Raw genomic sequence first — 56,257 nt, 5'->3', positions numbered from 1 at the left:
TCGCCCGGGTCGAACAGCGGCACCGCGATGCGCCCGGAGTACAGGATCCCGAAGAACGACACCAGGTAGTCCAGGTTCTGCCCGCACAGGATCGCCACCCGGTCGCCGGGCTGGGTGACCTGCTGCAGCCGCGCCGCCACCGCGCGGTTGCGGGCGCCGAACTCCGCCCAGGAGAGCTCGCGGGCGACGCCGTCCCGCTCGGTGGAGAAGTCCAGGAAGCGGTAGGCCACCTTCGGGCCGCGCAGCGCCGCCCAGCGCTCGACGGTCCGCACAAGGTTGGCGTTGTCCGGGAACCGGATCTTGCCGTCCTTGACGAACGGGTTGTGGTATGCGGCCTGTGGTGCCGGGGCCATGCAAAATCTCCTGTCGCGAACGTGCGTTCAGTCGGCTGCCGGGCGCGGCCGGTCACCTGCTGTGACCTGTCGTGCGGGACCCGGGACCTTACAGATGCTAGCGGGATTCCGATGCCCCTCGACGCGCGCTATTGGGCCCCGCGGCCGTGGGCGCCATGCTCTTAAATTCTTCTTAATGTTAGAGGTCGGTGCGGCTCGTGCCAAATCAAACGGTACCGCGTGTGAGGGCCATCGCTCGATCACGCGGGTCACGATGCGGCATCACCCGTGTGGCGGATGCGGCGCGTTGTCGATCAGGCCGCGCGCCCAGTTCAGGGTCCACTCGGTGGCGGGCTGTCCGTCGGAGCTCCACACGTCGGTGGTGCCGTACAGCGCGTGCACCGGCTGACCGGCGCCGCCGGCCAGCGTCTCCAGGGTGGCGGGCAGCTTGCCGATGCTGAACGCCTCTTGCGGGGCGGCGCAGATCAGATCCCCGCGTGCGCAGATCTCGTAGGTGCGCTGGTCGAGGTCACCGAAACCGCCGTCCCGGGCGCCGGTCATGGTCAGCCCCATCCCGGACAGGATCGGCAGCTCGTGCAGGGTCACCTCGGCGCCCTGCCCCGGAGGGGTCGGCGGCACATCGATCCCGCCGCCGGGGCCCTCCTGACGGCGGCCGTCGGCGATCAGCGTCACGCCCAGCACCAGGTCCTCGTCGACCGGGCCGCGCCAGTTGCCGATATCGCTGGCGACATCACCGGCGATCACCGCGCCCTGCGAGAAGCCGATCAGCACGTAGCTGGTCAGCGGGCACCTCTCGTTCATCTCCGTCATCGCCTTGACGGTCGCGCGGGTGCCCTCGGCCCGGCTGTCGTTGTAGCTCATCTGCTTGTCGGCCGACAAAGGATTGTGGAACTGCGCGGTGTAGGGAACCGTGTAGGTCTGCACCCGGGACGCGTCGAACTGCTCGGCGATCGGGCGGGTGACGGTGAGCAGCAGCGCCCGCGGGAACTGGGTGGGGCTCAGCGGGTCGTCGGTGGGCGAGGTCTCCCAAGTGCCGGGCACCGAGACCAGTTGCACGTCCGGGCAGTTGGCGTCCTGATAAGCCGGACGCGGCTTCTTGACCCGCGGCGGCACCGAGCCGCTCGGCGGGACGCCCGCGGACGGCGGCTCCGCGATCGGCGGGGAGCTTGGGTGCCGAATCCAGATCACCAACACCACCGCGACCAGCGCCACCGCCAGGGCCATCGCACCGGCGGCCACCCACGCCAGCAGGCGGCGACGGTCGCGCACCGATTTCGACGGGGATTTCCGAGGAGATTTGCGAGGAGATTTCGCGGGCTTCTTGTTGGCCATAGCGCCTATAACGGTACAGATCAGCGATAAGGCTCATTGACTGTGCGTCCAGGGCGGTCCCTACTCGACCCTTCCCGCCGTGGACGCACAGTCAACGCGAGTGAGCGGATCGCTGCGCCTTAGCGCGATCCCGCGTCGACCGGCTGGCGCCGCTCTAGCGCATCGCTGCGCCTTAGCGCGATCCCGCGTCGACCGGCTGGCGCCGCTCTAGCGGATCGCGCCGACGATGTCGCCGGACATCGCGCCCAGCTGCGAGGCCCATGACCCCCAGCCGTTGTCACCGGCGGAGAAGTCGAAATGCCCGTTGTGGCCGTGCACCTGGCGGTACTGCATGTTGAAGAACCGGCCGGAGCCGTGCGCCTCGGCCGGGTCGCCGATCATCGCCGCCGGGTTGGACGCGCCGCCCATCGGGTTGTAGATCCAGACCCGGGTGTTGTTCTGCGCCAGCAGGGTGGCGTGCACCGTCGGGTCGTGCCACTTCCAGCGGCCCAGCTGGGGCGCACCCCACATGCCGTACGGGTCGACCCCGCCGAAGTTCTGCAGGCCGGCGCTGATCACACCGCTCTCGGTGGTGTGCGACGGCCCGAGGAAGCCCGACATCGAGCCGGCGAAGCCGAACCGGTCGGGGTGGAAGGTGGCCAGCGCCAGTGCGCCGTAGCCACCCTGGGCCGCGCCGACCACGGCGTGACCGCCCGGCGCCAATCCCCGGTTGGCGGCCAGCCAGTCCGGCAGCTCGGTGGACAAGAAGGTGTCCCACTGCTTACTGCCGTCCTGCTCCCAGTTGGTGTACATGCTGTAGGCCCCGCCGGCCGGCGCGACCACCGAGACGCCCTTGCCGGCCAACGTGTTCATCGCGTTGCCCGCGGTCACCCAGTTGCTCAGGTCGGGGTGGGCGTCGAAGGCGTCGAGCAGGTAGACCGCGTGCGGTCCCTGGTTGAGGAATGCCACCGGGATGTCGCGGCCCATCGACGGTGACGGCACCATCAGGTTCTCGAACTGTGCGGCATGCGCGCCCGCGCCGACCATCACGCCGCCGCCCCACAGGCCCAGCGCCAGCACGGCCACGCCCAGCGTCCGCAGCAACTTCGACAGTCCGCTCATACCCACCTCGCTCGTCGGTACAGATTTCGTGGCGATCATCGCCTGCTGGCTCGCGCGCCGGCGATCCGCCGAAGGTAGTCAACCACACGACGACGGCGGTCAGGGCCGGAAACTACCGACGGCGGCGACCCGAAGGGGTCGCCGCCGTCGGCGGTGCTTATGCGTAGCGCGGGACTACTCGGCCGGAGCGCTCTCGGTCGTCGGCGACGCGCCCAGGTGGCTCTGCAGGTCGGGCTTCATCGCCTGCAGCTGCTGGCCCCAGTACTCCCAGGAGTGCGTGCCGTAGGCCGGGAAGTTGAAGATCGCGTTGCTGCCGCCGGCCGCGGTGTAGAGCTCCTGGAACTTCTTGTTCGCACCGATCATGAAGTTCTGCTCCAGGAAGACGGCCGGGATGTTGTCGCCGCCCAGCTCGTTGGCCTTGCCGTTGCCGCAGAACACCCACAGCCGGGTGTTGTTGGCGACCAGCTTGTCGACGTTGACCGTCGGGTCGTTGCGCAGCCACGCCGGGTCGCTGTCCTCGCCCCACATGTCGTTCTTCTTGTAGCCGCCGGCGTCACCCATCGACAGTCCGATCCAGCCCTTACCGGTGGACGGGTTCAGGTAACCCGACAGCGAACCGGCGTAGGTGAACTGGTTCGGGTGGTAGATCGCCAGCGTCATCGCCGACGAGCCCGCCATCGACAGGCCGACCGCGGCGTTGCTGGTCTGGCTCACGCCGTACTCCGAGGCCAGGTAGGCCGGCAGCTCACTGGTCAGAAAGGTCTCCCACTTGTAGGTGGAGCAGCCCGCCTTGCCGCAGGCCGGCTTGTACCAGTCGCTGTAGAAGCTGGACTGGCCACCGACCGGCATGATCACCGAGATGCCCGAGTTGAGGTACCACTCGAACGCCTGGGTGTTGATGTCCCAGCCGTTGAAGTCGTCCTGGGCGCGCATGCCGTCGAGCAGGTACAGGCCCGGGGAGCCCTGCCCACCGGTCTGGAACTGCACCTTGATGTCGCGGCCCATGCTCGCCGAGGGCACCTGCAGGTACTCGACCGGCAGACCCGGCCGGGAGAAGGCGTTCGCCTCCGGGGTGCCGCCGACGACACCGACCAACCCCGCCAGCAGGGCCGCGCCGGCGGCGGCGACCATCAACCTGTCAAGCAGCTTCATCCTGGACATCCTCATTCGTCTTGTTGCCATGCTCATCATTGGGTGGCCCGAGTCGGACCAGATCTGCGCGCGCGAGCGCGGCAGTGCCGGTGTAGTCAACCACAGAAACCTGACCTCGACCCCTTACGGTTGTGCCTCGCCACCGGCGAATCGGCCCGACAAGGGATTTCCCCGCGACCGGTGCGCTGCGCTCACGAGGCCATTCGAGCCGGTAAGACCGGACGTGGCCGGTAGCTGCGGCCACGAGACATGACGTCCATCACATTTTCGGCGTGGACGTTCGCAAGTCCGCCCCGTCACGGTACGTCGGGCGGCATCCCGGTATAAGGCGGGCGGGTCGGTTCGGGCACGGCCAGGCCGCATCGGACCAGTTCATCGCGCGGCACCCGCTCGATCCGGTACCGGGTATAGCCAGGCGAATGCAACACGTTGGACAGGAACCGGCGCGGGCCCATCGGCGCGCGCACCGAACCCAGCACCGCCGCGGTGTCGGGGCAGCGCAAGGCGGCCTCGGCCTCAGCGATCCAGTCCTGATCCAGGTAGCCCGGGATCAGCGGATACCACTTGACCCACGGGCCGTCGGCCACCACCCAGTCCCGGAACAGGTCCTTGTCGTGGCCGATCCGGCCGTGCTCAAGCCGTTCGGTGTGCGCCGCAATCGGATTGGCCAAGCCGATCTGGTCGAGCAACCGGACGTCCAGGCCGGTGTTCATGCTCAGCATGCCCAGATTGGTGAAGAAGACGGTGTGCGGCCCGGTCCCGCCCGGGTCCGGATCGGTCGGGACGCCGATGCCCGGCGGCACCGGCAGGATGACCGGGACGACGTCCCACTGGTCGTAGTTGCCCGACGGCAGCAACAGCGCCCCGTCCGGGGTGGCCGCGATCGTGCTCAGCACCGCGCGCATCCGCGGGTAGCCCAGGTAGTCGGCGGCGGTCAGCGGATGGGGGTGGCCGGTGGCCTGCGAATAGAACCGGCGCTCGTCGACGATCCCGGAATAGGTGACCCGCGTTGCGTCATCGGCCATTCCGGGAGCGTTGGCCGCCCACAGCGCCCAGCCGGCCACCGCCAGCCACAGCAGACCGACCGCGCCGCTGAGCGGGTAGCCGGCTTCGCGGTGGAAACGCGCGCCGTCGGGCAACAGCACCGGGACGACGGCCACCGGGGCCAGCATGCAGAACAGCGGCGCCAGCAGCACCCGGCCGTGCATGAAATCGCCGCCCTGGCGGATCCAGTAGGCGCCCTGCAGCACACCGCTGATCACGAAGAAGCAGACCACCGCCCCGGGGCTCTGCACCAGCCGCGCCCACCGGCCGACCCCGCGCGGCACCGGGCGCCGGGGCCGGTGCCGGACCGCCGAAGCGACCCACAGTGCCGCGCCCAGCGCTGTCGACAGCACTGCGGGCACCCACAATGCGTAGGGGGCGTTGAAGTTCGCCAGGTAGATCATGCCCTGCGACCACTTGTCGCCGGCGGCATCCTTGGCCAGCGCGGTACCGGGCACCAGCAGCGCGTAGTAGCCCATCCGGAAGATCTGGTAGGCCACCGGCAGCGCGCCGCCGGCCACCAGGATCAGTGCCCGCGGCCGCCAGTCCCGCGCCGCGATCAGCAGCATGATCAGCGCACCGCCGCCGATCAGGGCCAGCTCGGGGCGGACCAGCACGCTGCAGCCGGCCACGAACGCCAGGGCGGCGGTGAATCGTGTTCCGCGGGCACGGGATCGGGGCATCCGCAGCGCCTGCGCCCAACAGACCAGCATCCACCACAGCAGGCCCAGATAGGCCAGCACCAGGCCGCTCTCCAGTCCGGAGGTGGCGAAGTCGCGAGCGGGCGGCACCGCGATGTAGACCAGTGCCCCGGCCGGCAGTAGCAGCGCGCGCCGGCCCTGCAGGCCGGGGGCGTACAGCCGGGTGGTGCCCAGCATCAGCAGCGCCACCCCGGCCAGGCTGAGCGCCAGCGCGAATGCCAGCGCCACGTACTCCATGCGCACCGGGCCGCCGAGCCAGCTGCCGACGTACATCAGGTAGGTCCAGGCCGTGGAGGTGTTGGCCTCCACCCGTTCACCGGCGTTGAAGACCGGCCCGTTTCCGGCCAGCAGGTTCCGCACGGTGCGCAGCACGATCAGACCGTCATCGGAGATCCAGCGTCGTCGCCACGCCCCGATGCCGAACAGCAGCAGCACGATCGCCACCGCGGCCCACGAGCTCAGTCGCACCGACGGGCTGTAGGCGACCGCCGGCCAGCCCAGTGGCCGGACCCGCGGGTCCGGCGCTGTGCCTTCTGCGGCCCTTCGGGCCGAGCTACCCGAAAATGACGGCAGCACCGATGGTTCCGATCCAGAGCAGAGCCATCAGCTGCAGCACCCGGTCGCGCCGCAGGATGTCCTCGGGCTCTCCGGCCATGCCGCCGTCGACGTCGACCGCGTAGCGCAGAATCGCGACGATGATCGGGATGATCGTCACCGCGTACCAGGAGCCGGAACCGTTGTCGCGCTCGAAGGCGAACAGGCTGTAGCAGACCAGCATCGCGGTGGCCGAGGCCGTCCACACGAAGCGCAGGTAGGTACCGGTGTAGCTCTCCAGCGACTTGCGGATCTTGGCGCCGGTCTGCTCGGCCAGCTGCAGTTCGGCGTAGCGCTTGCCGGCCACCATGAACAGTGATCCGAACGCCATCACCAGCAGGAACCATTGCGACAGATAGATGTTCGCGGCCGCGCCGCCGGCGATCGCCCGCAGCAGGAAGCCCGACGACACGATGCAGATATCAAGCACCGCTTGGTGTTTGAGTCCAAAGCAGTAGGCCAGCTGCAGGGCCAGATAGACCGCCATCACCAGCGCCAGGCTGAGGCTGAGCGACCACGAGATGAACAGCGACGCCACCCCCAGCAGCGCCGCCAGGCCGTAGGCCAGTCCCACCGGGACCACCCCGGCAGCGATCGGCCGGAACCGCTTGGTCGGGTGCGCGCGGTCGGCTTCGACGTCCTGGGCGTCATTGACCAGGTACACCGCCGAGGCCGCCAGGCTGAAGGCCACGAAGGCGACCAACGCCTTGCTGCCGACGTCGGCGTAGTCGTAGTGCACGTCGCCGCCGAGGGCGGCCAGCGGCGCGGCCAGCACCAGTACGTTCTTCACCCACTGGCGGGGCCGCATCGCTTTGATGATGCCGGTGACCAGGTTCGCCGGCGGGCCGGTCTCGGGCGCCCGGCCGTCCACGTGTGCACTCATCCGGCGCCTCCAGAGTTGTCCAGGCGGCTCGCGGCCGCGGCGACCGCGGCCCCGACGAGTACGCCGGTGGCCACGTCGCTGGGGTAGTGCACGCCGAGCACCATGCGGGACAACGCCATCGGCGGCACGAGCAGCGACGGCAGTGTCTTGGTGGGCAGCCCGGCCGCCCGACCCAGCAGGATCGCCGCCGCCGTGGTGGAGGTGGCGTGTGCCGAGGGGAAACTCAACCGGCTCGGGGTGGCCACGTTGACCGCGATCGCCGGATGGTGCGGGCGCTCCCGGCGGACCACCCGCTTGATCACCACGGCGGTCGCATGCGCGACGAACGCCCCCGCCCCTGCGGTCAGCCAGGCCCGGCGCCGCCGCGGCTGGGCCAGCGCACCGAGCGCGGACACCGCCAGCCAGCCCAAGCTGTGCTCACCGAAGTGCGACATGGCACGCGCGGTGGTCAGCACCCCGGTACGGCCCGTCAGCGCCGACTGCACGGCGACGAGCACCGCGTTCTCGCCGTGCGGGGGGCCGGCCAACGGTTCAGTCATGGTTCTCCAACAGCACTGTCTCCCACTGCTGTTTGCTGGCCAGTGTGGGCAGTGCCCGCCGGTAGGCCCGGCGCAGGTCGTCGAAGCGGCGGCCCAGCTGGTACTGGCGGCGCAGCGACTCGCGCAGCAAGGTGAACATCTTCTCCCGGTCGCGCTGCCGGTAGACCACGCCGCGGCCGTCGGCGGTGGTCACGGTGACGCCGTCCTGGGTGCACAGCAGGAACCACCGGGCGTCCTGGGTGGGCACGTTGAGCTGCGGGCGCTGATGGTGCTCGGGCGCGGTGGCCTTGAGGTTGTGGGCGATGCCGCGGGCCAGCCGGTAGCCGATCGACAGCGGTTGCACCGGCGGGCGCATCGGCTTGCGGCGCTTCGACGGGGCGGGCAGCTGGCTGGCCGCGGGCAGCACTACCGCGTCGGGATAGGTCTTGCGCAACGCGTGGATGTCCGGCAGCGCCGACTCCAGGATCGAGAAGATGTGCTCGGGACCGGCCATGAAATCGTCGAGCGCCTTGTTCTGCACGGCGACCGTCGAATACTCCAGGCAGGCAAGGTGTTTCAGCGTGGCCTTGAGGTGGCTGCGGATCAGGCCGGCGATGTTGCCGTCCCAGTGCAGTGCGGCCACCATCAACCGGTTGCGCAGGTGGAAGTAGGCCTGCCAGTCGATCGCGTCGTCCTTGTCGCTCCAGGCCATGTGCCAGATCGCCGCCCCGGGCAGGGTGACCGTGGGGTAGCCGTGCTTGCCGGCTCGCAACCCGTACTCGGCGTCGTCCCACTTGATGAACGACGGCACCGGCTGGCCGACCTCTTCGGCGACGGCCCGCGGGATCATGCACATCCACCAGCCGTTGAAGTCGACGTCGATGCGCCGGTGCAGCTCGGGGGTCTCGGCCAGCGAGTCGGTGGCGAAGTTGTGGTCGTACTCGGTGTGCGGGGCGTTCGTCCACATGAACACGCCCGGGTCGACGACCTCGCCCATGATGTGCAGGTGCGACGGCTCCTGCAGGTTGAGCATGTGCCCGCCCACCAGGGTGGGCGTCTTGGCGAACCGGTTCAGTGCGAGTGCCCGCAGGATCGAGTCCGGCTCGATGCGGATGTCGTCGTCCATGAACAGGATCTGTTCACAGCCGGTGTTTTTCAGCGCCTCGTACATCACCCGGCTATAGCCGCCGGAGCCGCCGAGGTTGGGCTGGTCGTGGATCGACAGCCGGTCACCCAGCGCGGCGGCCGCCGTCGGGAATCCCGGATGGTCACGCGCTTTGCGGGTGCCCTGATCCGGGACGATCACCGCGCTGATCACCTCGTCGACGCACGGGTCGGAGGTGAGCGCGGCCAGCGCGTTGACGCAGTCGTCCGGCCGGTTGAAGGTCGGGATGCCGACGGCGACGTCGGCGCGCCCGGGCGCCTCGACCGGCGCGTACCAGCCCCCGCCGATCAGGGTGACCGCGCTGTCGGTGGTGATGTCGAACCAGATCCAACCGCCGTCCTCGAACGGCTGCAGGCCGACCTCGAACTCGATGATCGCCGGCGCGCCACTGCCATCGACGGATCCGAAAGGCTTGCCGTCCACCGCGATACGCGCACCGGTGGCCTTGGAACGGTAGACGTCGACACGGCCGGAACCGGTCAGTTCCAGGCGCAGCACCACCGACTCGAGGATCGACCAGCGGCGCCAGTAGGAAGCCGGGAAGGCGTTGAAGTACGTCGCGAACGACACCTCCGACTCCTCGCCGATCTCCAGACTGGTGCGGGTGAGCGGGTGCGCCCGGCGGTTGTTGGTCTCCGACTCCTCGATGTAGAGCTTGCGGACGTCCAGCGGCTCACCGTGGCGGGGCAGGATGATCCGCGAAAGTCGGCTCACCGCACGCGAACTCTTGGCCTTGGTCATCGGTTGTTTTCCCTGTTGTTCTCGTGCAGCGGAACGCCCTCGGCCAGATACGGCGCCAGGACGTTGTCGTACATGCTCAGCGCACTGGCGATGGCCATGTGCATGTCCAGATATTGATAGGTGCCCAGCCGCCCGCCGAAAAGCACCTTCGCCGACTCCATCTCGGCCTTGGCCAGCCGGCGGTAGGCCTCGACCATGGCACGGTCGTCGGGGGTGTTGATGGGGTAGTACGGCTCGTCGTCGTCGCGCGCGAATCGCCCGTATTCGCGCATGATCACCGTCTTGTCAGTCGGGTAGGACCGTTCCGGATGGAAGTGCCGAAACTCGTGGATGCGGGTGTAGGGCACGTCGGCGTCGTTGTAGTTCATCACCGGGGTGCCCTGGAAGTCACCGGTGTCGAGCACTTCGAGCTCGAAGTCCAGGGTGCGCCAACCGAGCCGGCCCTGCGCGTAGTCGAAGTAGCGGTCCAGCGGCCCGGTGTAGATGACCGGGGCATCCGGACTGACAGCCCGAAGCTCGTCGCGGACGTCGAACCAGTCGGTGTCCAGCCGGACTTCGATGTTGTCGTGCGCCGCCATGTTCTGCAGCCACGCGGTGTAGCCGTCGACCGGCAGTCCCTCGTAGGTGTCGTTGAAGTAGCGGTTGTCGAAGGTGTAGCGCACCGGCAGCCGGGTGATGTTGGACGCCGGCAGCTCGGTGGGGTCGGTCTCCCACTGCTTGGCGGTGTAGTGCTTGACGAACGCCTCGTAGAGCGGGCGGCCGATCAAGCTGATCGCCTTCTCCTCGAAGTTGGCGGCCTCCTTGGTATCCACCTCCGAGGCCTGCTCGGCGATCAGCGCCCTGGCCTCGTCGGGGGTGAAGTAGCGGCCGAAGAACTGCGACACCAGGCCCAGCCCCATCGGGAACTGGTAGGCCTGGCCGTCGTGCATGGCGAAGACCCGGTGCTGGTAGCCGGTGAAGTCGGTGAACTGCCGCACGTAGTCCCAGACCCGCTTATTAGAGGTATGGAACAGGTGCGCGCCGTATTTGTGGACCTCGATGCCGGTCTGCGGCTCGGCCTCGGAGTAGGCGTTGCCGCCGATATGGTGGCGCTTTTCGACGACCAGGACGCGCTTGCCGAGCTGCGTGGCTGCGCGCTCGGCAATGGTCAGGCCGAAGAATCCAGAACCAACAACATAGAGGTCGTAGCGACTAGCAGGTGAAGTCATCGGCGCCAAGGGTATCTGAACAGCGGCCGTGAGCAGCGTCGGCGCCCCGCCACTTCCGCCGTCCAGCCGACCGGGCGGCCCCTCGCAGCGCCGCCGGCACCGCGAGATTGCGCTCACGCAGGCAAAACGCGCGAATTCCCTGCACCAGTGCAATCTCGGCGCCCGGCCGGGATAGCGACGCCGACGAAGGGTTGGTCGCGGTTTCCTCACGATTCGATCTCGTCACTCTATTCACATCAGTCACACGCGTACCGTCGATCCGGTAGGCAGTAAACGCTCTGGGGGTCCTCGGCGAGATCGGGACCGAGGGGCAAAACATATTGAGGAGACTTCCGTGCCGAACCGACGTCGACGCAGGCTCTCGACCACCATGAGCGCAGTCGCCGCCCTGGCAGTCGCGAGTCCGTTTGCAGTTGTCGCAGTATCCGAGCTGGCCGCCCGCCAGGACGCCCCGCAGCAGCGCGACTTCGTCGCGGCCGCGTCGGTGGCCGACCTGCCCAATGAGCTCATCTCAGCCCTCACCCAAGGGCTGTCCCAGTTCGGGGTGAACCTCCCGCCGGTGCCGGGCTTCGGGGGCGGGACGGGTTCGATGCCCGGCGCCTACCCCGCCTCACCGGGGCTTACCTCGCCGGGGCTGTACCCCGCCTCGCCGGGGTTGACCTCGCCCACGGGCCTGACGCCGGGCCTGACCACCCCGGGGCTCACCGACCCCTCACTGACGACGCCGTCACTGTCGACGCCGCCGCTGGGCACCCCGGGCGTGTCCACCACCTCGGGCTTGACGACGCCGGGCCTGACCACGCCGTCGCTGGGCACCCCCGGGCTGACCTCACCCGGTCTGACCACGCCGTCGCTGTCCGACTCTTCGCTGACCAGCCCCGGGCTGACCAGTCCCGGCTTGACCAGCCCGGACACCGGTCTGCTGGGCTCCGGTGACCCGCTCACCTCGCCGGTGGGCCTGGACCCGGGCCTGGACGGCACCTACCCGATCCTCGGCGACCCGTCGCTGGGCATGGGCATGCCGGAGGAAAAGGGCGGAGTCGTCAGCGACCTGATGAGTGCGGCCAACCAGTTGGGCGCCGGACAGGCCATCGACCTGCTCAAGGGTGTGGTGATCCCGTCCATCGCGCAGGCCGCGCAAGGTGCCGCCCCGGCCGCCGCGGCCGCACCGGCTGCGGTCCCGGTCCCCTGACCCAGGAGCCTGTTTCCCTAACGGCACCGCAGAGTCAGCCCGCCAGGGCAACGGAGGACTCTGCGGTGCCGTTAACAATTCGGCCGGCCCCCAGGGTCGCGTGTCGCATCACTAACAACACGAGACACATACGTAACATCAGCACGTGCCAACCCGTCGCCCCCCGCCGACGATCAAGCTGACCGCTACCGTCGCGACCGTGCTGATCCTGCCGTGGGCACTGGGCTATGGATCGGGATCTCCGACGGACGAGACACCCAGCGCCGCCGCGACCAAGCTGAACCAGCAGCCGCTGCCCGACCTGGAGCCCGGCGTCACCGTCCGCGAGATCACCCAGGACGAGCCGTTCACCATGGTCGCGCTCACCGGCGCCGACCTCAGCGGCACCTCGGCGAAGATCCGCGCCAAGCGCTCCGACGGCTCCTGGGGGCCCTGGTACGCCACCGCCCACGAGGTCACCGAACATGCGTCGCCGGCCCGGCCCGCCGACGCCCCGGGGCCGGACGGGACCGAGCCGGTTTTCGTCGGGCGCACCACAGCGGTGCAGATCGCGGTCACCCGGCAGGGCCCAGCCGCCCAGGCGAAGACTCCGGCCAAGCAGCAGACCCCGCCGAAACAGCCCAAACCCGACCTGGGCTACATCCCGGCCACCGCCGCCCAGCCGTTCGCCCAGAACATCTCCGCGGTGCTGATCACCCCCCCGAAAGCCCCGGTCGACGCGCAGTGGTCGCCGCCGAGCGCGGCCCTGGCGCCGGGACAGCCGCCCAACATCATTCCGCGCAGCCAATGGGGTGCCGGCGCCCGCGGGCGGTGCGGCAAGCCGGCGGAGAGCGGCCCGATCCACGCCGCGGTGGTGCATCACACCGCGGGCTCCAACGACTACTCCCCCGAGGACTCGGCGGAGATCATCCGGGCCATCTACGCCTACCACACCCGCACCCTGGGCTGGTGCGACATCGGCTACAACGCGCTGGTGGACAAGTACGGCCAGGTGTTCGAGGGCCGGGCCGGCGGCGTCACCAAGGGCATCGTGGGCAGCCACGCCGGCGGGTTCAACAAGAACACCTGGGGGGTGTCGATGATCGGCACCTTCGACGACGCGCCTCCCCCGCCGATTCAGCTCGAGACCGTCGGCCGGTTGCTGGGCTGGCGGCTGGGCCTGGACCTCGCCGACCCGCGCGGCACCGTGCACCTGACCTCCGCCGGCGGCGCGTTCACCCACGTTCCCCGCGGCTCGGAGCTGACGCTGCCGGCGATCATCGGCCACCGCGACCTCGACGCGACCGAGTGCCCCGGCGAGCAGGGGTATGTGGCGCTCAACGAGATCCGCGAGATCGCGGCCCGATTCGGTGACCCCCCGGGACCGGAAGACCTCGCCCGGACGATGCAAGGTGGCGCCATCCACGCCCGCTGGCTGGAGCTGGGCGGCCCGGAGGGCCTGCTCGGCGCCGTCACCTCGCCTGAGGCGATCGGCGAGGGTTCCACCAAGTACGCGACCTTCGAGCACGGCGCGGTGTACTGGTCACCGGAGACCGGCGCCCAGCCGATCACCGGGGCGATCTACGACGCCTGGGCGTCGCTGGGCTACGAGCGCGGCATGCTGGGGCTGCCCACCAGCGCCGAGATCCCCGAACCGGAGTGGATCGGGCAGAACTTCCAGCACGGCACGCTGAACTACAACCGGGCCAGCGGCAGCGTCGTCCGGGTTATCGACGGCAACGCCGAAGAGCTGCCGCCACCCCCGCCGGAGGGCCCGCCGGTGCAGCTGGAGCGCTTCTCCCGGGTGCTGGAAATCGGTTAACCCCCGCTGGGGTTCCACCACCGTTCCAGCACCCGCGCCAGGCCGTCGTCGGTATTGGGCGCGGTGATCTCGGCAGCCGCCGCCAGCACCTCGGGATGCGCGTTGCCCATCGCCACGCCATGGCCCGCCCCCAGCAGCATCGGCAGATCGTTGGGCATGTCGCCGAAGGCCACCACCTGATCGATGCCGATTCCCAGCGGCGTGATCAGCTCCTCGATGCCGGTGGCCTTGGTGATCCCGGCCGGCACCACCTCGACCAGCCCGTTGTTGGTGGAATAGGTCATCTCCGCGGCGCTGCCGATATGCGGCGCCAGCTGCGCCGCCATGTCGGCACTGGCCGCCCCGGCCTGGCGGATCAGCAGCTTGATCGCCGGCTGGGACAGCAGGTCGGCCAGGGAGACCTCGGTGTTGTCCGGGTTGAGCCAGGCGTGTTCATAGCCCGGTGAGCTGACGAACTGCGGCGTCGCCGCGTCGTGTGCGCGCTCGCCGATGCGTTCCACCGCCAAACCCGCGCCGGGCAGGACGCGTCCGGCGACCTCGGCCAGTTTGACCAGGCTGTCGGCCGACAGCGTGCGCGCCGAGATCACCCGGTCGGTGTCGGGGTCGTAGAGGACCGCCCCGTTGGCGCAGACCGCCAGCGGGGCGAAGCCGAGCGCGTCGACGACCGGGGCGATCCAGCGCGGTGGGCGCCCGGTCGCCAAAATGAAGCCGGCGCCGGAGTCGACGGCCGCGTGCACCGCCGCCCGGGTGCGCGCGGTGATGTTCTCGGTGTTGTCGAGCAGGGTGCCGTCGACGTCGCTGGCGATCAGCGCGGGAACCGGGTACTCCATCAGCGCCGACTCAGTCCGGCCAGCGTGCGCCGCAGCCGGCCCCGCTGTGCCCGCTCGAGCCGCTTGCGATCGCGTTCGGCCAGTTCGGCTTCGCGCATCACCAGGGCTTCGGCCATGGTGGGGGCGCCGCCGCCGAGCCGCCGCGGCACCCAGTACGCGCCGGCGGGGTGCGGGTACTCCAGTTGCGCCTGGTCGAGCATGGCGGCCATGGTCTCACGCAGCGCGGCGGTGGTCGCCTCGACGTCACCGGTGGCGGCCATCGGCCGGCCGATCTTCGCCAGCACCGGAACGTGGTTGCGCCACAGGTTCTTCGGGTGATCCTTCGTCCATACCCGCTGCATGCCCCAGACGATGACCGGGATGATCGGGACACCGGCGGCGCGGGCCATCCGGGCGGCGCCGGTCTTGAACTCGCGCAGTTCGAAGCTGCGGCTGATGGTGGCCTCGGGATGCAGCCCGACCAGCTCACCCTCGCGCAGCCGCTGCACCGCCACGTCGTAGGCGCCGGCCCCGGCCGAGCGGTCGACCGGGATCAGCTTGATGTGCTTGATCACGTAGCTGATCACCGGCACCTCGGTCATCTCGGCCTTGATCATGAACCGCAACCGGCGGCGGCGCTGCAGGGCCGCCATCGAGGCCGGATACCAGTCCAGGTAGCTGGTGTGGTTGAGAGCGAGCACCGCCCCGCCGCGTTCGGGAATGTTCTCCAGGCCCTCGAAGGTCGGGTGCGGCCCGTTGGCCTTCACCAGCGCCGGGATCACGATCTCCAGGGTGCGGAAGAAGGGTTCAGCCATCCTCGGCGCTCCGTGTTCGGTGGGCCGCCCGCTGCGCCAGTTCGCGTTCGTCGAGGACGGTGGCCTCCGCCGGGGTGGGGGCGGTACCGCCCAGGCGCCGCGGCACCCAGTACTGGCCCGCCGGGTGCGGATAGTCCTGCTGGACGCCGGCCAGCATCGGCGCCATCTGCGCACGCAACGCGGCGCTGAGGCCGGCGGCGTCGCCGGCCGGGGCCAGCGGCGGGCCCGCCAGCACGGTGATCGGGATCCGGCTGCCGATCAGCCGCGCCCGCGGATGATCCTTGGTCCACAGCCGGTGGGCACCCCACACGATCAGCGGGACGATCGGCACCTGCGCCTCGAGCGCCATCCGGGCGGCCCCGGACTTGAACTCCTTCAGCTCGAAGCTGCGGCTGATGGTGGCTTCCGGGTAGACGCCGACCACCTCGCCGGAGCGCAGCGCGGCCACCGCGTGCCGGTAGGCGTCGGATCCGGCGCCGCGATCGACCGGGATGGTGCCGGTGTGGTGGATCAGGTAATTCACCACCCGCACCTGCTGCATCTCGGCCTTGATCATGAACCGCATCCGCCGGCCCCGACGATAGGCCGCCAGCGCCGCGGGCAGGAAGTCGACGTAGCCGGTGTGGTTGATCGCGATCACCGCGCCGCCCTCGGCCGGGATGTGCTCCAGGCCGCGAAAGTCGATGCGGGCGCCGGAGACCTTCACCGCGGTCACCGCTGTCAGCTCCAGCGCACGAAAAACCGGCTGCATGCCAGGGCTACTCCGCGGCGCCCGTCGCAGTCGGCGGCTGCGGGTCCCGGGCGGCCCGCGCCTCGGCCTTGCGGGCGGCTTCCTCGGCGTCGAGCCGCAGCGCCTCGGCCGGGGTGGGGGCACCGCCGCCGAGGCGGTGCGGCACCCAGAACTCGCCGGCCGGGTGTTCGGGATAGGCGTCCTGGGTCTGCTCGAGCAGGTGTTGCATGCGGGTCTGCAGCAGATCCCGCAAGTCCTCGACGGGCAGCGTCGGCGGTATCGGTTCGCCGACCGCCACCGAGATCGGCACCTTGGAGCGCCCCAGCCGTCTGGGGTGGTCCTTGGTCCAGACCCGCTGGGCGCCCCACACGATGTGCGGAATGATCGGCACCTGCGCCTCGAGTGCCATCCGGGCGGCGCCGCTCTTGAACTCCTTGAGCTCGAAGCTGCGGCTGATCGTCGCTTCCGGGTAGACCCCGACCAGCTCCCCGGCCCGCAGGTAATCGACGGCGGAGGCGTAGGCGTCGGCGCCCTGACCGCGATCGACCGCGATGTGCCGGCAGCCGCGCATGATCGGGCCGGTGAAGCGGTTGTCGAAGGTCTCCTTCTTGGCCATGAACCGCACCCGGCGCCGCGGTTTGTTGTCGTAGGCGGCCAGGCCGGCGAACGCGAAGTCGAGGTAGCCGGTGTGGTTGATGGCGACCACGGCGCCGCCACTGGCGGGGATGTTCTGCGCGCCGGTGACGGTGATCTTCACCCCCTGAAAGCGCCATAACGTGCGGGCGGTTGTCGCGACGCTCCCGTACCACGGCTCCACAGTCGTCCAGCCTAGGCGATGCCGCGGGCCGTGCCGCCGTTAAGCTCGGGAGGAATCTGCTACAGCGTCGGGAAGGTACTAGTGCGGGTCACCAGCGTCGGACACGCCGGCTTCCGGATCGAGACCGCCGCGGGCAGCATCCTGTGCGACCCGTGGGTGAACCCGGCCTACTTCGCGTCGTGGTTCCCGTTCCCGGACAACTCCACGCTGGACTGGGACGCCCTGGGCGACTGCGACTACCTCTACATCTCGCATCTGCACCACGACCACTTCGACCCGCGGCACCTGGCCGCCCACGTCAGCAAGGACGCGGTGGTGCTGCTGCCCGACTATCCGGTCCCGGATCTGCGCACCGAACTGGAGAAGCTGGGCTTCCACCGGTTCTTCGAGACCACCGACTCGGTGCGGCACACCGTGAGCGGCCCCAAGGGCGATCTCGACGTGATGATCATCGCGCTGCGTGCCCCGGCCGACGGCCCGATCGGCGACTCGGGGCTGGTGGTTTCCGACGGTGCGACCACCGTCTTCAACATGAACGACTCGCGCCCGATCGACCTGGACGTGCTCAAGGCGTTCGAGAACATCGACGTGCATTTGCTGCAGTACTCCGGGGCGATCTGGTACCCGATGGTCTACGACATGCCGGAGCGGGCCAAGGAGGCGTTCGGCATCCAGAAGCGGCAACGGCAGATGGACCGCGCCCGCCAATACGTCGCGCACGTCGACGCCCGGTGGGTGGTGCCGTCGGCCGGCCCACCGTGCTTTCTGGATCCCGAGCTGCGCTACCTCAACGACGACCACGGCGATCCGGCCAACATCTTCCCCGACGAGATGGTGTTCCTGGATCAGCTGCGCCGCAACGGCCACGACGGCGGACTGCTGATGATCCCCGGGTCATCTGCGACGTTCGCCGGGGCACAATTGGATTCGCTGACCCACCCGGTTGACGACGTCGAGGCGATCTTCACTTCCGGCAAGGCCGACTACATCGCCGCCTACGCCGATCGGATGGCGCCGGTGCTGGCCGCGGAGAAGGCGTCCTGGGCGCCGGCTGCCGGGCCGGCGATGCTGGAGCCGCTGCGGGCGCTGTTCGAGCCGATCATGGCCAAGAGCAACGAGATCTGCGACGGCATCGGCTATCCGGTGGAGCTGGTGCTGGACGGGTCGGATCAAAGCGGGGCCCATAGCGAAACCGTCGTGCTGGACTTCCCGAAACGCATGGTGCGCGAACCGGTTCCGGGCGAGAAGTTCCGTTACGGCTTCGGTATCCCGCCCGAGCTGGTGCGCACCGTGCTGCGCGACGGCGAACCCGACTGGGTCAACACCATCTTCTTGTCGACCCGATTCAAGGCTTGGCGGGTCGGCGGCTACAACGAGTACCTCTACACGTTCTTCAAGTGCCTCACCGAGGATCGGATCGTCTACGCCGACGGCTGGTTCGGGGAGAGCCACGACGACTCGGCGACGATCACCTTGGGCGACTGGCAGATTCAGCGCCGCTGCCCGCACATGAAAGCCGATCTGTCGAAGTTCGGGGTGGTCGAGGGCAACACTTTGACCTGCAATCAGCACGGCTGGCAGTGGGATCTGAAAACCGGCCGCTGCCTGACCGCCAAGGGCCACGAGCTGCGCTGCGAGAAGCTGTGAGCGGCTCCTACGACGACGGCCTGATCGCCCTGGACGGCAGGGCGATCACGTTGCGCCGCTACCACTTTCCCTCCGGCACCTCGAAGGTGATCCCGTTGTCGGCGATTCGCGGCTACCGCGCCGAACCGCTGGGCGCGCTGACTCACCGCTTCCGGCTGTGGGGCAGCTCGGATCTGCGCCGCTGGCTGCCGCTGGACATCAAGCGGCCGCTGCGATCCACCTTGATCACCCTGGATCTGCACGACAACCATTGGCCGCGGCCGGCGTTCACCCCGGCGGACCCGGAAACGTTCCGGGGGCTGCTCGACGAGCTGCTGGCGGGGGCGAACCCGAACTGAATTGACCCCGGCCACCGCGGTGGTAGCGTTGATCGCCGCGCAAGCTAAGGGGTCATCGGTGCACCTGGAGTCGATCAGCATCCCGCTGCTGGTCGCCGAGGCCGGCGGTGATCCGTGGGCGATCAACGCCGCGCTGCAGCACGGCCGGCCGGCCCAGATCGACAGTCTGGCGAAGGCATTTCACAACGCCGGGAGCTCCGCCGCCGAAGCCGATGCCAGTTTCGAGCAGGCCCGCAAGCGGTTCGAAGGCGCCTGGAACCGGGAGAACGGCGATCATCCGATCAACGATTCCGCGCAGGTGCGGCTGGTCACCACCTCGCTGGGAGTGCAGGCCGAGCAGCTGCCCAAGATCGCGGCCGATCTGGAGAGCATCGCCGCGGCGCTGGCCGAAGCACAGAAGTCGTCGGAGGCGTGCATCTCCGAGCTCGAGACCGTCCTCCAGGCGATTGACACCAACCTGACGCACTGGCTCGAGGTGGACAAGAACTCCGATCTGACCGCCGAGCAGCGCCGGGGAGTCCACGACCAGATCCACAACCTGCAGCAGGCAGCGATCGACGACACCAAAGAGACGCTGCGCCGCATCAAGGTCATCCGCGACGGCTACCTGGGCGCGCTGCGCGCCGCCGAGGCCCGGCTGCGCGCCGAGGGCTATGACCCGGGGCTGGTCAAAAACCTCGACCAGCCCACCTCGCCGCTGGGTGATCCGCTGATGCCGATCCCCCCGTCCGACACCGACCCGCAGGCCGTCACGAACTGGTGGAATTCGCTGACCCCGCAGCAGCGCGCGGCCTATCTCGCGCAGCACGACCCGGGCCTGGGCAACCTCAACGGCATCCCTGCCGACGCCCGCAACGAAGTCAACCTCGCGGTGATGCACGACGACCTCAACCGGGTGCGCGACCTGGCAAACCTGCGCGGCGTCTCCGTCGACGACGTGCTGCGCAACCCCGGCGTCTACGGCCTGTCGGCCGGTGATGCCACCCGCTATGCCAATGCGGTGCAGACCGAAAAGGGCTTGCAGCACATGGCGGGCAAGGTCAACCCCGACGGCACGACCGCGCGTCAGGCCCTGCTGTGGGCGTACGACCCGTCGGCGTTCAACGGTCAGGGCACGGCGGCGGTCGCGCTCGGCAACCCCGACCATGCCGCCAACACCGCGGTGGTGGTTCCCGGCACCGGCAACAGCGTGCAGCAGGGCTGGCTGGAGAGCAGCGACGCCACCAACCTCTACGACCAGATGCGGTTGGCCAATCCCGGTGAGTCGACGTCGGTGCTGGCCTGGATGGGCTACGACGCCCCGGACAGTCCGGCAGACCTGCGAATCGCCACGCCCTGGCTGGCGCGTGACGGTGGCGAGCTGTTGGCCGCTGACGTCAACGGCCTGTCGGCGACCCACGACGCCGGATTGTCGTCGCACGTGACGGTGATCGGCCACTCCTACGGCGCCACCACGGTGGCCGACGCGTTCGCCAACAGCGGGATGCACGCCAACGATGCGGTGCTGATCGGTTGCCCCGGAACGGATGTGGCGAAAAGCGCCGCCGATTTTCATCTCAACGGCGGCCAGGTCTACGTCGGCGCGGCCTCCAGCGATCCGGTGTCGTGGCTGGGCCAGTCCGGGCTGGCGCCGGACTTCATCAACCACACCATGCACCACCCGCTGGGCGAGATGGCCGGGCTGGGCACCGATCCGGCCGGCGATTCCTTCGGCTCGGTGCGTTTTCGGGCCGAGGCGGTCGGTCACCAGGGGCTGGCGTTCGGCGATCACTCCCGCTACTACGACGTGGGCAGTGAATCCTTGCGGGCGATGACCGACATCGCCGCCGACAAGGGGCACTCACTGGCCGACGGGGGCCTGATCGCCGACGGCCGCCGCCAGGCCCACATCGGTTTGCCGGAGAAGGTCCACGTCCCGTTCCTCGGGGAGGTCGACCTGCCGCACGTGGACACCCGGATCCCGGGCACCCCGGCACTCATCGACCCGGAAGGCAAACGTGCACCAGCAACGATCACCGATGATCACCAATACCGCTGACCGCACCTGGCGCCGGGCGGTGGCGCTGGTTGCGACGGCACTGATAGGAGGGTGCGCGATGTCTGCCCACGACCGGCGAAGCGAACTCGAAGGGCCGGAACTGACCGACGAACAGACTCGGGCCCAGGTCGTCGAGCCGGCCAAGGCGATCGTGCAGGGCGCAGACCTGCGCGATTTCACCGCCTCGTTTCGGTTCGAATCCTGCAACGACCAGAACGAGGCGCCCTACCGCGGCGTCGCCGAGGTGGTCTTTACGTTTCCGGTCGACGCCGACAAGCAGGCCTATATCGACCACGTCGCGGCGGTGATGACCCGGCTCGGCTGGGATGAGGGTCCACCGGCGGGCAAGATGCCGTACGGCCGGGTGCTGCACCAGGGACAGCTGATGGCGATCATGGCACCCGAGCCGGACCATCCCCGCTTCGGCAGCATCGATATCTACGGCGAATGCCGCAACCTGACCGATCAGCGCAGCCGCGGTGGGCTGGGCCGCCAGGACATCGCCGGTGAGCTGGCCGGCTGACCTAGTTCCGGTCCGCCAGCACCGCATGGGCGGCGTTGTAGCCGGGAATGAACGTGATCCCCGGGCCGCCGTGACAGCCCGCGCTGCCCAGATACAGTCCCTCGACCGGTAGCGGTTGCCCCACGAAGCCCCGGGGCCCGGGCCGGTTGGGCCCGATCTGGTCGGGGTTCAACAGGCCATGGCAGTAGTCCCCGCCGGGCGCTCCGAACATGGTGCCCATATGGCGTGGCGTGAAGGTGGTGTGGCGGGTGATGCTGCGCTCGAAATTCGGTGCCAGCCTGGTGATCTTGTCGATCACTCGCCGGCCCATCTCGACCTTCATCTCGCCGTAGTTGCCGTCGCCCTCGATCGGGAACCACAGCGCGAACGCCGACGCCGCGTGCTTGCCCGGCGGGGCCAGCTCGGGATCGTGCAGCGACGGGATCTGCAGCACCACGGTCGGATCGGCCGGGACGATGCCGCGGCGCGCATCCTCCCACTGCTGCTGCACTTCCTCGGGCGTGCAGAAAATTCCCAACGAGGCCTGCATCGCGGGGTCATTGAGCGCCTCGTAGGGTGTGGCGAACACCGGCGCCTCGTCCAGCGCGAAATGCATCTGCAGATAGCTGCCGCGATGGTCGGTGCGGGCATAGCGGGCGCGGACGTCGTCTGGAACCGCAGCCGGGTCAAGCAGTCCGGTGACGGTGGCGTCGGGCGCGATCGCCGAAACCACCACCGGTGCGCTCACGGTGTCGCCGGCCTCGGTGCGCACGCCGCTGACCGCCCCATCGGCGACAAGGATCTCCGCGACCGCGGTGCGCAGCCGCAGCTGTCCGCCCAGGCCGGTGAATGTGTCGCACAGGTGCCCGGTGAGCGCGCCGATTCCGCCGCGCAGCTTCTTCATCAGCACGGTGTTCTCGTCGGGCACACCCAGGCCGTAGGCCAGTGCCGCGGCACTGCCGGGGGTGGCGGGCCCGCGGTAGAGGGTGTTGACGGCCAGCACGGTGAAGGAGCCGCGCAGCGCCGCGTGCTTCTCGCGATCGGGCAGGTACCGGTCCAGCACGTCGGTGACCGATCCGAACAGCATGTCGTCGATGGCTGAGCGCTCGAATTCATTTGCGGCGCAGGCGTACATCTCGTCGAGGGATCGCGGCGCCCGACCCGCCTCGAAGCGCCCCAACGCCCGGGTGGGCGCCTGACTCCAGGCCAGCAACCCGGCCATGCCGTTGACCGCCTCGGCGCCATGCACCTCACTGAGGTGGGTGAACAGCTTCACCGGGTCGGTGTACTGGATCAGCGGGTCGTCACCGACGCCGCGCATCGCCACCGACATGACCTCGAGGTCGATGCTCTCCAGACCGTCGAGGCCCAGCTCCGCGCTGACCGCGGCCGACGTCGGGAACTGCACCGAGCCGGCGATCTCGAACCGATAGCCGTCGAACAGCTCCACCGTGGAGGCCATCCCGCCGGCGTAGCGCCCGGCCTCCAGGCACAGCGTGCGCAGTCCGGCGCGCTGCAGGATGAGCGCCGCGGCCAGGCCGTTGTGTCCGGCGCCAATGACGATCGCGTCGTAATCGGTCATCCATCCGCCCCTTCCCGCTTTCGGAGGAACGCTGACATGAGTGGATTGTTTTGTCAATATTGACGTAACTTGAGGTTGCCCAGCGAGTCCAGCGCGGTACGGCACATCCGGGCCAGCTCGGCCAGCGAGCGGTCCGCACCCAGCATCCAGACCTCCATCGCAGCGAACACGGCGGCCGCGATGCAGCGGGCCGTCACGGCCACGCGCAGCGGGTCAGCTGATTCGTTCGCCGCGGTCGCCCGCAGCCGCTCGGCCACCGCGTCAGCGAAATCGGTCTCCACCTGCCGGATATGGCGCACGATCCGCTCCGGATCGAGTTCCTCGGCACGCAGTGCAGCGATGCGGGTCACTGCCTCGACGTCGTAGGGGAACGCGAAGATGGCCGCCTGGACCGCCTCGATCATCGGCTCGGCGGCCGGGCGGGCGGCCAGGGCGCTGCGGAACCACTGCAGTCCGGCGTCGTAGTCGGCGAACAGCAGATCGTGCTTGGAGGTGAAGTGCCGATAGAACGTTCGCAGTGACACCCCGGCGTCGGCGGCGATCTGCTCGGCGGAGGTGTCCTCCACACCCTGCGCCAAGAAGCGGACCAGCGCGGCCTGGCGCAACGCTTCGCGGGTGCGTTCGCTGCGGGCGGTCTGGGGCGCTCTGGGCATGCCGGTAAACGTACCTCAGCGCGAGCGGACCAATAATGTCATTATTGACAAAACTGGCGGCGGGCGGTGAGACTGACCGCATGATCTCGCTCATCGTGCATGCAGTGCTCGGCCTGGCGACTATCTGGTGGATCGTGGCGTCCAACCGCGCGGTCTTCGCGAAACCCTCTGGGGGCAGCGCTTTCTCACTTCTGGAGATCGTGTACTTCGCGATCGGGATCGCTTCGATCGTGCTGGGTTGGTACTTCAACATCCGGTTCGTCCAGGAATACGCGCACGGCCCCAACCACAATCCGATCTGGGGGCCGGGCAGCTGGACGCAGTACATCCAGCTGATGTTCACCAATCCGGCGGCCGGCTCGGCCAGCCAGGACTACACCATCATCAACGTGATTCTGCTGCCGCTGTTCACCATCGCGGATGGCTACCGGCGCGGGCTGCGGCGTCCCTGGCTGTATTTCGTCTCGAGCCTGTTCACCAGCTGCGCGTTCGCCTACGCGTTCTACTTCGCCACCATGGAACGCCAGCGCCGCCACGCCCCGGCTCCCACGTCGCGGGTCGTGGCAGAGCTGTAGCGAAAGCGCCGCGCGATAGGCTGGCCGCGTCGACGGGAGGGATGTCGTGGCCAAGCCGGTGGCGCCGCGCGGATCCGCGCGCGAGCGGGTGCTGCAGGCGGCGTTGGCCCTGTTCGTGGAGCACAGCGTGGGCGGTACGTCCATGCAGATGATCGCCGACCGGCTGGGCGTGAGTAAGCCGGCCGTCTACTACCAATTCCGGTCCCGAGACGACATCGTCATCGCCCTGGTGCAGCCGATGTTCGACGACATCGTCCGGGTCATCAAAATCGCCCAGGCCATGCCCACTCAGCAGGGCAAGCGCGATGTGACGGTCAGCGGCGTCGTCGAGCTCGCGGTGCGATATCGCCGGCTGACCTTCCTGTTCTATGACCGCGCCGTGGAGCACGCCATACGTTCCCGCGAAGACTTCATGGCCGTCGGCGATGACGCCGCGGCGATCCTGCACGGTCCCGATCCGGATGCGGCGGCCCGCGTCATCACCACGGCGCTGATGGCGGGGACCTTCACCGCGGCAGCCGATCCGGAACTCGAGGACATCGCCGACGAGGAGCTACACGAGATCCTGCTGGCCACCGCACGCCGGGTGATGGCACCGCTGACTTAAAAGTCAGATCCAGTTCCACACCCCCATGTCGGCAGCGGGGTGCTGCTCGCACACGTCGGTGGTCCGGGCAGCAACACCGTGGTTGTTGAAGAACAGCTTGGCCCAGTTCGGCAACGCGAAAGCAAGCTTCTCGTAGTAGATGTCGGTGGCCAGGTTCTCCGAGTAGGCGCGCCGGCCCGGGTAATCCATGGAGTAGAACCAGTGAATCCGGTCCTGCACCGCCTCATGTACCTGCGGGGACTTGTTGTTGTAGTCGATCATGTAGCGCTCGTAGTAGACCGGCGCGACATCGCGGGCGGCCGCCATGAGCTGCTCGGCGGTACAGCCGGTGTGCAGCATCCGGTTGGGAATCGGGAAGTTCTCCGTCGCATCCGCCTACGCGGCCAAGGCTCCGAACCTCATCACCAACCTCCCCGATGCGCTCCACCACCAGACCCGACGAGCTCGTCGCGCGGGTTGCGCTGCAACGGCGCCGGCCAGGGAGAGGGCTTGGGCCGCAGCCGCGGCACCTGCGGCCACCAGAACCATTTGCCGAGCAGCGTCGCGATCGACGGCGTCATGAACGAGCGGATGATCAGGGTGTCCAGCAGCAGACCCAAACCGATGGTGGTGCCGACCTGACCGATCACGCGCAGCTCACTGATCGCCATCGTCATCATCGTGAAGGCGAACACCAATCCCGCCGCGGTGACCACCGACCCGCTGCCGCCCATCGCCCGGATCATGCCGGTGTGCAGGCCGGCGTGGATCTCCTCCCGCAGGCGGGAAACCAGCAGCAGGTTGTAGTCGGCACCCACCGCCAACAGGATGATCACCGCCATGGCCATCACCATCCAGTGCACCTGCAGACCGATGATGTTCTGCCACAGCAGCACCGACAACCCGAATGCGCTGCCCAGTGATACCACCACCGTGCCCACGATCACCAGCGCGGCCACCACGGCACGGGTGATCACCAGCATGATGATGAAGATCAGGCACAGCGCCGCCACGCCGGCGATCATCAGGTCGTAATTGGAGCCCTCCTGCATGTCCTTGAACATCGCGGCGGTCCCACCGACGTAGATCTTCGAGCCCTCCCACGGGGTGGTCTTGATGGCTTCCTTGGCGGCAAGCTTGATCGCATCGATGTGCTTGATGCCGTCCGCGCTCAGGGGATCGCCCTCGTGGTTGACGATGAACCGCACGGCACGCCCATCCGGCGACACGAAATTCTTCATGCCACGCTGGAACTCGGCGTTGTCGAAGATCTCCGGCGGCAGATAGAACGAGTCGTCGTTGCGGGCCTTGTCAAAGGCCTCCCCCATCGCGGCGGGATCTCCCTGGGCTTCCTGCGCCTGCTTGGCCAGCCCGCTCTGGGTGGCATACGTGGTCAGCATCATCGCCTTGGTGTTCTTCATCATCTGGATCATCGGCGGCATCAGCGTGAGCATCTGCGGCAGCTGCGCGGCCATCGCGTCCATGTCCGGGACGATCTGCTTGAAGTTGTCGGTCATGGTGTCCACGCCGTCCATGGCATCGAAGACCGACCGCAGCGCGTGGCAGACGGGAATATCGAAACAGTGTGGCTCCCAGTAGAAGTAGCTGCGCATCGGCCGGAAGAAGTCGTCGAAGTCGGCGATCTTGTCGCGCAGTTCTTCGATGTCATCGACCATCAGGTGCATCTTGCCCACCATGCGCCCCATGGTGGCGTTCATCTCCTCCATCAGCTCGATCATCTTCGTCATCGTGTCGATGTTGACCTGCATCTCCTCGGCCTGGGCCAACATCTCCGCGGTGCGGTCGTCATTGAACTTGCGAGTCATGTCCTGGCTGACGGCCTGCATGCCAAGCATGTAGCCGAAGGTGGAGTGCTCCATCGGAATGCCCTGCGGCCGGGTGATGGACATGACCCGGGACACTCCCTCCACCCCGGTGACTCGCTTGGCGATTCGCTCGATCACCAGAAAGTCCCCGGAGTTTCGAATGTCGTGGTCGGTTTCGATCATGAGCATCTCGGGGTTCATCCGCGCGGACGGAAAGTGCCGATCCGAGGCCAGGAACCCTTGGTTGGCGGGTAGGTCCGCGGGCATGTAGGCGCGATCGTTGTAGCCGGGCTTGTATCCGGGCAGCGCGAGGATGCCGACCAGGGCTGCTGCGGTGGCGGCGATCAGAATCGGTCCCGGCCAACGGCTTACGGCCGCGCCGATCTTCCGCCAACCGCGCCCCCGGTCGGCCCGCTTGGGTTCCAGCAGGGTGCCGAACCGACTGGCCACCACGATGACGGCGGACCCCATCGTCAGCGAGGTGATCACAACGATGGTCATGCCGATCCCCAGCGGAATCCCCAGTGACTGGAAGTAGGGCAACCGGGTGAAGTGCAGGCACAGCGTGGCGCCTGCGATGGTCATGCCCGAGCCGAGCACCACATGGGCGGTGCTGCGAAACATGGTGTAGTACGCCTGTTCCCGGTCTTCGCCGGCACTTCGCGCTTCCTGGTATCTGCCGATCAGGAAGATCGCGTAGTCGGTGGCCGCCGCGATCGCCAGGGTGACCAGCAGGCTGGTGGCGAACGGCGAAAGCCCGATCAGCCCGTGATAGCCCAGGAATGCCACGATGCCCCGGGCCGACGCCAGCCCGGTCACCACCATCGCCAGCGCCAACGCAACGGTGGTGATGGATCGGTAGACCATCAGCATCATGGTGATGATGACCACGAAGGTCAGCGATTCGATCACGTGCATGCTGCGGGTGCCGGCTTTGTCCTGATCGGCGGCCAGCGCCGCGCCGCCGGTCACATAGGCCTTGACGCCCGGCGGTGCGCTGACACTGTCGACTGCTTGGTTGACCGCTTTGACCGATTCGTTGGCCAGCGCCTCGCCCTGATTGCCCGCGGTATAGATCTGCACATAGGCGCTTTTGCCGTCCGGGCTCTGAGCCCCCGCGGCGGTGAGGCGATCACCCCAGAAATCCTGGATGTGTTCGACATGGGTGGTGTCGGTCTTGAGTTTGGCGATGATCTGGTCGTAGTAGTGGTGGGCTTCAGCGTCCAGGGCACCGTGCGACTCGTCGGCCTCGAGGACCAGCATGACCGAGCTGTTGGAGGTGAACTCCTTGAACACCTCGCCCTGACGTTTGACCGCGATCATCGACGGCGCCTCGTCCGGGGTCATCTGGACCGCGGCCATCTCGGCGACCTTCTCCAGCTGGGGAACGGTCACGTTCGCCAGGACGATGATCCCGATCCAGCCCAGCATGATCGGAATGGCCAGCCGCCGTATCCATTTGGCAATCCGGCCGGGCTTGGCGTGCTCAGCAACAGCGGGGATGACCCCGGTCGGCGCATCGGGGGGGAAGTTGCGCGTGGAAGTGCTCATGCAGATTTCACCAAGCAGAAGGTCAGGGCGCTGGCGCCGGTGGTGGTTCTCTCGTCTTTGAGCTCGTTGTCGATGCTGATCCGGCAGCCCAGCGTGGAGCCTTTGCCCTGCGCGTAGAGGTTCGGCGATACCGCGGACAACGTGGTGCTCAGGGTCACCGACCAGGGCAGCGTCGCGGCGTCGACGCGCTGCGGCCTGCTGTTGAGGTCGAGGTAGCTGATGTCCGCAGTCGCGCCGGGTTCACCGAAGACCTCATAGGTGACGACCTTGGGGTTGTACGGCTTGGTGTCGTCGACCTTGGTGCTGATTAGGCTGGCGTTCTCACCGCCGAAGTAGGTGCGCACCCGTAGGACGGTCAGCGTCCCGAGCACCACCACCACCACGATCAGCAGTGGCATCCACGCCCGCTTCAGCGCCTTCATCGATCAGACCCCGCCTTGCTGACCACCACCAGGACATGGGTGTCGGCCGCGAACCGATTCGCCGTGGCGCCCAGTTCGGCGATCGCATTGAACAACGGGTGGTCGCCGGCCACGATCTCCGGCGCATCAACCACATAAGCGGTGACACCCGGGGCCATCCAGCCGGCGCCCGACTCGGAGGATTCGGGCCGGGAAGGCCTGTGCACCTGTGGGTTCAGCATCAGCGGCGTCCCTTTCAGCCCGGATCAGCGGTTATGCGCGACGGGAAGTTAAGTTATACGATCAGTAAAGTCGAATCAAGCGATCGGTCAGTAAAACTGTGCGGCGTGGTTCACGTCTGTGCTCGGTCGACCGGAGCAGGGAGGCATGCAGTGGCGAAGACGGTGGCGCCGCGGGGTTTCGCGCGCGACCGCGTGTTGGAGGCGGCGCAGGAACTGTTCGTGCAGCACGGCGTGAGCGGCACGTCATTGCAGATGATCGCCGACCGGCTCGGCGTCAACACCTCAGCGGTGTACTACCAGTTCCGCTCCAAGGACGACATCGTGGCCGCGGTGTTCCGTCCGGCGTTCGAGGACATCGCCCGAGTCGTCAAGATCGCCGAGGTGATCTCGTCCCGGCAGGTCCGGCAGGAGGCCACCATCAGCGGCATGATCGAACTGGCCGTCCGGCACCGGCGCACCACCGCCCTGGCCTACGCCGACCCGGCTGTCGCCGTGGTGATCGAGGCCATCGCCGAGTTCCGGGACGCTGTTCGCAGTCTCCAGGCCATCCTGGCCGGCCCGGAACCCGATCCGGCGGCACGCACCGCGGTGGCAGTGCTGGTGTCCGGGATCTTCGGCGCGGCAGCCGATCCCGCCGTTGCCGACATCCCCAACGAAGAGCTGCACCGGATGCTGCTGGACTGCTCGCGCAGACTCATCGCCGCCTGACGACGGCGCCAAGGACAAGCCGTTCGCCCCCAGAGCCGGTGGATCCCGGCGCCGGCACCATATAGATCATTGCCCGCCCTTGAGCGACAACCGCCGCTACGTCGTCCGACCCCCCAGCTGCACCCGCCACGGTCCGTGCAGCATCAGTCGTCCACGGAGGGGCCCCGGAGACCTCTCACCTCCACTGCGGCGAACGCGAACGGTGATCCCCGACGACGGCGCCAACCCGACATAACGCGAGTTGTCGCTGAAAGGCGGGCAACAATCACATACCCGAGCTTGGGCGCGTGGCTTCTGACCCCGGCCCCGGGTCACAGCGGCTGAAAGATCAACGGGCGCTACCGGCGCGAAGACCTAGCACGAAGGCTCCAGAATCTCCGCCCCGACGTACGGCACCAGCGCGGCCGGCACCCGCACACTGCCGTCGGGCTGCTGATGGTTCTCCAGGATCGCCACCAACCAGCGGGTGGTGGCCAGCGTGCCGTTGAGCGTCGCGGCCGTCTGCGGCTTGCCGTTGTCGTCGCGGTAACGGGTGGCCAGCCGGCGCGCCTGGAAGGTGGTGCAGTTCGACGTCGAGGTCAACTCCCGATAAGTGCCCTGCGACGGCACCCAGGCCTCGCAGTCGAACTTGCGCGCCGCCGACGAGCCCAGATCACCGGCGGCGACGTCGATCACCCGATAGGGCACCTCGATCTGCGCCAGCATCTCGCGCTGCCAACCCAGCAGCCGTTCGTGCTCGGCCTCGGCCTCGGCGGGCCGGCAGTAGACGAAGCCCTCCACCTTGTCGAACTGGTGCACCCGGATGATGCCGCGGGTGTCCTTGCCGTAGCTGCCGGCCTCCCGGCGGAAACACGACGACCACCCCGCGTAGCGCAGCGGCCCGCTGGACAGATCCAGGATCTCGTCGGCGTGATACCCGGCCAGCGGAACCTCGGAGGTGCCGACCAGGTAGAGGTCGTCGGCCTCGAGCCGGTAGACCTCCTCGGCGTGGGCACCCAAAAACCCGGTGCCGGACATGATCTCGGGCCGCACCAGCGCCGGGGTGATCATCGGGGTGAAGCCATTGTCGACCGCGACCCGCAGCGCCAACTGCAGCAACCCGAGCTGCAGCAGCGCACCCCGGCCGGTCAGGAAGTAGAACCGTGAGCCGGAGACCTTGGCGCCACGGCCCATGTCGATCAGGCTCAGCGACTCGCCGAGCTCCAGGTGGTCCCGCGGGTCCGGGATCGCCGGCGGCTCACCGACCACCTCGAGCACTGTGAAGTCGTCGGCCCCGCCGGGCGGTACCCCGTCGATGACGACGTTCGGGATCGCCATATGCGCACCGGCGAACGTCGCCTCGGTGTCGGCCTGGGCGGTTTCGGCGGCTTTGACCTGCTCGGCCAACTCCTTGGCCCGCGCCAGCAGGACGGGGCGCTCCTCGGGCGACGCCGCGCCGACGGACCGGCTGGCCGCCTTCTGTTCGGCGCGCAGGTTGTCGGCCGCCGCGATCGCCGAACGCCGCGCGGTGTCGGCGGCCAGCAGGGCATCCACCAGGGCCGGGTCCTCACCGCGGCCCACCTGAGAGCGGCGGACACGGTCGGGGTCTTCACGCAGCAGGTTCAGGTCGATCACGGCGCAACCCTACAACTCCGCCGGTGGCATCACTTTCGCATCATTTGTCACGCGTGGGCGCCTGCCTGTCAGAATGGACCGGATGTCGAAGGCAGCCGACCAGGAAAATCCACCCGCCACGCGGGTGTCTTGGCTGCGCACGCTGCAGGCGGCCGCCACCCGCCGCACCCTGCTGTTGACCGCGCTGGGCGGGCTGCTGATCGCCGGGCTGGTGACCGTGGTTCCGGTGGCGGGCGACGGGAACGGCGGGTTGCTCGGGCACCTGCGCTCCGAGCCGGCCGCCGGCACGGGCGGTAAAGGCGGCGGGCCCGGGCTGGGCATCGGGATCGGGAGGGGCAACGAAGCGATCGATCGCGCGGTCGCCGGCGACTGCCTGAACTGGCCGGAGAACGACCTGGACGGCGCGACGGTGGTCCGCTGCGCCGAGGAGCACAAGTTCGAAGTCGCCGGGCCGGTGGACATGAGGATGTTCCCGGGTGCCGAGTACGGCCCGGACGCCCCGCCGCCGACGACCGCCCGCATCGAGCAGATCACCCAGGAACAGTGCGAGTCCTCGGTGCGCCGCTACCTCGGCCCGAAGTTCGACCCACACAGCAAGTTCGTGGCCAGCATGTTGTGGGCCGGCGAGCGGGCCTGGCGCCAGCACGGTGAGCGCCGGATGCTGTGCGGCCTGCAACTGCCGGGCGTGGGCGGCCAGCAGATCGCTTTCACCGGCAAGGTCGCCGACATCGACCAGTCCAAGGTCTGGCCACCGGGCACTTGCCTGGGCATCGATCCGGCCACCAACCAGCCCAACGACGTCCCGGTCGACTGCGCGGCGCCGCACACCAAGGAGGTCACCGGCACGGTCAATCTGGCCGAGCGGTTCCCCGACGCGCTGCCACCGGAACCCGAGCAGGACGCCTTCATCAAGGACACCTGCACCCGGCTCACCGATGCCTATCTGGCGCCGGTGCAGTTGCGCGACACCACCCTGACGCTGACCTACGCCACCGTGTCGCTGCCGAGCTGGTCGGCGGGCAGCCGCGAGGTGGCGTGCAGCCTCGGCGCCACGCTGGGCAACGGCGGCTGGGCGGCTCTGCTCAACAGCGCCCGCGGGTCGTTGCTGATCAACGGCCAGCCACCGGTCCCGCCGCCGTCGATTCCCGCCGAGCGGCTGAACCAACTGCCCGCCGGTAGCCAGCCCCGGTGAGTGTGCAGATGGACCCGGACCGGTTCGACGAACTGGTCTCCGACGCATTGGATCTGATCCCGCCCGAACTGGCGGCCGCCATCGACAACGTGGTGGTGCTGGTGGAGGACCGCAACGACGAGGAACCCGAGCTGCTCGGGCTGTATGAAGGGGTGGCGTTGACCGAGCGCGACTCGAACTACGCCGGATCACTGCCGGACACCATCACGATCTACCGGGACGCGCTGCTGGAGATGTGCGGCTCCGACGACGAGGTCGTCGACGAGGTGCGGATCACGGTGATCCACGAGATCGCCCACCACTTCGGCATCGACGACGACCGGCTGCACGAACTGGGCTGGAGTTGAGCCCAGGCGTCTCGCCGTCCCATAACTTTCAAAAGTTATGATTCCATACGCAGGTGCCGCGCCTGGTTCAAACTTATGCATAATAGGGTGGTATGGACACGCGAGACCTCATTACTGGCGGCGAAGACCTGACGACGGAGTTCAAGGTCGACGTCAATGACAGGGAACTCGTGAAGGCGGTCGCATGCTTGGCTAATGGCGCGGGGGGCACGCTCCTAATCGGCGTCGAGGACGACGGCTCGGTCGTCGGCGCGAAACCGCGGCATGGCACTCTCACCGAACCGCACCGCGTCGCGGCGTACATACAAGCCAGCACCGAACCCGCGCTGGCTGTAGATGTAACGCTCGAGACGGTCGACAACTTGGACGTTGTCCGTATCGACGTGCCTCGCGCCGACCCCGGCCCGGTTGGCACCCGTCAGGGCGTGTTTACCAGACGTGTCATTGACACCGCGGGCAAGCCGGCCTGTATTCCGATGACTCCGCACGAAATCGTCAGCATGGGGATGGTCACGCGCGGTCAGGACTACGCCGCGGCGAGTGCGCGGGGCGCAACGGCGGACGATCTCGACTCCCAAGAGTTCGACCGATTCCGGAAGCTGTGCCGAGTGGCTGGCGACGATCTCGGACAACTATCCGACACGGACATACTCAAGGCATTGGGACTGGTGCCCCTGAACGAACCGATCAGCTTGGGTGCAATCCTGCTATTCGGCACGCAATCGGCCGTAGAACGCTGGATTCCCAACGCCGAGTTCCTGTTCCAGGATCTGCGATCCGGCCAGCAGGTCAACATCCGAATCGTTGCGCCACTGTTGCGGTCCGCCGAAGAACTCCGCCGGCTTGTCGACGAACGTAACACCGTCACCGAGCTCACGGTCGGGCTGCAACGTGTCGAGATCCCACTGATTCCGTCGGCCACCCGCCGCGAAGCTACCACCAACGCCATCGTGCACCGCGATTACGCCACACTCGGCCCAACGGTCGTGCAGATCACCGATAGCGCATTCGTAGTCTCGAACCCGGGCGGCTTTCCGCCGGGTGTGACGATTCTGAACATCCTCGACCAATCCCGGCCCCGCAGCCCAATTCTCGCCGAAGCATTCAAGCGCGCCGGCCTTGTCGATCGGCGCGGCAAGGGTGTCAATGACATGTACGAGCAACAGCTACGCGCTGGACGTGATGCCCCGGACTACTCGCGCAGCACGCCTGACTCCGTCGTAGTCACCGTCCCTCTTGCTGATGCGGACCTTGACCTCGTCCGTTTTCTATTGACCTGGGAGGACGAGAATCAGCACCCGCTCACCCTCGACGAATTGCGGATGGTGCATGAGGTGAAGTCGTCTGGATCGGCAACCAGCATGGAGGTCGCCGAAGCCTTGGGCATCATCCCTGGGAGCGCCCGGAACGTACTGGCTCGACTGGTCGAACTGGGGATCCTCGAGGCTCGCGGCGCGGGACGGAGTCGCAAGTTCCACCTCACGGCGCGCTTCTACGACTTAGCCCAAGACCGCAATGCCTACGTCCGTATTAAGGGCGCGGACCCGCTTCAACAAGAGCGGATGATTCTCGACTACGTAAAGGCGTACGGATCGATTAGCCGAAGTCAGGCAGCTCAGCTGTGCCAGACCACCCCCCTGCAAGGTCGCGCGATCTTGAAACGGTTAGTTGACGACAACCGCTTGACCCTCGAAGGGGAGCGGCGCGGCGCCCGCTACGTTCTGACCCACGCAACAGGTTAACGCCGGATCCCGCGGTTCATAACCATCAAAACGGCGCGGCAGAACGATGTTGTCGGCACGCAGTGCTAGGAACGACGCATGGATGACCACTGCCGAGCCTGCCGGGCGGGGCTGGAGCACTGCCACGGCACCCTCATTCACCACGTGCTGCAGACCGCCGAGTGCACCGAGGACGGCTGCCCCGGCGAGGTGCTGCTGCACGCGTTCACGCTGGACTGCGAGGCGGTCGGCTGCCGCTGCGCCGAGGTCTACGCGCTGGCGATTTAGCCCATCGGGTCGGTGTCGGAGCGCAGCGCGTCGCCGACCGGGTCCGTACCGGGTTCGGGATAAAACGGCGGCGTCAACGCGCCCCACTGCACGCAGCTCCACCGGCCGTCGGTGATCGGTGAGAGCACCACCGCCTCGGTGTTGTTCAGGTGGTTGTCCAGCACGAAACTGCCGTCCACCCCGGCCAGGGTGGCCGCCGCCAGGCGGATCGCCGCGCCGTGGCTGACCACGACGATGTCGCCGGTCCAGTCGTCGTCGTCGAGGTAGCGCATCCGCAACTCGGTGACCACCGGCAGATAACGGTCCAGCACCTGCTCGGCCGTCTCACCGCCGGGCAACGCGACCCCCGGTTCGCCGGAGTGCCAGCGCTGATAGATCGCGTTGAACTCGGCGATCGCGTCGTCGTCGTTGCGGTCCTCCAGCGCCCCGGCCTGCACCTCGTGGATGCCGTCGAGGGCGCGGGCGACCAACCCGAAGCGGCCACTGATCTCCGCGGCGGTCTGCACGGCCCGGGTCGCCACCGAATGAGCGACAAGCGCCGGACGGTGCACGCCGTTGCCCGCGAACGCCCGCGCCTGATCGCGGCCCAACGGAGTCAGCTCCGATCCGGGCGGGCGGGTGTCGAGCCGACGCTCGACATTGCCGTAGGACTGCCCGTGCCGCACCAGCACCAGCCGGCCGCTCACGTCGCCGCCTCCGTCCGGCCGGCCGGCCCCGCGGGCCAGGAACCCAGATATCGCACGTCGGCGCAGCGCTGGCGCAGCGCCTGCAGTGCCTCGCCGACGGCGGGATCGTCGATGTGCCCCACACAGTCCAGGAAGAACAGGTAGGTGCCCAGCTCGGTGCGGGTCGGGCGGGACTCGATCCGGGTCAAATCGATACCGCGGCTGCCGAATTCGGTCAGCGCCGCGGCCAGGGCGCCGGGTGCGTTGTCCAGCCGCAGCACCACCGACGTCCGGTCGGCGCCGGTGCGCGGCGGCGGCGTCGCGGGCGTGCCCACCAGTACGAAACGGGTACGCGCGTTGGGTTCGTCGATGACGCCTTCGGCCAGGGTGAGCAGCCCGCGCTGTTGCGCGGCCAGTGCGGTGCTCACACCGGCGTCGGCCTCGCCGTCGCAAACCTGCTGCGCGGCAGCGGCATTGGAGTTCGCCGGCACGATGTGCGCCTGCGGCAGGTGCTCGGCCAGCCAGCGTCGCACCTGGGCACCGGCCACCGGGTGAGCGGCCACGGTGCGGATGTCGGCCGCCACCCGCCCGGGCGCGACGACAACCGAGAACGCGACGTCCAGGGCGGTTTCGGCGAATATCTGCAGCGCCGAGCCGACCGCGAGCCCGTCCAGGGTGGGTGTCACCCCGCCCTCGATCGAGTTCTCGATCGGCACGCAGGCGTACTCGGCGGCGCCGGTACGCACCGCCTCCAGGGCGGCCGGCGTGCTCTCGGCCGGCACGGCGCGATGCTCTTGATGGCCACAGCCGGGAACCAGTCCGGCGCCGGTCAACGCGAGCAGCGCCGCTTCGGTGAAGGTCCCCGCCGGGCCGAGATAGCTGATGCGGGTCACGGCACAACCCTATCGGCCGTGGCCCGGCCGGGGCCTCGGCGCCGCCTTCACCGGCGGCGCGGCGAACGTATTCCGTATTTTCGGTTGCGCCGAGCCGGGTCGTTAATTAAGTTAGGCTTACCTCACTTACTGGAAGGGTGATCGATGGCAACCACCACCACAGCGGTACCCGTCCCGACGTCCGCGGAGCGGATCCGCAGCGCCTGCGTCCGGGGCCAGGCACTGGTGGCCATCGCCGACTCCACCGACGCCGCGCCGGTCAACGCACCGGTGTGCCACCTGCTGTCGGACGGCTCGGTGGTGGTTGCGGTCCCCGTCGACGACCCGGTCGCCGAGGCTGCCGGCGCCGGCGGTTCAGCGAGCCTCGACGAAGGAGAGGCGAAGCTGGGACCGCCGCATCAACCCGGCGTCGCGGCGATGCTGGAGCTGACCGACCATGCCCCGCTGCGGCTGCGGGAACGCGTCCGGGCTCTGGTGTGGATCCGCGGCCGGCTGCAGGCGGTGCCCGAGTCAGAGATCGTCGCCCTGCTCGACCGGATCGCCACGGCCGATCCCAACCCGGCGCTGCTGCAAGTGATCTCACCGCGCTCGCCCGCGGGCGGCAGCTACACTCTGCTGCGGCTCATCCCGGACTCGGCGGTACTGGCCGATGCGACCGGGGCTGAAGCGGTCGCCGTGGATGAGCTGCTGGCCGCAAGTCCCGACCCGTTCTGCGCGATCGAGGCGCACTGGCTGCATCACCTGGACTCGGCGCACCCCGAGCTGGTCGCCCGGCTGGCCACCACCAAGCTGCCACCGCGACTGCGGCGCGGGCGGCCCCGCCCGCTGGCCGTGGACCGCTACGGCATGTGGCTGCGGGTCGAGGCCGCCGACGGCGATCACGATGTCCGGCTGAGCTTCCCGCGGCCGGTCACCGACGTGATGGGGCTGAACCGGGCGGTGCGCGCGCTGATGGGCTGCCCGTTCCTCAACGGCTTGCAGCCGCGCCCCCGCTAGCGGTCAACGGTTACCGTGTCGAGGTGACCGAGCCGGCGGCCCCAGGACGCGCACTGCGCCTGGAGGTCGCCGTCGTGCTGGCGGTGACCTACGGCGTCAGCGCCGCTACCGCGATGCTGCAACTGGCCGACGCGGTGCTGCGTGACCTGAGCGCCCAGCGGATCCCGCTGAACCCGCGCCGGTCCTATTTCGATGTCATCGACTTCGGCCTCAACGCGGCCTGGGCGGCGCAGCTGTTCGCCTGGGGCGCCCTGGCGCTGTATCTGTTGTGGCGCAGCGGTTATGGTCCGGCGCGTATCGGGCTGGATCGGCTGCCCCGCGGCCGCGACCTGGCCGGTGCCCTGGGCCTGGCGGCATTGATCGGGCTGCCCGGCCTGGCGCTGTATCTGCTGGCGCGCACCCTGGGCCTCAACGCCGACGTGATCCCCGCGGCGATCAACGACACCTGGTGGCGCGCCCCGATGCTGATCGTGATCGCGTTCGCCAACGGCTGGGCCGAGGAGGTGATCGTCGTCGGCTATCTGCTGACCCGGCTGGGACAACTAGGTGTCTCGCGGCCGGTGGCGCTGGCCTGCTCGGCGCTGCTGCGCGGGGCGTATCACCTCTATCAGGGGTTCGGTGCCGGATTAGGCAACGTGGTGATGGGTGTGGTGTTCGGCTACGCCTGGCAGCGCACCGGCCGGCTGTGGCCGTTGATCCTCGCCCACGGTCTGATCGACACCGTGGCGTTCGTCGGCTACGCGCTGTTCGCCGACAAGCTGGGCTGGCTGCCTTAAGACCCCGCCCACATCGCCAAACCCCCGCCGAGAGTGCAACCATGCAGGGACGACCGCGAAATCACCTGCGTGAGTTCACTCTCGGCAGCGGATGACACCGCGCCCGCCCCGCCCCGCCGGCTATGCCGCCGCGACCGGGGTCACGGTGATGCTCACGGTGCCCGCGCCGGCGTCCGACCCGATCACCAGCACCGCGGCGTTGGGGTCTGAGAGGACCTCGCCGCCGGTGACGCTGACCTGGTAGCCGTTCGGGAACTGGATGTCCGGGATCGAGATCTTGGTCTCCGATCCGGCGGCGAAGCTGCCCGAGCCGTCGGCCATCGCGGTGGAGTAGCTGAACGAGAAGACGCCATTAGAGAACAACCACGCGCTCGGGATCCCGGCGATCACCTGCGGGTAGGGCTGGGCCAGCGTCGCCACGATGGGTTCGTCGACGTTGCCGCCGGTCGGCGGCAGGTTGGTGTTGTGCACCAGCGAGCCCGCCTCGTTGGTGTAGCCCCAGTACAGCCAGCCGAACCGGTGCGGGTCGATCGAGTTCAGCTGGCTGCCGATGGTGTCGACGTTATGGGTGGCACCGAATTCGGTGACCACCCCGGGGACGCCGTAGTGGTCGATGTAGCGCTGGGCGCCGTCCATCATCATCCCGTCCCACAGCGAGCAACCGGTGGAGCTGCCCCCGCCCAGGGCGTCGAAGATGCAGTAGTCGTGGAACGCGAAGACCACGTTGTCGTCGTCGACCTCGCCCAGGTGGGTGACCGCAGTGGCGTTGCCGAACAACACGTTCGGCTCGTAGTACACCGTGGCGTTCGGGTCGACCGACCGGATCGCCGAGATCACCTGGTCGTAGAACGGGGTCAGCGTCTCGCGGTCGAAGTGCGGGTCGCCGAGCAGGCTGGCCAACCACGGCGAGCCCAGCCACGGCTCGTTCATGATCTCGTAGCCGGCCACGCCGGGCGTGCCGCCCAGGTAGTCGGCGACGTTCTGCCACATCCGGGCGTAGTGGTTCTGCAGCCCGATACCGTCGACCTTCTCGTTGGCCCAGAACGCATCCCAGGCCTGGTTTTGCGCCGGGTTGAGGGCGTAGCCGAAGGGGAACGGCGCGCTGGTGTCGTTGTCGTCCGGGTTGAACAGCGTCGCCCAGTCCGGGGCGCCGTTGCCGCCGATCTGCGAGCTGTAGAGGTCCTGGTGCATGTCGAGGATGCTGACGATGCCGCGCGCCTTGAGGATCTCGATGGTCTCCTTGACCGACTCGAGGTAGGCCCAGTTGTACTCCCCGGGCTTCGGCTCGATCTCCGCCCAGTACAGGCCCAGCCGCACCGCAGTGAAGCCGTTGTCGGCCAGGAACTTCGCGTCGTCGTCGTCGAAGCCGTTGCCGCCGGGTGAGAACGGCGGCGACTTGTACACCTGGTTGACGCCCTGCAGGATGACCACCCGGCCGTCCTGGTCGACGATCCAGTTGCCGGCGGTGCTCAGTTCAGGCAGCGCCTTCTCCGGAGCTCCGTCCAGCGCGCCGAAGTGGCCGACGGCGCCGTGGGTGCCGAACGCGCCCGCGAGACCTCCGGCGCCGCCCAGGCCGGGCAGATCGCCCTGGCTGACCCAGACGCCGTTGCCGGCGTTGCCGCCGTCGCCGCCGCCGCCGAACCACGCCGAGCCGTTGCCGCCGTCACCGCCGTTGCCGCCGATGTGGGTGCCGTCGCCGCCGGCGCCGCCGGCACCACCGATGCCCAGCATCCACCCGATCCCGGCACCGCCGGCGCCACCGATGCCGCCGGTCACCCCATCGCCGCCGGTGCCCCCGATGCCGCCGACGCCCATGTACCACCCGCCGGCCCCGCCGACACCACCGGCGCCGCCCTCGCCACCGGCGCCACCGGCCCCGCCGTTGCCGAAGAACCCGGCCGCACCACCCGCACCCCCGACACCACCGACCTCGGCGTTGTCCCAGCCGGCCCCGCCATCACCGAACAGCCAGCCCCCGGCGCCACCGGCGGCGTGCTCGGCAGTACCGGCCGCGCCGTCGCCGATCATCATGCCCAGACCCAGCGACCCGCTGAGCTGGTTGAAGCCGTCGACGATCGGCGCCATCCACGAGCTGCTCACCAGGCTTTCGATCCCGGTGTAGAGCGGGGTGTAGTACCAGTCGTGCACCAGCCCGGTCAGGTCCGGGGCGAACAGGCTCGGCGATGCAGTCGCTATCCCGGCCAGCAGGCCATCCCAGTGTCCGGGGTCGAAGAACGCCTCCCAGGCCGCCGGACTGAACAGCGCATCCCAGTCCCCGGTGGTCGCCTCCACGAACGGCGCCAGCGCCAGCTCGAACACCTCGTCGAGGCCCTCGGCAGCGGCCACCGGCGTCGGAGCCAGCGGCGTCACCCCGAACGCCAGAAAAGCCGCCACCGCAGACCCGACCCCGACCAGTTTCCGCTTCGTGCTGACCTGACGAGTCATCCTGGGTAGACCTCTTTCCATTGCGGCGGAGGACAACGCAGTCAAGATAACAACTTGGTGCGAAAACCACTAGCGCTACCTGAGAAACGCCAGTGTGGTGGACCTAGTGCCGGAATCAGCTCCGAAGTCCGCGGCGGCCCCCGCTGAAATAGGTGTATCCGGTCGCCAGTGCGCAGATCAGACTGGCGATCGCCAGCATGTAGGTGCCGCCGGCGACCATGCCGATACCGCCACCGATCGCGGCCCCGAGCACGAACGCCCCGAACAGCAGGAAGTACCCCAGCCAGTGGCCGCGTTCCCCGCCGCTGAGATGCCGTTCGATGCCCTGGCCCATCTTCACCAGCGTGCCGGTCACATAGCTCAACGGGATGGACACCTCGCCCTTGCGGTCGACGAAGGTGGTGTTCAGCGCTCCGATACCGAACGTCATCAACAGGATCGGGAAGAAGGGCAGCGGAAGCTCCGGGCCACCCAGCAGCACGGCGTCGACCACGGTGGCCAGCACCAGAGCCAGGGTGGTCAGCACCGTGGTGGCATAGGGCCGGGTCGGCCACAGATGCCGCCGGCACAACGACGCGCTGACCACACCGGCCACGAAGGCGACCAGGAGCAGCGCCGCCGAGGCCGCGAGCCAGGGCGATGACGCTGCCCAGTCGTCCTCGGCGTAGTAGCCCATCACGGCGCGCTGCGCGTTGCCGGTCATGAAGGTGACGAAGTAGCCGGCGGAATGGGTGAACGCCGTTGCGCCCAGCAGACCCGCCAAGCCGGCCAAGACCCACGACAACCTGGTCTCGCTGCCACTATCCCGGCTCCGAGTCGCCGCCCCGTCGGGCTGCGGAGCGCATTGAACCGGCTCAGCGCAGCGGTCGCAAGAGAGTTGATCGGGCACCAGTGGGTTTCCTTCCCGTTATCGGGCACTGTCAGCCGGCTCGACACTCGGTCAGGCGGGTCGGTCGTCTGCCCACCAACCGAGGCGGAACATCTTGGGATGCAACATGAATCGCGAAGCGCCGACACACCGGTCCCACCATTTTCCAGAGCGCGAACCGGCCCTCGCCATGGTGTTTAACACCCATTCTCGGGCACCTGGTTCGCGTAGATTGAGCGGGTGAACGGCGATCGCAGACCCGTGGGGCCGCAGCGTCCGTGGGATCGCCGGCCACCGACCCCACCGCCACGCGAGCCGCCGCCGCTGCTGCACCGCCAGCCTTATCGGTCGCCTCCTCGGCCGACGCCGCCTCCGCAGCAGGGGCGACCGGCGTCACCACCGCGCATCCCGCGACGGCGGCGGCGGTCCTGGGCGCGCCGACTCGTGGTGCTGGCCCTGCTGGTGGTGCTGGCCGGTGCGGCAAGCCTGGTCGCTGGCGCCGCCTGGTTCGACAGCGCGCTCCAGCGCGCCGCGGTCTTCACCGGTTACGCCGAGCGGCCGGCACACGGCCGCGGCACGACCTGGCTGCTGGTCGGCTCCGACAGCCGCGCGGACCTCACCGCCGAACAGCAGCAGCACCTGACCACCGGCGGCGACATCGGCAACGGCCGCACCGACACCGTGCTGCTCATCCATCTGCCCGAAGCCGGCTCCGGCTCGCCCGCCACGGTGGTGTCCATCCCGCGCGATTCCTATGTGCCCATCCCCGGCTACGGCGACGACAAGATCAACGCCGCCTTCGCCCTCGGTGGAGCGCCGCTGCTGATCCGGACCGTGGAGCAGGCCACCGGCCTGCGGCTGGACCACTACATCGAGATCGGCTTCGGCGGGTTCGCCGCGCTCGTCGACGCCCTCGGCGGGGTCACCCTGTGCCCCGACGAACCGATCGACGACCCGTTGGCCGGGCTGAGCCTGCCGGCCGGCTGTCAAAATCTGGCCGGGCGGGCCGCCCTGGGCTACGTGCGCAGCCGGGCCACCCCACGCGCCGATCTGGACCGGATGGACCACCAGCGGCTGTTCTTGTCCGCACTGCTGGCGCGCATCGCCGATCCGGCGGTCTGGCTCGACCCGCGGCGCTGGTATGCCGTGCCCAACGCCGCCGTGCACGCGTTGACGGTGGACGCCGGCGCGGGCGTGCTGGATCTGGCCGCACTGGGCTGGGCGCTGCGCGGCCCCACCACGATGCTGACCGTGCCGGTCGGGGAGTTCACCTACACCGACTCCGGCAACGCGGTGGTATGGGACCACCAGCAGGCCGCCCGGCTATTCGAGGCGTTGAGCCGCGACGAGCCGCCCGCAGCCGGCCCGGATAATTGACGCTAATTCGAACATCCGGAATTACCGCCCGGCCGAAGGAGCTATTTCAGCCTACCCTATCTTTACTTAGGCAAAGCTGTCCTGAGTAAGCCTCGCCTTGGATGCGCACCCAGTCTGACCTGGGGTAGCATCGCGATCATGTCCGAGATCGATAACCACACGTCGAAATTCCACGCCCTGCTACAGGAGCAGGTCTACCACGAATTCACCGCCGCGCAGCAATACGTCGCGGTGGCCGTCTATTTTGACAGCGGCGATTTTCCGCAATTGGCGAAATTCTTTTACGCCCAGGCCGTGGAGGAACGCAGCCACGCGATGATGATGGTGCAGTACCTGATCGACCGCGGCGTCGCCGTCGAGATCCCCGGAGTGGACGCGGTGCGCAACCGCTTCGACGCCCCGCGGGACGCGCTGGCGCTGATGCTCGACCAGGAGCGCACCGTCACCGAGCAGATCAGTGCGCTGACCAGCGCGGCCCGCGACGAGGGCGACCACCTCGGCGAGCAGTTCATGCAGTGGTTCCTGCGCGAGCAGGTCGAAGAGGTGGCGACGATGTCGCGGCTGTTGCGGGTGGCCGATCGCGCCGGGCACAACCTGTTCGACCTGGAGAGCTTCATCGCCCGCGAAATCGGCACCGGCACACCGGAGCCCGGCGCACCGCGCGCCGCCGGCAGCTGACACCTCGCCCGCCGGCTGATCAGCCCGCCCGCAACCGCGCCTTGGTTCGGGCGGGCTGATTCGTGGCGACCCACGCGACGCCGACGTCTCGGCAGAAGTCGACGTCCTCGTCGCGGTCGACGGTCCAGCAGTACACCGCACGGCCGCGCGCGGCGGCATGGTCGACCAGCTCCGGGTGTTCTCGAAGCGTCGCGATCGAGGGACCGATGGCGGTGGCACCGACCGTGGTCGCAGCGCTGCCACCCAGGTAGCGGGCGGCGGACCCCAGCAGCACCGTCGGCAGCAGCGGGGCCGCCCGGCGGATCCGCCACACCGCCGCCGCCGAGAACGACATGACCACCGCACGCGAGCGGGTCGCCGAAGCCGGTGAGGCGATCCCGAAGCGGTGCAACAGCGCCAGCAGCCGGCGTTCGACCAGCGCGCCGTAGCGCACCGGATGCTTGGTCTCGATGAAGATCTTCACCGGCCGTTGCCAGTCCAGCACCAGCGCCATCAAAGCGTCGAGCGTGAGCAGTCCGGTGTCTCGCAGCTCGGTCGCCTCCGGTGGCCCGGCCGGCCGGCCGTCGTGCCAGGCCCCGTAGTCGAAGCCCTGCAACTGCGACAGCGTCATCTCGCTGACCAGTCCCGCCCCGCTGGAAGTCCGGTCCACCCGCCGATCATGCACGCAGACCAGGTGACCGTCGCTGGTGAGCCGCACGTCGCACTCGACGCCGTCAGCGCCCTCCTGCAGCGCCAAGTCGTAGGCGGCCAGAGTGTGTTCCGGGCGGTCGAACGACGCACCCCGGTGCGCGACCACGAACGGGTGCTCCGCCACCACCTCGTCGGTCGCTGCCATGGGCTTATGCTGCCGGTTCCCGCCCGCCGGACCCACCCACAGCGGCCGGTGTCGCAACAGTTTCCGGCTCCGCCGACGACGCGGTCTCCGGCCGCGTCTCCGGCGGCACCGCCGGCGCGGCGCCACGGTCGTCGGCGACCACCACCCAGTGGTGGGCGGGCCGCGCAAAAGACCGCTGTTCGAATCCCCCGACCACCCGCGAGGCCGCCACCGCCGCGGCCAGGCCCAGCAGGTAGGCGACCACCGTCGCCACCATGTTGTCGGCGATGCCCTGCGCGTCGTCGGTCCAACTGGTGGCCGTGGCGAAGACCGCCGCCGCCGTGGCGGCCGCCCACACCAGCCACCACACCACGATCGGTTTACGCAGCCGGCCCAGCCGATCCTCCCGCCCGGCCAGCTCCAGCGCGTAGACCGGCGCCCAGGCCAGGTTGACCAGCGGCACCAGGCAGCCGGCCCACAGCGCCCAGGCCGGCCGCGACTCGGGCAGGTGTTGCCGGGCGAACGCCGCCGCCCGCCGCGCGAGCAGCCATCTGGTCAGCACCACCGCGCAGTGGACGACCGCCGCGATCGCGGCGAGGCCGGCCAGCCGGCCCAACCACACCGCGCCACCGGCGATCAGCGGGTGCAGCAGTCTGGTGCGGTTGATGATCATCAGCAGGTAGATCAGCGCGTGCACCAGCGCGGCGATCCCCAGTGCGGCGATCGCACCCCCCAGCGCCTTCTCCAGCGACCGGGCCGAAGGGGCAACCCGTTCCTCCGTTTTCCGTTGCGCGGCAACCGGATTGGGAGCGCCCATCAGCGTCCAGCGCGGCATCACCGAATAGCGGGGAGTGGGGCCCAGCGGCCGGCGGCGGCGACGCTGCGGCGGCGGCGGTCCGGGGCGCACCGCGATCCAGCGGTAACCGGGACCCAACCGGGGCGGCGACTCAGGCCCGGGCCGGGAAGGTCCGGGCGGCGCCGGGGGCCCGGGCTGTGCCCACTGCAGCTCCGCTTCCTGCGCGGGAGTCAGTGGCGCCCACAGCGCGCCGTTGCAGCGCGGGCACCAGGCCCGCCGCCGATCGCGCACGTTCCACCGCGTGCCGCAGCGGGAGCACACCTGAATCACCGCACCAGCGTAGCGAGAGCGTCGGCGATGGAGTCCGGGACGCGGTGGACCGCCCATTCCGAGGCCCCTCCAGCTACCACCGGCTATCCACAGTTTCCACAGGTTTATCCACATGGTCATTGCGGGTACGGAGTGCCATGAGGTGGCTTTTGCACGTCGCTCCAAGGGGCGACTGTGGATAACGCGCCGTCGCCAAAGTGAGCTGATTAACAGCGTCGAGCGAAATCTCTTGATTCACTAACCAGCTGCTCTCCCTCGCCCCTGCCGGGCATTGCTGCTGGCAGGCGGGCGATACCCGCCGAATTTTTCCACCGCGCCGGCGAAGCGCTATGATCGCCGTCACAGAACGGTTGTGATGCGCCTCACGGGCGGGCGCGACGGCGAAGTTTTGGGGGCGACAGGGATGTTGAGGGCAGGGGAATGACGGCACGTCCGATCGGGCCCGCCGCGACGGCGGCGGGGTGGCCTGCGGGATCGTCGACCTACAAGCGCGGCTACCTGCTGGCCTCGCTGCGCGCCGGGATCATCGCCCTGGTGTTGCTGACCTTCCTGCTGGCGATCGTTCTGATCTAACCGCCGCGCGCCGGCGTGGCTACGCGACTCGTTGTTGCGGTACACCGCGCGTTGGAGCAGTGTTGATCGAGGTGGCCTCACCACACCGCGCCCGCGGTAGGCGGTGGGTTGCCGCCAGCGCGTCAACGCAAGTCGACAATGATCAACGGTGATCGACACCGGATCGACCGAAGGAAGGAACCCCGTGGCCGACTACACCTTGCCGGACTTGGACTGGGATTACGGAGCCCTTGAGCCGCACATCTCGGGCCAGATCAACGAATTGCACCACAGCAAGCACCACGCCGCCTACGTCAACGGCGCCAACAGTGCCCTGGAGAAGCTCGCCGAGGCACGCGCCAACGACGACCACGGCGCGATCTTCTTGAACGAGAAGAACCTGGCCTTCCACCTCGGTGGGCACGTCAACCACTCGATCTGGTGGAAGAACCTGTCCCCCAACGGCGGTGACAAGCCGACCGGCGACCTGGCCGCCGCCATCGACGACGCCTTCGGGTCGTTCGACAAGTTCCGCGCACAGTTCACCGCGGCCGCCAACGGCCTGCAGGGTTCGGGCTGGGCGGTGCTCGGCTACGACACCCTCGGCGGCAAGCTGCTGACCTTCCAGCTCTATGACCAGCAGGTCAACGTGCCGCTGGGCATCATCCCGCTGCTGCAGGTCGACATGTGGGAGCACGCCTTCTACCTGCAGTACAAGAACGTCAAGGCTGACTACGTCAAGGCGTTCTGGAACGTCGTCAACTGGGCCGACGTGCAGTCCCGCTTCGCGGCCGCCACCTCGAAGACCTCGGGTCTGATCTTTTAGCCCAGTGCCTTAAGTGGGGCGTCGCGCCGTTGGCGCGGCGCCCCGCTGTGCTTTCCTCACCGATTCGTTATCCGCCGCGCCGCCGTGTCCGCTTGCACGCGCACGCCGGCTGTCGCATGCTCCCAGGCAACCCACCCGCTGAAATGCGAGCAGGCGAGCCAAAAGTCGCGGAGGGTGTGCGATGGAGACGACAGGGTCCGGCCGGGCGATCGAAGTCGCCCCGTTTCATTCCCGCGGCGAGCTACATGGATTCGTGGTCTTTGGCCGCTGGCCGGATTCCACCAAGGAGTGGGCGCAACTGCTCAGCATCGCCGTCCGGGTGGCCTCGATGCCCGGATTGCTGACCACCACAACGGTGTTCGGCACGCGCGAGGAACTCCCGGACAACCCGGGGCCGGGCACCGTCGGATTACTGATGGCCGAAGGGACCGTTTCCGGCGAATCCGCGATCGCGCCGGGCTACTTCGCCACACATCAGCCCTCGGCGCTGCTGATGCTGCACCCGCCCTCGGAAACCATTCCCTCGTTGCCGGAGTGCCGGGGCGCGGCGTCGGGTTGTGTACTGCTCCCCGGACTGCCGCATCTGGGCCTGGAACACCGGGCCGCCTGGGTCGAAGCCGAATCCGACGGCACCGTCACCTCGATGGTGAGCCGGGTGGGTGTCGACCCCGTCAGCCATCCCGATACCGCGATTCTGGCCATGCTCCTTGCCGCATAGGGCAATTCAGGATCGCCCGAACCCCTCGCCGAACCCCCGGGGTTCATTCGGCGGTCCCGGCTTCGGCTCACCTCCGCCGTCCCTCCGGGCCAACTCCGGTGACCCCTCGCCGAACCGCCGGATTCGGCTCGCCGAAATCTCCGCAGCGCTGGCGGGCGGGCCGGGCAGTCACTAGCCTCGGCAGCTGACGAAAGGTCGTCTTGCATGCTCGCCGCCATGCTGATCAGTCTGGGAGTGGTCTTCCTCGCTGAGCTCGGCGACAAATCGCAGCTGATCACCATGACCTACGCGCTGCGGCACCGCTGGTGGGTGGTATTGAGCGGGGTGGCGATCGCCGCGTTCGCGGTGCACGGCATCTCGGTGACCGTCGGGCACTTTCTGGGACTGACGTTGCCCGCGCGCCCTATCGCCGCCGCGGCCGGGGTGGCCTTCATCGGTTTCGCCGCGTGGACGTGGCGGGAGGGCAAGAACGCCGTATCCGACGACGGGCCGGTTCGTGAGCCACGGTTCGTGCTGCTGGCGGTGGTGTCCTCGGTGCTGCTGGCCGAGCTGGGCGACAAGACGATGCTGGCGACGGTGGCTCTGGCCAGTGACCGCAGCTGGCTGGGGGTGTGGCTCGGCGCGACGGCCGGCATGGTGCTGGCCGACGCGGTGGCGATCGGCGTCGGGATGGTGCTGCACCGCCAGCTGCCCGAGCACCTGCTACACGGGGCGGCCGGCCTGCTGTTCCTGGCGTTCGGTCTGTGGATGCTCCTCGACGAGGCGCTGGGCTGGCGCCCGGCGGCCATCGCCTCGATCGCCGGGGTGGTGGTGGCGGCGTCCGCGGCAGCGCTGCGGCGGGCCGCCCTGCGCCGGCGCGAACACCCCGCCGGAGACGAATCCGCCGCCCGGTAGCAAATACTCCAGACGACTCTGCGTGCGGGGCGAACTTCACTTCGCTGGAGGGGCGTCCGACGCCGGGGACCGGCGGTCGATTCGGCGACGCGCCGGGCAACCGCCGCGAACGATGCAATTGTGCTTGGTACACCACAAAACTGCGGTCCCAACGGCCGGTACGGCCGACGAATGAACCGCGTCGAGTGGCACCCAACATCAAGATCGGATTCGCAGCGGAATCACCCTTGGTTGTGTGGGTATCTATGGCTACGATGATCAGCAAATCATCAGACGTGACGGCTCCCCCCTCGCCGAGCGCCTGTCGACCGCTTGCCGACCCCCGGGAGGTCCTATCGATGAGCGCGACTTTCGCTGTCCGCTTGAACCGCCTCTTCGAGGTGGTGTATCCGCCCGGACGCGGGCCACACACCTCCGCCGAGGTGATCGCGGCCCTCAAAGCGGAGGGCATCACGATGTCGGCTCCCTATCTGTCCCAGCTCCGCTCGGGAAACCGGACGAACCCGTCGGTGGCCACCATGGCCGCGCTGGCCAATTTCTTCCGGATCAAACCGGCGTTCTTCACCGACGACGACTACTACGCCAAGCTGGATGCCGAACTGGCCTGGCTGGACAGCGTCCGCGACTCCGGGGTGCGCCGCATCGCCACCCAGGCCGTCGGGCTGTCCGCCGAGGCCCAGCAGGACATCCTGGACCGGATCGATGAGCTGCGCCGCAAGGAGCACCTCAGCGCCTGAGGCGCCGGCACCGCCATTAGGGTGGCGCAGATAGGTTCCAGCGAGACACCGGGGAGGCGGCCGCGAATGGGCCTGTTCAGAAAACGCAAGAGCCGCGCGACCCGGCGCGCCGAGGCGCGGGCGCTGCGGGCCGGGGCCCGACTCGAGGCTCGGCTGGCCGCCAAGGGCGAGGCGAAACGCTTCAAAGCCGCCCAGCGTGCTGACGCCCGAGCACTGAAAGCCCAGATCAAGTCCGACCGGAACCGGGACCGCGCCACGCTCAAGGCGGCCGAGAGTCAACTCAAGGCGGCCCGCGACGGCAAGCTGCTGTCCGCGGCCCGGATCCGCCGGACCCTGGTGGTATCGCGGATGCTGGCGCCGATCGTGGTGCCGCTGGTGTATCGGGCCGCCATGGCGATCCGCGGCCTGATCGATGAACAGCGGGCCGCCCGGCTCGGGGTGCCGCTGGCCCGCATCGGCGACTTCTCCGGGAAGCACGAAGCCCGGCTCTCCGCACGGATCGCCGGAGCGGAGAAGACGCTGCACCTGGTGGCCGAGCGCAAACCCAAGGACTCCGAGACCCGGCAGTTCGTCACCGCGATCACCGCGCGGCTGAGCGACCTGGCCACCGCGGTGACCGCCATCGAGACCATGCCGGTGGAACGGCGCCGGGCCGCCTCCACCGCGATCAGCGAGCAGCTCGACGGAATCGACGCCGATCTGATGGCCCGGCTGGGGCTGCCATCATGAGCGCCCGGATCCGCGCGGGCGCGCTGGCCGCGGCGGTCGCCGTCGCCGCCTCGATCGCCGGCACCGCACCGGCCTGGGCGCATGTGCACGCCAGCAGCCCGGGCGCGGTGCGCGGCGGCGTCGCGATGGTCACCTTCGAGGTGCCGAACGAATCGCCGACCGGTTCTGCCACAACGGAACTCACCGTGACGCTGCCGGACGTAGCGTCGGCGCGCACCGAGACCACACCGGGCTGGACGGCCCGCTTGGATCGCGACGCCAAGACCGGAGCGGTGCGCTCGGTGACCTGGACGGCCGACGCCGGCGGCATCGGCGCCGACCAGTTCGGCCTGTTCCGGATCGCGATGAAGCTGCCCGACGCCGAGACGGTCGACTTCCCGTCGGCCCAGCGCTACGCCGACGGCACCGTGGTGCGCTGGGATCAGGCGCCCCCGCCCGGCGGCGGCGAGGCGGAACGCCCGGTGCCCACGCTGCGCCTGGCGGCCGGTCCGGTCTCGGCACCCGAACACCACGGCCAGCACCCGCCGCCGGCGGTCTCTGCCGGTCCTGCGCAGCCGGCCGAGTCCGAGGCCGACGGAGCCCACCACGCCGACAATGCGGCCCGGCTGCTCGGTGGTGCCGCGCTGCTGGTCGCCGCGCTGGCCGCCACGATCGCGCTGGGCCGGCGGCGCGCATGACCGGGGCCGTGCGGATCGCGTTGGCGGGGATGTTCACACTGGCCGTGTTGTTGGCGCCGGTGGCGCCTCCCGGGGTGGCCGCCGCGCACGCGGTGCTGGTCTCGGCCGATCCGGCCGGCGGCGCCGAGCTGTCGCACGGGCCGCAACGCGTCAGCGCCACCTTCAACGAGCAGCTGCAGACCAGCTTCGCGGCCATGACGGTGGTCGGGCCGGACGGGCACCTGTGGTCCACCGGCGAAACACAGGTCCAGGGTGCGGTCGCCAGCGTTGCCGTCCGCCCGCTCGGCCCGGTCGGCACCTACACCGTCCATTACCGGGTCACCTCCGCCGATGGTCATGTGGTGTCCGGTTCGTGGCCGTTTCGGCTGACGGTGGCCGGCACCGGCGACCCCGGCCCGGCGGTCACCGACCACGGCGAGGCACCGCCGCCGATACCCCGCCGCGACACCGAGCCCGCGGGTGACGACCTGCCGATTTGGCCGTTCGTGGCCGGCGCGGTGGCGCTTGTCGGAGCCGGTCTGTGGCTGAATAGGCACCGATCCTGATCGCTGCCAACCTCCTGACCGCAGGCAGATGCTGGCATGATGGGCGAAGTTGCCGGTGCCGCCGACTTGATCTGAGACGAGAACCCGCCAGAGGAGCTGCCGTATGACCGAGCCGCAGGGCCAGCCCGACCACGAATCCGCCGCTGCACCCGAGCCCGCCGAGCCGACTCCGCCGGCCGAACCGGCTGGGGCCAACGCCGCCCCGCCGTCCCCGCCGATCGTGCCGGCTGAGTCCGACCGGCCCGCCGAGCCGCCCGCCAAGAAGGCGGCCAAGAAGGCCGCGGCCAAGGCCGCCAAGAAGACACCGGCAAAGAAGGCTCCAGCCAAGAAGGCTCCCGCGAAGAAGGCTCCGGCCAAGAAGGCACCCGCACCGGCCCCCGCTCCCGCGCCGAGCCCCGTCGCCAGCAACGGCGCGGGCAAGCTCACCGATGGCGCCAAGGAAACGGCCGCTCAGGCCAAGTCGACGGTCGAGGCGGCCCGCAACCCGCTCACCCCGACGGGATCGCCGTCTGGCCAGTCGCCGGCGGCGATGCTGGCCGCCGGCATCCTCGGCCTGCTCGGACTGCTGCTGATCCGCCGGCTGTTGCGCGCCCGCCGCGGCTGAGCCCTTGAACGCAGGCTTTCGGCCCACTGCCGACCTGGTCGACGACATCGGCGCCGGCGTGCGCAGTTGCGACCTACAGTTCCGCCAACTCGGCGGCCGCACCGAGTTCGCCGGCCGCATCAGCACGGTCCGCTGCTTCCAAGACAATGCGCTGCTCAAGTCGGTGCTGTCGCAGCCCGGCGACGGCGGGGTGCTGGTGATCGACGGAGCCGGCTCGCTGCATACCGCGCTGGTCGGTGACGTGATCGCCGAGCTGGCCCGCAGCAACGGGTGGGCCGGGCTGATCGTGCACGGCGCCGTGCGCGACGCCGCGACACTGCGCATGCTCGACATCGGCATCAAGGCGCTGGGCACCAATCCCCGCAAGAGCACCAAGACCGGTGCCGGCGAGCGCGACGTCATCGTCGAACTCGGCGGCATCGCTTTCGTGCCAGGCGAGACCGCTTACAGCGACGACGACGGCATCGTCGTCGTCTAGACCGGCGGCCACCATGGAGGACACCCTGCGGGCCCGCTTCGAAGGGCTTCGGAAGCGGGTCGACGACGCCTGCCGCGCCGCCGGACGAGATCCCGGCGAGGTCACCGTGCTGCCGGTGAGCAAGACCTTCGGCCCGGAGGTGATCCGGGAAGCCATCGGCTTGGGGCTGCACCGGTTCGGCGAGAACAAGGTCCAGGAGATCCGGGACAAAGCGGGGGCTTTGGCCGGCCAGGTGGCCGACCCCGGGATCGACTGGGTGATGATCGGGCACCTGCAGACCAACAAGGCCGGCGTGGTGGCGCGGCTGGCCGCCGAGGTGCAGTCGCTGGACCGGCCCAAGCTGGCCGCGGCACTGGACCGGCAGCTGCGCGCCGAGAACCGTGTCATCGACGTACTGGTGCAGGTCAAGACCTCAGACGAGCCGAGCAAGTACGGCCTGGATCCCGAGCAGCTGCCGGCGTTCCTCGACGAGCTGGCCGGCTACCCCACCCTGCGGGTGCGCGGATTGATGACGCTGGCCATCAACACCTCCGACGCCGACGTCGTCCGCGGCTGTTTTCGCCGGTTGCGGCAGCTGCGGGATGACGCCGCCGCCCGCGGCCACGACCTGCCGCGGCTGTCGATGGGGATGAGCGGGGACTTCCCGCTGGCGATCGCCGAGGGTGCCACCGAGGTGCGGATCGGCACCGCGATCTTCGGCGCCCGGCCCTATCCCGACTCCTACTACTGGCCTTAGATCTCCGGGGGCAGGGCGGGCGGGCGCCGTGATCAGGCCGCGACCGCGGCCCGGTGCTTGCTGAAGCGCAGCACGTCGTCGTCGACCTTGCCGCGCCGGATCAGCTGCAGGTCCAGCAGATAGTTCTGCTTGAGCCGCCAGGGCGCGCGCGACCCGGCCTTGGGCAGATAATCCAGGGCCCGAAGCACGTAGCCGGGGGTGAAGTCCATCAGCGGCCGGTGCTCGATATCGGCGGCGGGTTGGCCCGGGACCACCGTGTCGAAGCCGTGGGCGTCCATGTAGTTGAGCACCCGGCAGACGAACTCCGAGACCAGGTCGGCCTTGAGCGTCCAGGACGCGTTGGTGTAGCCGATGGTGAACGCCATGTTCGGCAGCCCGGTGAGCATCAGCCCCTTGTAGGCCATGGTGTCGGTCAGCGGCACCGGCGCACCGTTGCGCCGCACATCGGCCCCGCCGAACAGCTGCAGGTTCAGCCCGGTGGCGGTGATGATGATGTCAGCGGGGATCTCCGCCCCGGAGCTCAGCTTGATGCCGGTCTTGGTGAACCGCTCGATGGTGTCGGTGACCACGTCGGCCTTGCCGCCGCGGATGGTCTTGAACAGGTCACCGTTGGGCGCCAGGCACAGCCGCTGATCCCAGGGGTTGTAGCTCGGGCCGAAGTGCTTCTCGACGTCGTAGCCCTTCGGCAGCCGCCGCTGGGCCATCGTCAGCAGCGTCTTGCGCATGAACGCCGGGAAGCGCCGCGACAGCTGGTACTGGAAGGTGCTGAAACCGATCGCCTTCCAGCGGTTGGCGACGTGCGCGGCGTGGGCGGGCAGCAGCTTGTTCGCCCGTTCGGCGAACGGGTCGACCAGCGGCAGCGAACCGATGTAGGTCGGCGAGCGCTGCAGCATCGTGACGTGGCCGGCACCGGTGTTGACCAGACTCGGGATCAGCGTCACCGCGGTGGCGCCGGAACCGATCACCACCACCCGCTTGCCCGCGTAGTCCAGGTCCTCGGGCCAGTGCTGCGGGTGCACGATGGTGCCCTCGAAGTCCTCGGCGCCTTCGAACTTCGGCAAGTAGCCCTCGTCGTAGTTGTAGTAGCCGCTGCAGGCGAACAGGAACGAGCAGGTGAGCTGGCTCTCCTTGCCGTCGCTCTGCACGGTGACGGTCCAGCGGTTCTCGGCGTCGGACCAGTCGGCGGCCACCACGTGCTGCCGGTAGCGGATATGGGAGTCGATGCCGTTCTCGGCGGCCGCCTCCTTGATGTAGGCCTTGATCGAGGCGCCGTCGGCGATCGAGTGGGCCGAGCGCCACGGCTTGAACCGGAAGCCGAGGGTGAACATGTCGGAGTCCGAGCGGATGCCCGGGTACTTGAACAGATCCCAGGTGCCACCGAGGTCGTCGCGGCGCTCCAGGATCGCGTAGCTCTTGTTCGGGCAGCGGTTCTGCAGGTGCCAGGCCGCGCTGATGCCGGAGATGCCGGCGCCGACGATCACAACATCGAGGTGTTCAGTCATGCCGACAGGTTATCAACGGGGTGTCGAGTCGGTCAACACCCTGTTGAATTAGTCGACGTCGTGTAAAGTAGCGGCCATGGCCAGCCCCAATGCGACCCGTTATGGACGCCGCGCGACACGGCCGTCCGGCGACGACCGGGAGCTGGCGATCCTGTCCACCGCCGAACGACTGCTCGAGCAGCGGCCGCTGGCCGAGATCTCCGTCGACGACCTGGCCAAGGGCGCCGGGATCTCCCGGCCCACCTTCTACTTCTATTTCAAGTCCAAGGACGCGGTGCTGCTCTCCCTGTTGGAGCCGCTGATCGCGGCCGCCGACTCGGAGTTCGTCGGGGCGGTGCAGCGGCTGCCGACCGACCCGCGCCGAATCTGGCGCAGCGGTATCAAGGCGTTCTTCATCGCATTCAGCTCGCATCGGGCGATCGCCCGGGCAGGCACCGAGGCGCTGGCCACCAGCCCGGAATTCAAGGCGATGTGGAACGGCTTCATGGGCAGATGGATCGACCAGACCGCGACGATGATCACCGCCGAGCGAGAGCGGGGCGCCGCGCCGCACACCATCCCCGCGCTGGACCTGGCTACCTCGCTGAATCAGATGAACGAGCGCACCATGATGGCCGCCTTGGTCGCCGAGGAACCGTCGATCGCCCATGACCGGGTGGTCGACACGCTGACTCACATCTGGGTCAGCAGCATCTACGGCGAAGCGCTGTAAGTCGGGGTCAGAACTCGCCGACGCCGAAACCGGCCAGCAGCACCGCGAAACCGCCGATCTCCCCGACGATGAGCAACACCATGCCGACCTTCAACAGCGGGCCGGCCTTCTCGAACTGGTTGGTGGTGTCGCGCAACGCGCCGTGCAGCATGTAGCTGCCGATCGCGGTGACGAAGAAGTACACCATCACCATCGCCGCGGTCATGTTCACCCAGGTCGGCCAGCCGCTGAGCTCGACGAACACCGCGACCAGCAGCGTGGCGAAGGAGTACAGCAGCGCCGCCCGGTGGGCGATGTCGACGTAGATGTGGGCCTGATGGTTCTCCGAGGTGGCGATCTGCTGGTACTTCCATGCTCCCAGCAGCAGGGCCAGCAGGAAGATCAGCCCGGCCGCCAGCAGAGTCACCTTGGTGTCGATCCCCAGAATCACCATGTCCACGTCGGGGAGCCTATCGGGCGCTGGGTTTCCTCCGCTCGCAGTCCCCCAGAGGGGGCACCCCCAGCGAAAGCCCCCAAATCGGGCCGTCGATGGGCGCTTTCACGTCTGGTCGCGGGAGAAAGGCACTAACGTCGGCGGGATGCGCTTCGCGTTCAAGACCTCCCCGCAGAACACCACCTGGGCCGACATGCTGGCCGTCTGGCAGGCCGCCGACGACATCGACGTCTACGAGTCCGGCTGGACCTTCGACCACTTCTACCCGATCTTCACCGACTCGACCGGGCCGTGCCTGGAGGGCTGGACGACGCTGACGGCGCTGGCCCAGGCCACCACCCGGCTGCGGCTGGGCACCTTGGTCACCGGCATCCACTACCGTCATCCCGCCGTGTTGGCCAATATGGCCGCCGCGCTCGACATCATCTCCGGGGGCCGGCTGGAGTTGGGTATCGGCGCGGGGTGGAACGAGGAGGAGTCCGGCGCCTACGGGATCGAGCTGGGCAGCATCCGCGAGCGCTTCGATCGCTTCGAGGAGGCGTGTGAAGTCCTGGTCAGCCTGTTGAGCACCGAGACCACCACCTTCTCCGGCACCTACTACCAACTGGACAACGCGCGCAACGAGCCCAAGGGCCCGCAACGCCCGCACCCCCCGATCTGCATCGGCGGCAGCGGCGAGAAGCGCACCCTGAAGATCACCGCGCGGTAT

The 56,257-nt window shown here is 68.7% G+C and carries 56 protein-coding genes and 2 pseudogenes (2 of these 58 only partly in view); 30 read left to right on the top strand and 28 right to left on the bottom strand.

Features of this window, described 5'->3' with window-relative positions:
- From fadD32 to glf, 9 genes are all read right to left on the bottom strand, one after another.
- A protein-coding gene (gene fadD32, locus AC5Y31_RS17120) for a long-chain-fatty-acid--AMP ligase FadD32 (RefSeq protein WP_499981741.1) crosses the window boundary here: on the bottom strand, positions 1–353 show its 5' portion. It extends 1,558 nt beyond the left edge of the window; only the first 353 of its 1,911 coding nucleotides appear in the window; it begins with the start codon at positions 351–353; its stop codon lies off the left edge, out of view.
- Positions 354–614: 261 nt separating this feature from the next.
- The gene (gene culp6 / locus AC5Y31_RS17115; RefSeq protein ID WP_499981740.1) at positions 615–1,685 is read right to left on the bottom strand and encodes a carboxylesterase Culp6; all 1,071 of its coding nucleotides are present in this window, start codon (positions 1,683–1,685) and stop codon (positions 615–617) included.
- 207 nt (positions 1,686–1,892) lie between these two features.
- On the bottom strand, positions 1,893–2,786 hold the full coding sequence (locus tag AC5Y31_RS17110; RefSeq protein WP_065023035.1) for an alpha/beta hydrolase-fold protein: 894 nt from the start codon (positions 2,784–2,786) through the stop codon (positions 1,893–1,895).
- A 174-nt stretch (positions 2,787–2,960) separates the two neighbouring features.
- The gene (locus AC5Y31_RS17105; protein WP_109470661.1) at positions 2,961–3,938 is read right to left on the bottom strand and encodes an esterase family protein; all 978 of its coding nucleotides are present in this window, start codon (positions 3,936–3,938) and stop codon (positions 2,961–2,963) included.
- 296 nt (positions 3,939–4,234) lie between these two features.
- Positions 4,235–6,259, bottom strand: coding sequence for a terminal beta-(1->2)-arabinofuranosyltransferase (aftB, locus tag AC5Y31_RS17100; RefSeq protein ID WP_499981738.1), 2,025 nt, complete (start codon positions 6,257–6,259; stop codon positions 4,235–4,237).
- Positions 6,237–7,160, bottom strand: coding sequence for a decaprenyl-phosphate phosphoribosyltransferase (locus AC5Y31_RS17095; protein WP_065023033.1), 924 nt, complete (start codon positions 7,158–7,160; stop codon positions 6,237–6,239). The genes aftB and AC5Y31_RS17095 overlap by 23 nt, the downstream gene beginning before the upstream one ends.
- The gene (locus AC5Y31_RS17090; protein WP_499981737.1) at positions 7,157–7,699 is read right to left on the bottom strand and encodes a phosphatase PAP2 family protein; all 543 of its coding nucleotides are present in this window, start codon (positions 7,697–7,699) and stop codon (positions 7,157–7,159) included. Before AC5Y31_RS17090 ends, AC5Y31_RS17095 begins: the two co-directional genes overlap by 4 nt.
- Positions 7,692–9,584, bottom strand: a complete 1,893-nt coding sequence (locus AC5Y31_RS17085) for a glycosyltransferase (protein ID WP_065025135.1) — start codon at positions 9,582–9,584, stop codon at positions 7,692–7,694. Before AC5Y31_RS17085 ends, AC5Y31_RS17090 begins: the two co-directional genes overlap by 8 nt.
- Complete coding sequence (glf, locus tag AC5Y31_RS17080) at positions 9,581–10,801, bottom strand: UDP-galactopyranose mutase (RefSeq protein ID WP_499981791.1); 1,221 nt, start codon at positions 10,799–10,801, stop codon at positions 9,581–9,583. Before glf ends, AC5Y31_RS17085 begins: the two co-directional genes overlap by 4 nt.
- Positions 10,802–11,126: 325 nt before the next feature.
- On the opposite strand from glf, the gene AC5Y31_RS17075 reads away from it, so the two are divergent.
- Positions 11,127–11,984, top strand: coding sequence for a hypothetical protein (locus tag AC5Y31_RS17075; protein ID WP_065025133.1), 858 nt, complete (start codon positions 11,127–11,129; stop codon positions 11,982–11,984).
- A gap of 145 nt (positions 11,985–12,129) precedes the next feature.
- Complete coding sequence (locus AC5Y31_RS17070) at positions 12,130–13,785, top strand: N-acetylmuramoyl-L-alanine amidase (RefSeq protein WP_065025132.1); 1,656 nt, start codon at positions 12,130–12,132, stop codon at positions 13,783–13,785.
- Here the strand turns inward: AC5Y31_RS17070 and AC5Y31_RS17065 are convergent.
- Genes AC5Y31_RS17065 through AC5Y31_RS17050 form a run of 4 tightly spaced genes read right to left on the bottom strand, consistent with a single transcriptional unit; the run spans position 13,782 to position 16,956 of the window.
- On the bottom strand, positions 13,782–14,615 hold the full coding sequence (locus AC5Y31_RS17065) for a Cof-type HAD-IIB family hydrolase (RefSeq protein ID WP_065025131.1): 834 nt from the start codon (positions 14,613–14,615) through the stop codon (positions 13,782–13,784). The two genes, AC5Y31_RS17070 and AC5Y31_RS17065, sit on opposite strands and share 4 nt — an antisense overlap.
- The gene (locus AC5Y31_RS17060) at positions 14,615–15,409 is read right to left on the bottom strand and encodes a lysophospholipid acyltransferase family protein (protein WP_065025130.1); all 795 of its coding nucleotides are present in this window, start codon (positions 15,407–15,409) and stop codon (positions 14,615–14,617) included. Before AC5Y31_RS17060 ends, AC5Y31_RS17065 begins: the two co-directional genes overlap by 1 nt.
- The gene (locus AC5Y31_RS17055) at positions 15,402–16,160 is read right to left on the bottom strand and encodes a lysophospholipid acyltransferase family protein (protein WP_065025129.1); all 759 of its coding nucleotides are present in this window, start codon (positions 16,158–16,160) and stop codon (positions 15,402–15,404) included. Before AC5Y31_RS17055 ends, AC5Y31_RS17060 begins: the two co-directional genes overlap by 8 nt.
- Positions 16,161–16,167: 7 nt before the next feature.
- Positions 16,168–16,956 carry a lysophospholipid acyltransferase family protein gene (locus AC5Y31_RS17050; RefSeq protein ID WP_065025128.1) on the bottom strand — a complete coding sequence of 263 codons (789 nt, stop codon included), beginning with the start codon at positions 16,954–16,956 and terminating at the stop codon, positions 16,168–16,170.
- 81 nt (positions 16,957–17,037) lie between these two features.
- Between AC5Y31_RS17050 and AC5Y31_RS17045 the strand changes: the two genes are divergently transcribed.
- The 4 genes from AC5Y31_RS17045 to AC5Y31_RS17030 are packed head-to-tail and all read left to right on the top strand — an operon-like array spanning position 17,038 to position 21,502.
- Entirely contained in the window at positions 17,038–18,603 is a 1,566-nt protein-coding gene (locus AC5Y31_RS17045) for an MBL fold metallo-hydrolase (protein ID WP_065025127.1), read from the top strand.
- Positions 18,600–18,941, top strand: a complete 342-nt coding sequence (locus AC5Y31_RS17040) for a hypothetical protein (RefSeq protein WP_499981735.1) — start codon at positions 18,600–18,602, stop codon at positions 18,939–18,941. The genes AC5Y31_RS17045 and AC5Y31_RS17040 overlap by 4 nt, the downstream gene beginning before the upstream one ends.
- Before the next feature lie 58 nt (positions 18,942–18,999).
- Positions 19,000–20,979: a putative alpha/beta hydrolase gene (locus AC5Y31_RS17035; protein WP_499981790.1), complete on the top strand. Its 1,980-nt coding sequence runs from the start codon at positions 19,000–19,002 to the stop codon at positions 20,977–20,979.
- 58 nt (positions 20,980–21,037) lie between these two features.
- Entirely contained in the window at positions 21,038–21,502 is a 465-nt protein-coding gene (locus tag AC5Y31_RS17030) for a lipoprotein LppJ family protein (RefSeq protein WP_499981733.1), read from the top strand.
- Between the two features lies 1 nt (position 21,503).
- Here the strand turns inward: AC5Y31_RS17030 and AC5Y31_RS17025 are convergent, their stop codons facing one another.
- Complete coding sequence (locus AC5Y31_RS17025) at positions 21,504–23,063, bottom strand: phytoene desaturase family protein (RefSeq protein WP_499981732.1); 1,560 nt, start codon at positions 23,061–23,063, stop codon at positions 21,504–21,506.
- Between the two features lie 53 nt (positions 23,064–23,116).
- Positions 23,117–23,716 carry a TetR/AcrR family transcriptional regulator gene (locus tag AC5Y31_RS17020; protein ID WP_499981728.1) on the bottom strand — a complete coding sequence of 200 codons (600 nt, stop codon included), beginning with the start codon at positions 23,714–23,716 and terminating at the stop codon, positions 23,117–23,119.
- 80 nt (positions 23,717–23,796) lie between these two features.
- Between AC5Y31_RS17020 and AC5Y31_RS17015 the strand changes: the two genes are divergently transcribed.
- Both AC5Y31_RS17015 and AC5Y31_RS17010 read left to right on the top strand, forming a co-directional pair.
- Positions 23,797–24,291, top strand: a complete 495-nt coding sequence (locus AC5Y31_RS17015) for a DUF2834 domain-containing protein (RefSeq protein WP_499981727.1) — start codon at positions 23,797–23,799, stop codon at positions 24,289–24,291.
- Between the two features lie 46 nt (positions 24,292–24,337).
- Positions 24,338–24,898: a TetR/AcrR family transcriptional regulator gene (locus AC5Y31_RS17010; RefSeq protein WP_499981725.1), complete on the top strand. Its 561-nt coding sequence runs from the start codon at positions 24,338–24,340 to the stop codon at positions 24,896–24,898.
- Between the two features lie 3 nt (positions 24,899–24,901).
- Here AC5Y31_RS17010 and AC5Y31_RS17005 read toward each other — a convergent pair.
- From AC5Y31_RS17005 to AC5Y31_RS16990, 4 genes and pseudogenes are all read right to left on the bottom strand, one after another.
- Positions 24,902–25,273 (bottom strand): annotated as a pseudogene (locus tag AC5Y31_RS17005) (DUF5078 domain-containing protein); the annotation flags it as partial.
- A gap of 26 nt (positions 25,274–25,299) precedes the next feature.
- The gene (locus AC5Y31_RS17000) at positions 25,300–28,254 is read right to left on the bottom strand and encodes an MMPL/RND family transporter (RefSeq protein WP_499981724.1); all 2,955 of its coding nucleotides are present in this window, start codon (positions 28,252–28,254) and stop codon (positions 25,300–25,302) included.
- On the bottom strand, positions 28,251–28,676 hold the full coding sequence (locus AC5Y31_RS16995) for an MmpS family transport accessory protein (RefSeq protein ID WP_499981723.1): 426 nt from the start codon (positions 28,674–28,676) through the stop codon (positions 28,251–28,253). The genes AC5Y31_RS17000 and AC5Y31_RS16995 overlap by 4 nt, the downstream gene beginning before the upstream one ends.
- Positions 28,673–28,897: a hypothetical protein gene (locus tag AC5Y31_RS16990; RefSeq protein ID WP_499981721.1), complete on the bottom strand. Its 225-nt coding sequence runs from the start codon at positions 28,895–28,897 to the stop codon at positions 28,673–28,675. Before AC5Y31_RS16990 ends, AC5Y31_RS16995 begins: the two co-directional genes overlap by 4 nt.
- A 150-nt stretch (positions 28,898–29,047) precedes the next feature.
- On the opposite strand from AC5Y31_RS16990, the gene AC5Y31_RS16985 reads away from it, so the two are divergent.
- Complete coding sequence (locus AC5Y31_RS16985) at positions 29,048–29,605, top strand: TetR/AcrR family transcriptional regulator (protein ID WP_499981720.1); 558 nt, start codon at positions 29,048–29,050, stop codon at positions 29,603–29,605.
- 354 nt (positions 29,606–29,959) lie between these two features.
- Here the strand turns inward: AC5Y31_RS16985 and serS are convergent, their stop codons facing one another.
- The gene (gene serS, locus AC5Y31_RS16980; RefSeq protein WP_499981719.1) at positions 29,960–31,219 is read right to left on the bottom strand and encodes a serine--tRNA ligase; all 1,260 of its coding nucleotides are present in this window, start codon (positions 31,217–31,219) and stop codon (positions 29,960–29,962) included.
- Between the two features lie 73 nt (positions 31,220–31,292).
- On the opposite strand from serS, the pseudogene AC5Y31_RS16975 reads away from it, so the two are divergent.
- From AC5Y31_RS16975 to AC5Y31_RS16960, 4 genes and pseudogenes are all read left to right on the top strand, one after another.
- Positions 31,293–32,390, top strand: a pseudogene (locus AC5Y31_RS16975) (septum formation family protein); the annotation flags it as partial.
- A 17-nt stretch (positions 32,391–32,407) separates the two neighbouring features.
- Positions 32,408–32,758, top strand: a complete 351-nt coding sequence (locus tag AC5Y31_RS16970) for a metallopeptidase family protein (RefSeq protein WP_499981717.1) — start codon at positions 32,408–32,410, stop codon at positions 32,756–32,758.
- 92 nt (positions 32,759–32,850) lie between these two features.
- Complete coding sequence (locus AC5Y31_RS16965) at positions 32,851–34,500, top strand: RNA/DNA-binding domain-containing protein (RefSeq protein WP_499981716.1); 1,650 nt, start codon at positions 32,851–32,853, stop codon at positions 34,498–34,500.
- Positions 34,501–34,578: 78 nt separating this feature from the next.
- Complete coding sequence (locus AC5Y31_RS16960) at positions 34,579–34,767, top strand: hypothetical protein (RefSeq protein WP_499981715.1); 189 nt, start codon at positions 34,579–34,581, stop codon at positions 34,765–34,767.
- Here AC5Y31_RS16960 and AC5Y31_RS16955 read toward each other — a convergent pair.
- A complete protein-coding gene (locus AC5Y31_RS16955) occupies positions 34,764–35,453 on the bottom strand; it encodes a histidine phosphatase family protein (protein ID WP_499981713.1) in 690 nt (229 codons plus the stop codon). The genes AC5Y31_RS16960 and AC5Y31_RS16955 overlap by 4 nt on opposite strands.
- Positions 35,450–36,325, bottom strand: a complete 876-nt coding sequence (gene pheA / locus AC5Y31_RS16950) for a prephenate dehydratase (RefSeq protein ID WP_499981711.1) — start codon at positions 36,323–36,325, stop codon at positions 35,450–35,452. Before pheA ends, AC5Y31_RS16955 begins: the two co-directional genes overlap by 4 nt.
- A gap of 144 nt (positions 36,326–36,469) precedes the next feature.
- Between pheA and AC5Y31_RS16945 the strand changes: the two genes are divergently transcribed.
- Together AC5Y31_RS16945 and AC5Y31_RS16940 are read left to right on the top strand one after the other, a co-directional pair.
- Positions 36,470–37,321 carry a DUF2470 domain-containing protein gene (locus AC5Y31_RS16945; protein WP_499981709.1) on the top strand — a complete coding sequence of 284 codons (852 nt, stop codon included), beginning with the start codon at positions 36,470–36,472 and terminating at the stop codon, positions 37,319–37,321.
- Between the two features lie 23 nt (positions 37,322–37,344).
- Positions 37,345–38,097 carry a CPBP family intramembrane glutamic endopeptidase gene (locus AC5Y31_RS16940; protein ID WP_499981708.1) on the top strand — a complete coding sequence of 251 codons (753 nt, stop codon included), beginning with the start codon at positions 37,345–37,347 and terminating at the stop codon, positions 38,095–38,097.
- Positions 38,098–38,217: 120 nt separating this feature from the next.
- Here AC5Y31_RS16940 and AC5Y31_RS16935 read toward each other — a convergent pair whose 3' ends face one another.
- The gene (locus tag AC5Y31_RS16935) at positions 38,218–40,542 is read right to left on the bottom strand and encodes a cellulase family glycosylhydrolase (protein ID WP_499981707.1); all 2,325 of its coding nucleotides are present in this window, start codon (positions 40,540–40,542) and stop codon (positions 38,218–38,220) included.
- A 115-nt stretch (positions 40,543–40,657) separates the two neighbouring features.
- Positions 40,658–41,326 (bottom strand): DUF1275 family protein, encoded by a 669-nt coding sequence (locus tag AC5Y31_RS16930; protein ID WP_499981705.1) that lies wholly within the window; start codon positions 41,324–41,326, stop codon positions 40,658–40,660.
- A 324-nt stretch (positions 41,327–41,650) separates the two neighbouring features.
- Here AC5Y31_RS16930 and AC5Y31_RS16925 point away from each other — a divergent pair, with 324 nt between their 5' ends.
- Positions 41,651–42,787 carry an LCP family protein gene (locus AC5Y31_RS16925; RefSeq protein ID WP_499981703.1) on the top strand — a complete coding sequence of 379 codons (1,137 nt, stop codon included), beginning with the start codon at positions 41,651–41,653 and terminating at the stop codon, positions 42,785–42,787.
- A gap of 138 nt (positions 42,788–42,925) precedes the next feature.
- A complete protein-coding gene (locus tag AC5Y31_RS16920) occupies positions 42,926–43,465 on the top strand; it encodes a ferritin (protein ID WP_499981701.1) in 540 nt (179 codons plus the stop codon).
- A gap of 19 nt (positions 43,466–43,484) precedes the next feature.
- Here AC5Y31_RS16920 and AC5Y31_RS16915 read toward each other — a convergent pair whose 3' ends face one another.
- A complete protein-coding gene (locus tag AC5Y31_RS16915; protein ID WP_499981700.1) occupies positions 43,485–44,300 on the bottom strand; it encodes a glycerophosphodiester phosphodiesterase in 816 nt (271 codons plus the stop codon).
- A gap of 4 nt (positions 44,301–44,304) precedes the next feature.
- Entirely contained in the window at positions 44,305–45,405 is a 1,101-nt protein-coding gene (locus AC5Y31_RS16910; RefSeq protein ID WP_499981699.1) for a DUF4328 domain-containing protein, read from the bottom strand.
- 420 nt (positions 45,406–45,825) lie between these two features.
- On the opposite strand from AC5Y31_RS16910, the gene AC5Y31_RS16905 reads away from it, so the two are divergent.
- The 11 genes from AC5Y31_RS16905 to AC5Y31_RS16855 all read left to right on the top strand — a co-directional run bounded on the left by AC5Y31_RS16905 (position 45,826) and on the right by AC5Y31_RS16855 (position 52,901).
- On the top strand, positions 45,826–45,978 hold the full coding sequence (locus AC5Y31_RS16905) for a hypothetical protein (RefSeq protein ID WP_165607345.1): 153 nt from the start codon (positions 45,826–45,828) through the stop codon (positions 45,976–45,978).
- Positions 45,979–46,162: 184 nt separating this feature from the next.
- A complete protein-coding gene (locus AC5Y31_RS16900) occupies positions 46,163–46,783 on the top strand; it encodes a superoxide dismutase (RefSeq protein WP_499981697.1) in 621 nt (206 codons plus the stop codon).
- A gap of 181 nt (positions 46,784–46,964) precedes the next feature.
- Complete coding sequence (locus tag AC5Y31_RS16895; protein WP_499981695.1) at positions 46,965–47,501, top strand: peptidase; 537 nt, start codon at positions 46,965–46,967, stop codon at positions 47,499–47,501.
- 204 nt (positions 47,502–47,705) lie between these two features.
- Complete coding sequence (locus AC5Y31_RS16890) at positions 47,706–48,395, top strand: TMEM165/GDT1 family protein (protein ID WP_499981694.1); 690 nt, start codon at positions 47,706–47,708, stop codon at positions 48,393–48,395.
- 338 nt (positions 48,396–48,733) lie between these two features.
- Positions 48,734–49,132, top strand: coding sequence for a helix-turn-helix transcriptional regulator (locus AC5Y31_RS16885; protein WP_065025099.1), 399 nt, complete (start codon positions 48,734–48,736; stop codon positions 49,130–49,132).
- Positions 49,133–49,198: 66 nt separating this feature from the next.
- The gene (locus tag AC5Y31_RS16880; protein ID WP_499981692.1) at positions 49,199–49,861 is read left to right on the top strand and encodes a DUF6474 family protein; all 663 of its coding nucleotides are present in this window, start codon (positions 49,199–49,201) and stop codon (positions 49,859–49,861) included.
- A complete protein-coding gene (locus tag AC5Y31_RS16875; protein ID WP_499981690.1) occupies positions 49,858–50,538 on the top strand; it encodes a YcnI family protein in 681 nt (226 codons plus the stop codon). The genes AC5Y31_RS16880 and AC5Y31_RS16875 overlap by 4 nt, the downstream gene beginning before the upstream one ends.
- Positions 50,535–51,083, top strand: a complete 549-nt coding sequence (locus tag AC5Y31_RS16870) for a copper resistance CopC family protein (RefSeq protein WP_499981688.1) — start codon at positions 50,535–50,537, stop codon at positions 51,081–51,083. The genes AC5Y31_RS16875 and AC5Y31_RS16870 overlap by 4 nt, the downstream gene beginning before the upstream one ends.
- A 103-nt stretch (positions 51,084–51,186) precedes the next feature.
- Positions 51,187–51,687, top strand: a complete 501-nt coding sequence (locus AC5Y31_RS16865) for an Rv3852 family protein (RefSeq protein WP_499981686.1) — start codon at positions 51,187–51,189, stop codon at positions 51,685–51,687.
- A gap of 4 nt (positions 51,688–51,691) precedes the next feature.
- Positions 51,692–52,165 (top strand): ribonuclease E activity regulator RraA, encoded by a 474-nt coding sequence (gene rraA, locus AC5Y31_RS16860; RefSeq protein WP_499981685.1) that lies wholly within the window; start codon positions 51,692–51,694, stop codon positions 52,163–52,165.
- A gap of 13 nt (positions 52,166–52,178) precedes the next feature.
- Positions 52,179–52,901 carry a YggS family pyridoxal phosphate-dependent enzyme gene (locus AC5Y31_RS16855; protein ID WP_499981683.1) on the top strand — a complete coding sequence of 241 codons (723 nt, stop codon included), beginning with the start codon at positions 52,179–52,181 and terminating at the stop codon, positions 52,899–52,901.
- Between the two features lie 32 nt (positions 52,902–52,933).
- Here AC5Y31_RS16855 and AC5Y31_RS16850 read toward each other — a convergent pair whose 3' ends face one another.
- Complete coding sequence (locus AC5Y31_RS16850) at positions 52,934–54,403, bottom strand: flavin-containing monooxygenase (RefSeq protein WP_301632640.1); 1,470 nt, start codon at positions 54,401–54,403, stop codon at positions 52,934–52,936.
- Between the two features lie 76 nt (positions 54,404–54,479).
- On the opposite strand from AC5Y31_RS16850, the gene AC5Y31_RS16845 reads away from it, so the two are divergent.
- Positions 54,480–55,115, top strand: coding sequence for a TetR/AcrR family transcriptional regulator (locus AC5Y31_RS16845; protein WP_065024778.1), 636 nt, complete (start codon positions 54,480–54,482; stop codon positions 55,113–55,115).
- Between the two features lie 7 nt (positions 55,116–55,122).
- Here the strand turns inward: AC5Y31_RS16845 and AC5Y31_RS16840 are convergent, their stop codons facing one another.
- Entirely contained in the window at positions 55,123–55,548 is a 426-nt protein-coding gene (locus tag AC5Y31_RS16840) for a hypothetical protein (protein ID WP_065024846.1), read from the bottom strand.
- A 145-nt stretch (positions 55,549–55,693) separates the two neighbouring features.
- Here AC5Y31_RS16840 and AC5Y31_RS16835 point away from each other — a divergent pair, with 145 nt between their 5' ends.
- Positions 55,694–56,257: the 5' portion of an LLM class F420-dependent oxidoreductase gene (locus AC5Y31_RS16835; protein ID WP_065024779.1), read on the top strand. Its footprint extends 303 nt past the window's final position; 564 of the gene's 867 nt are visible here — the first part of the coding sequence; the start codon lies at positions 55,694–55,696; its stop codon lies beyond the right edge, outside the window.

The sequence above is a fragment of the Mycobacterium sp. NGS18 genome (genome assembly GCF_059813185.1).
The sequence above is the reverse complement of the archived record's forward strand: the minus strand, read 5'-3'. Positions and strand labels throughout refer to the sequence as shown.

What these genes read in the sequence shown, in the direction of transcription:
- AC5Y31_RS16840 (WP_065024846.1), bottom strand. Translation starts at nt 55,548, where the DNA reads ATGGTGATTCTGGGGATCGACACCAAGGTGACTCTGCTGGCGGCCGGG.
- AC5Y31_RS16880 (WP_499981692.1), top strand. Translation starts at nt 49,199, where the DNA reads ATGGGCCTGTTCAGAAAACGCAAGAGCCGCGCGACCCGGCGCGCCGAG.
- AC5Y31_RS16875 (WP_499981690.1), top strand. Translation starts at nt 49,858, where the DNA reads ATGAGCGCCCGGATCCGCGCGGGCGCGCTGGCCGCGGCGGTCGCCGTC.
- AC5Y31_RS16915 (WP_499981700.1), bottom strand. Translation starts at nt 44,300, where the DNA reads ATGGCAGCGACCGACGAGGTGGTGGCGGAGCACCCGTTCGTGGTCGCG.
- AC5Y31_RS17055 (WP_065025129.1), bottom strand. Translation starts at nt 16,160, where the DNA reads ATGCAGCCGGTTTTTCGTGCGCTGGAGCTGACAGCGGTGACCGCGGTG.
- AC5Y31_RS16905 (WP_165607345.1), top strand. Translation starts at nt 45,826, where the DNA reads ATGACGGCACGTCCGATCGGGCCCGCCGCGACGGCGGCGGGGTGGCCT.
- AC5Y31_RS17025 (WP_499981732.1), bottom strand. Translation starts at nt 23,063, where the DNA reads ATGACCGATTACGACGCGATCGTCATTGGCGCCGGACACAACGGCCTG.
- AC5Y31_RS16935 (WP_499981707.1), bottom strand. Translation starts at nt 40,542, where the DNA reads ATGACTCGTCAGGTCAGCACGAAGCGGAAACTGGTCGGGGTCGGGTCT.
- AC5Y31_RS16870 (WP_499981688.1), top strand. Translation starts at nt 50,535, where the DNA reads ATGACCGGGGCCGTGCGGATCGCGTTGGCGGGGATGTTCACACTGGCC.
- AC5Y31_RS16945 (WP_499981709.1), top strand. Translation starts at nt 36,470, where the DNA reads ATGGCAACCACCACCACAGCGGTACCCGTCCCGACGTCCGCGGAGCGG.
- AC5Y31_RS16865 (WP_499981686.1), top strand. Translation starts at nt 51,187, where the DNA reads ATGACCGAGCCGCAGGGCCAGCCCGACCACGAATCCGCCGCTGCACCC.
- culp6 (WP_499981740.1), bottom strand. Translation starts at nt 1,685, where the DNA reads ATGGCCAACAAGAAGCCCGCGAAATCTCCTCGCAAATCTCCTCGGAAA.
- AC5Y31_RS17105 (WP_109470661.1), bottom strand. Translation starts at nt 3,938, where the DNA reads ATGAAGCTGCTTGACAGGTTGATGGTCGCCGCCGCCGGCGCGGCCCTG.
- AC5Y31_RS17030 (WP_499981733.1), top strand. Translation starts at nt 21,038, where the DNA reads ATGTCTGCCCACGACCGGCGAAGCGAACTCGAAGGGCCGGAACTGACC.
- AC5Y31_RS16920 (WP_499981701.1), top strand. Translation starts at nt 42,926, where the DNA reads ATGTCCGAGATCGATAACCACACGTCGAAATTCCACGCCCTGCTACAG.
- AC5Y31_RS17110 (WP_065023035.1), bottom strand. Translation starts at nt 2,786, where the DNA reads ATGAGCGGACTGTCGAAGTTGCTGCGGACGCTGGGCGTGGCCGTGCTG.
- AC5Y31_RS16845 (WP_065024778.1), top strand. Translation starts at nt 54,480, where the DNA reads ATGGCCAGCCCCAATGCGACCCGTTATGGACGCCGCGCGACACGGCCG.
- AC5Y31_RS16855 (WP_499981683.1), top strand. Translation starts at nt 52,179, where the DNA reads ATGGAGGACACCCTGCGGGCCCGCTTCGAAGGGCTTCGGAAGCGGGTC.
- AC5Y31_RS17060 (WP_065025130.1), bottom strand. Translation starts at nt 15,409, where the DNA reads ATGGCTGAACCCTTCTTCCGCACCCTGGAGATCGTGATCCCGGCGCTG.
- AC5Y31_RS16885 (WP_065025099.1), top strand. Translation starts at nt 48,734, where the DNA reads ATGAGCGCGACTTTCGCTGTCCGCTTGAACCGCCTCTTCGAGGTGGTG.
- AC5Y31_RS17015 (WP_499981727.1), top strand. Translation starts at nt 23,797, where the DNA reads ATGATCTCGCTCATCGTGCATGCAGTGCTCGGCCTGGCGACTATCTGG.
- AC5Y31_RS16995 (WP_499981723.1), bottom strand. Translation starts at nt 28,676, where the DNA reads ATGAAGGCGCTGAAGCGGGCGTGGATGCCACTGCTGATCGTGGTGGTG.
- AC5Y31_RS16895 (WP_499981695.1), top strand. Translation starts at nt 46,965, where the DNA reads ATGGAGACGACAGGGTCCGGCCGGGCGATCGAAGTCGCCCCGTTTCAT.
- AC5Y31_RS17020 (WP_499981728.1), bottom strand. Translation starts at nt 23,716, where the DNA reads ATGCCCAGAGCGCCCCAGACCGCCCGCAGCGAACGCACCCGCGAAGCG.
- AC5Y31_RS16960 (WP_499981715.1), top strand. Translation starts at nt 34,579, where the DNA reads ATGGATGACCACTGCCGAGCCTGCCGGGCGGGGCTGGAGCACTGCCAC.
- AC5Y31_RS17090 (WP_499981737.1), bottom strand. Translation starts at nt 7,699, where the DNA reads ATGACTGAACCGTTGGCCGGCCCCCCGCACGGCGAGAACGCGGTGCTC.
- AC5Y31_RS17085 (WP_065025135.1), bottom strand. Translation starts at nt 9,584, where the DNA reads ATGACCAAGGCCAAGAGTTCGCGTGCGGTGAGCCGACTTTCGCGGATC.
- AC5Y31_RS16990 (WP_499981721.1), bottom strand. Translation starts at nt 28,897, where the DNA reads ATGCTGAACCCACAGGTGCACAGGCCTTCCCGGCCCGAATCCTCCGAG.
- AC5Y31_RS16850 (WP_301632640.1), bottom strand. Translation starts at nt 54,403, where the DNA reads ATGACTGAACACCTCGATGTTGTGATCGTCGGCGCCGGCATCTCCGGC.
- AC5Y31_RS17095 (WP_065023033.1), bottom strand. Translation starts at nt 7,160, where the DNA reads ATGAGTGCACACGTGGACGGCCGGGCGCCCGAGACCGGCCCGCCGGCG.
- AC5Y31_RS17000 (WP_499981724.1), bottom strand. Translation starts at nt 28,254, where the DNA reads ATGAGCACTTCCACGCGCAACTTCCCCCCCGATGCGCCGACCGGGGTC.
- AC5Y31_RS16965 (WP_499981716.1), top strand. Translation starts at nt 32,851, where the DNA reads ATGGACACGCGAGACCTCATTACTGGCGGCGAAGACCTGACGACGGAG.
- AC5Y31_RS17065 (WP_065025131.1), bottom strand. Translation starts at nt 14,615, where the DNA reads ATGGAGTACCCGGTTCCCGCGCTGATCGCCAGCGACGTCGACGGCACC.
- AC5Y31_RS16890 (WP_499981694.1), top strand. Translation starts at nt 47,706, where the DNA reads ATGCTCGCCGCCATGCTGATCAGTCTGGGAGTGGTCTTCCTCGCTGAG.